This is a genomic window from Sanguibacter gelidistatuariae (assembly GCF_900096585.1).
GTDB classification, from domain to species: domain Bacteria; phylum Actinomycetota; class Actinomycetes; order Actinomycetales; family Cellulomonadaceae; genus Sanguibacter; species Sanguibacter gelidistatuariae.
Genome location: NZ_FMYH01000001.1, coordinates 398315 through 455985 on the forward strand (window position 1 = coordinate 398315; position 57671 = coordinate 455985).

General features: G+C 68.4%; 54 protein-coding genes and 3 tRNA genes (2 of these 57 running past the window's edge). 21 read left to right on the top strand and 36 right to left on the bottom strand.

Going from position 1 to position 57671, the window contains the following annotated elements; all coding sequences use genetic code 11:
* From BLQ50_RS01770 to BLQ50_RS01800, 7 genes are all read right to left on the bottom strand, one after another.
* Positions 1-174 carry the 5' end (the start) of a low molecular weight protein-tyrosine-phosphatase gene (locus tag BLQ50_RS01770; protein WP_093180747.1) on the bottom strand. Its footprint begins 372 nt before the window's first position, so the window shows 174 of its 546 coding nt (coding positions 1-174); it begins with the start codon at positions 172-174; its stop codon lies beyond the left edge, outside the window.
* A 300-nt stretch (positions 175-474) separates the two neighbouring features.
* The gene (locus BLQ50_RS01775) at positions 475-1242 is read right to left on the bottom strand and encodes an ABC transporter ATP-binding protein (protein ID WP_093180749.1); all 768 of its coding nucleotides are present in this window, start codon (positions 1240-1242) and stop codon (positions 475-477) included.
* The gene (locus BLQ50_RS01780) at positions 1239-2147 is read right to left on the bottom strand and encodes an ABC transporter permease (RefSeq protein ID WP_217629069.1); all 909 of its coding nucleotides are present in this window, start codon (positions 2145-2147) and stop codon (positions 1239-1241) included. The genes BLQ50_RS01775 and BLQ50_RS01780 overlap by 4 nt, the downstream gene beginning before the upstream one ends.
* Entirely contained in the window at positions 2144-3187 is a 1044-nt protein-coding gene (locus tag BLQ50_RS01785) for an ABC transporter substrate-binding protein (protein WP_093180750.1), read from the bottom strand. The genes BLQ50_RS01780 and BLQ50_RS01785 overlap by 4 nt, the downstream gene beginning before the upstream one ends.
* Positions 3184-3564, bottom strand: a complete 381-nt coding sequence (locus BLQ50_RS01790) for a 4Fe-4S dicluster domain-containing protein (RefSeq protein ID WP_093180752.1) — start codon at positions 3562-3564, stop codon at positions 3184-3186. Before BLQ50_RS01790 ends, BLQ50_RS01785 begins: the two co-directional genes overlap by 4 nt.
* On the bottom strand, positions 3561-5318 hold the full coding sequence (locus BLQ50_RS01795; protein ID WP_093180754.1) for an FAD-binding protein: 1758 nt from the start codon (positions 5316-5318) through the stop codon (positions 3561-3563). The genes BLQ50_RS01790 and BLQ50_RS01795 overlap by 4 nt, the downstream gene beginning before the upstream one ends.
* Positions 5319-5698: 380 nt before the next feature.
* The gene (locus BLQ50_RS01800; RefSeq protein WP_245700890.1) at positions 5699-6280 is read right to left on the bottom strand and encodes a LacI family DNA-binding transcriptional regulator; all 582 of its coding nucleotides are present in this window, start codon (positions 6278-6280) and stop codon (positions 5699-5701) included.
* Here BLQ50_RS01800 and BLQ50_RS18915 point away from each other — a divergent pair.
* On the top strand, positions 6188-6796 hold the full coding sequence (locus tag BLQ50_RS18915; RefSeq protein WP_245700829.1) for a glycoside hydrolase family 6 protein: 609 nt from the start codon (positions 6188-6190) through the stop codon (positions 6794-6796). The genes BLQ50_RS01800 and BLQ50_RS18915 overlap by 93 nt on opposite strands.
* Before the next feature lie 97 nt (positions 6797-6893).
* Here BLQ50_RS18915 and BLQ50_RS01810 read toward each other — a convergent pair whose 3' ends face one another.
* Positions 6894-7808, bottom strand: a complete 915-nt coding sequence (locus BLQ50_RS01810) for a LysR family transcriptional regulator (RefSeq protein WP_093180759.1) — start codon at positions 7806-7808, stop codon at positions 6894-6896.
* Between the two features lie 138 nt (positions 7809-7946).
* Between BLQ50_RS01810 and BLQ50_RS01815 the strand changes: the two genes are divergently transcribed.
* Together BLQ50_RS01815 and BLQ50_RS01820 are read left to right on the top strand one after the other, a co-directional pair.
* Positions 7947-8357, top strand: a complete 411-nt coding sequence (locus BLQ50_RS01815) for a CBU_0592 family membrane protein (RefSeq protein WP_093180760.1) — start codon at positions 7947-7949, stop codon at positions 8355-8357.
* Positions 8358-9422, top strand: coding sequence for an LLM class flavin-dependent oxidoreductase (locus BLQ50_RS01820; protein ID WP_093180762.1), 1065 nt, complete (start codon positions 8358-8360; stop codon positions 9420-9422).
* A 66-nt stretch (positions 9423-9488) separates the two neighbouring features.
* On the opposite strand, the gene BLQ50_RS01825 is transcribed toward BLQ50_RS01820, so the two are convergent.
* Together BLQ50_RS01825 and BLQ50_RS01830 are read right to left on the bottom strand one after the other, a co-directional pair.
* The gene (locus BLQ50_RS01825) at positions 9489-10757 is read right to left on the bottom strand and encodes an MFS transporter (protein ID WP_093180763.1); all 1269 of its coding nucleotides are present in this window, start codon (positions 10755-10757) and stop codon (positions 9489-9491) included.
* A gap of 294 nt (positions 10758-11051) precedes the next feature.
* Positions 11052-11134: transfer RNA gene (locus BLQ50_RS01830), tRNA-Leu, on the bottom strand.
* Between the two features lie 183 nt (positions 11135-11317).
* Between BLQ50_RS01830 and BLQ50_RS01835 the strand changes: the two genes are divergently transcribed.
* The 7 genes from BLQ50_RS01835 to pknB are packed head-to-tail and all read left to right on the top strand — an operon-like array spanning position 11318 to position 20727.
* Positions 11318-12034 carry an FHA domain-containing protein gene (locus BLQ50_RS01835; protein WP_093180765.1) on the top strand — a complete coding sequence of 239 codons (717 nt, stop codon included), beginning with the start codon at positions 11318-11320 and terminating at the stop codon, positions 12032-12034.
* A gap of 10 nt (positions 12035-12044) precedes the next feature.
* Complete coding sequence (locus BLQ50_RS01840) at positions 12045-12554, top strand: FHA domain-containing protein FhaB/FipA (protein WP_093180766.1); 510 nt, start codon at positions 12045-12047, stop codon at positions 12552-12554.
* A 2-nt stretch (positions 12555-12556) separates the two neighbouring features.
* Entirely contained in the window at positions 12557-13972 is a 1416-nt protein-coding gene (locus BLQ50_RS01845; RefSeq protein WP_093180768.1) for a PP2C family protein-serine/threonine phosphatase, read from the top strand.
* Entirely contained in the window at positions 13972-15477 is a 1506-nt protein-coding gene (locus tag BLQ50_RS01850) for an FtsW/RodA/SpoVE family cell cycle protein (protein ID WP_093180769.1), read from the top strand. Before BLQ50_RS01845 ends, BLQ50_RS01850 begins: the two co-directional genes overlap by 1 nt.
* Positions 15474-16943, top strand: a complete 1470-nt coding sequence (locus tag BLQ50_RS01855) for a peptidoglycan D,D-transpeptidase FtsI family protein (protein WP_093180771.1) — start codon at positions 15474-15476, stop codon at positions 16941-16943. The genes BLQ50_RS01850 and BLQ50_RS01855 overlap by 4 nt, the downstream gene beginning before the upstream one ends.
* A complete protein-coding gene (locus BLQ50_RS19165) occupies positions 16940-18664 on the top strand; it encodes a serine/threonine-protein kinase (RefSeq protein ID WP_093180773.1) in 1725 nt (574 codons plus the stop codon). The genes BLQ50_RS01855 and BLQ50_RS19165 overlap by 4 nt, the downstream gene beginning before the upstream one ends.
* The gene (gene pknB / locus BLQ50_RS01865) at positions 18664-20727 is read left to right on the top strand and encodes a Stk1 family PASTA domain-containing Ser/Thr kinase (protein WP_093180774.1); all 2064 of its coding nucleotides are present in this window, start codon (positions 18664-18666) and stop codon (positions 20725-20727) included. The genes BLQ50_RS19165 and pknB overlap by 1 nt, the downstream gene beginning before the upstream one ends.
* 116 nt (positions 20728-20843) lie before the next feature.
* Here pknB and BLQ50_RS01870 read toward each other — a convergent pair whose 3' ends face one another.
* From BLQ50_RS01870 to BLQ50_RS01880, 4 genes are read right to left on the bottom strand one after another with little or no spacing between them, the layout of a single operon-like run.
* Positions 20844-21479 carry an aminodeoxychorismate/anthranilate synthase component II gene (locus tag BLQ50_RS01870; RefSeq protein ID WP_093181619.1) on the bottom strand — a complete coding sequence of 212 codons (636 nt, stop codon included), beginning with the start codon at positions 21477-21479 and terminating at the stop codon, positions 20844-20846.
* 5 nt (positions 21480-21484) lie between these two features.
* Entirely contained in the window at positions 21485-21640 is a 156-nt protein-coding gene (locus tag BLQ50_RS18505; RefSeq protein WP_175558982.1) for a hypothetical protein, read from the bottom strand.
* On the bottom strand, positions 21640-22395 hold the full coding sequence (locus BLQ50_RS01875) for a class E sortase (protein ID WP_093180776.1): 756 nt from the start codon (positions 22393-22395) through the stop codon (positions 21640-21642). The genes BLQ50_RS18505 and BLQ50_RS01875 overlap by 1 nt, the downstream gene beginning before the upstream one ends.
* Positions 22392-23144: a DUF881 domain-containing protein gene (locus BLQ50_RS01880; RefSeq protein WP_093180777.1), complete on the bottom strand. Its 753-nt coding sequence runs from the start codon at positions 23142-23144 to the stop codon at positions 22392-22394. Before BLQ50_RS01880 ends, BLQ50_RS01875 begins: the two co-directional genes overlap by 4 nt.
* A 92-nt stretch (positions 23145-23236) precedes the next feature.
* On the opposite strand from BLQ50_RS01880, the gene BLQ50_RS01885 reads away from it, so the two are divergent.
* On the top strand, positions 23237-23506 hold the full coding sequence (locus BLQ50_RS01885; protein WP_093180779.1) for a cell division protein CrgA: 270 nt from the start codon (positions 23237-23239) through the stop codon (positions 23504-23506).
* Between the two features lie 158 nt (positions 23507-23664).
* Here BLQ50_RS01885 and BLQ50_RS01890 read toward each other — a convergent pair whose 3' ends face one another.
* Complete coding sequence (locus BLQ50_RS01890) at positions 23665-24369, bottom strand: rhomboid family intramembrane serine protease (RefSeq protein WP_342672040.1); 705 nt, start codon at positions 24367-24369, stop codon at positions 23665-23667.
* 196 nt (positions 24370-24565) lie between these two features.
* Entirely contained in the window at positions 24566-25105 is a 540-nt protein-coding gene (locus tag BLQ50_RS01895) for a peptidylprolyl isomerase (protein WP_093180782.1), read from the bottom strand.
* Between the two features lie 167 nt (positions 25106-25272).
* Between BLQ50_RS01895 and BLQ50_RS01900 the strand changes: the two genes are divergently transcribed.
* Positions 25273-26310 (top strand): hypothetical protein, encoded by a 1038-nt coding sequence (locus tag BLQ50_RS01900; RefSeq protein ID WP_093180783.1) that lies wholly within the window; start codon positions 25273-25275, stop codon positions 26308-26310.
* 142 nt (positions 26311-26452) lie between these two features.
* Here the strand turns inward: BLQ50_RS01900 and BLQ50_RS01905 are convergent, their stop codons facing one another.
* The 5 genes from BLQ50_RS01905 to BLQ50_RS01920 form a co-directional block, all read right to left on the bottom strand.
* Entirely contained in the window at positions 26453-26815 is a 363-nt protein-coding gene (locus tag BLQ50_RS01905; RefSeq protein ID WP_093180785.1) for a DoxX family protein, read from the bottom strand.
* Positions 26816-27230: 415 nt separating this feature from the next.
* Positions 27231-27303: transfer RNA gene (locus tag BLQ50_RS01910), tRNA-Ala, on the bottom strand.
* Between the two features lie 37 nt (positions 27304-27340).
* The gene (locus BLQ50_RS18770; protein ID WP_217629070.1) at positions 27341-27460 is read right to left on the bottom strand and encodes a DLW-39 family protein; all 120 of its coding nucleotides are present in this window, start codon (positions 27458-27460) and stop codon (positions 27341-27343) included.
* Positions 27461-27488: 28 nt separating this feature from the next.
* Positions 27489-27562, bottom strand: a tRNA-Ile gene (locus BLQ50_RS01915).
* A gap of 128 nt (positions 27563-27690) precedes the next feature.
* Positions 27691-28239, bottom strand: coding sequence for a DUF3566 domain-containing protein (locus BLQ50_RS01920; RefSeq protein WP_245700830.1), 549 nt, complete (start codon positions 28237-28239; stop codon positions 27691-27693).
* A 20-nt stretch (positions 28240-28259) separates the two neighbouring features.
* Between BLQ50_RS01920 and BLQ50_RS19320 the strand changes: the two genes are divergently transcribed.
* Entirely contained in the window at positions 28260-28358 is a 99-nt protein-coding gene (locus tag BLQ50_RS19320) for a pentapeptide repeat-containing protein (protein WP_425424071.1), read from the top strand.
* Between the two features lie 150 nt (positions 28359-28508).
* Here BLQ50_RS19320 and gyrA read toward each other — a convergent pair whose 3' ends face one another.
* The 7 genes from gyrA to dnaA all read right to left on the bottom strand — a co-directional run bounded on the left by gyrA (position 28509) and on the right by dnaA (position 39745).
* Complete coding sequence (gene gyrA, locus BLQ50_RS01925) at positions 28509-31142, bottom strand: DNA gyrase subunit A (protein WP_093181621.1); 2634 nt, start codon at positions 31140-31142, stop codon at positions 28509-28511.
* A gap of 135 nt (positions 31143-31277) precedes the next feature.
* Positions 31278-33335, bottom strand: coding sequence for a DNA topoisomerase (ATP-hydrolyzing) subunit B (gene gyrB, locus BLQ50_RS01930; protein ID WP_093180788.1), 2058 nt, complete (start codon positions 33333-33335; stop codon positions 31278-31280).
* A 246-nt stretch (positions 33336-33581) separates the two neighbouring features.
* Entirely contained in the window at positions 33582-34202 is a 621-nt protein-coding gene (locus BLQ50_RS01935; protein ID WP_245700831.1) for a DciA family protein, read from the bottom strand.
* Complete coding sequence (gene recF / locus BLQ50_RS01940; protein ID WP_093180789.1) at positions 34192-35442, bottom strand: DNA replication/repair protein RecF; 1251 nt, start codon at positions 35440-35442, stop codon at positions 34192-34194. Before recF ends, BLQ50_RS01935 begins: the two co-directional genes overlap by 11 nt.
* An 89-nt stretch (positions 35443-35531) precedes the next feature.
* A complete protein-coding gene (gene gnd / locus BLQ50_RS01945; protein ID WP_093180791.1) occupies positions 35532-36431 on the bottom strand; it encodes a phosphogluconate dehydrogenase (NAD(+)-dependent, decarboxylating) in 900 nt (299 codons plus the stop codon).
* 63 nt (positions 36432-36494) lie between these two features.
* Positions 36495-37625, bottom strand: coding sequence for a DNA polymerase III subunit beta (dnaN, locus tag BLQ50_RS01950; RefSeq protein WP_093180793.1), 1131 nt, complete (start codon positions 37623-37625; stop codon positions 36495-36497).
* A gap of 653 nt (positions 37626-38278) precedes the next feature.
* Positions 38279-39745 (bottom strand): chromosomal replication initiator protein DnaA, encoded by a 1467-nt coding sequence (gene dnaA / locus BLQ50_RS01955; RefSeq protein ID WP_093180794.1) that lies wholly within the window; start codon positions 39743-39745, stop codon positions 38279-38281.
* 453 nt (positions 39746-40198) lie between these two features.
* Here dnaA and rpmH point away from each other — a divergent pair, with 453 nt between their 5' ends.
* The 8 genes from rpmH (at position 40199) to BLQ50_RS01995 (ending at position 47520) form a co-directional block, all read left to right on the top strand.
* Positions 40199-40336 (top strand): 50S ribosomal protein L34, encoded by a 138-nt coding sequence (gene rpmH, locus BLQ50_RS01960; protein ID WP_066460802.1) that lies wholly within the window; start codon positions 40199-40201, stop codon positions 40334-40336.
* A gap of 5 nt (positions 40337-40341) precedes the next feature.
* Entirely contained in the window at positions 40342-40701 is a 360-nt protein-coding gene (gene rnpA, locus BLQ50_RS01965; protein WP_093180796.1) for a ribonuclease P protein component, read from the top strand.
* Positions 40698-40994, top strand: a complete 297-nt coding sequence (yidD, locus tag BLQ50_RS01970; RefSeq protein WP_217629072.1) for a membrane protein insertion efficiency factor YidD — start codon at positions 40698-40700, stop codon at positions 40992-40994. Before rnpA ends, yidD begins: the two co-directional genes overlap by 4 nt.
* 67 nt (positions 40995-41061) lie before the next feature.
* A complete protein-coding gene (gene yidC, locus BLQ50_RS01975) occupies positions 41062-42159 on the top strand; it encodes a membrane protein insertase YidC (protein ID WP_093180797.1) in 1098 nt (365 codons plus the stop codon).
* A gap of 40 nt (positions 42160-42199) precedes the next feature.
* Positions 42200-42748, top strand: a complete 549-nt coding sequence (locus BLQ50_RS01980) for a Jag family protein (protein ID WP_093180799.1) — start codon at positions 42200-42202, stop codon at positions 42746-42748.
* Positions 42749-42868: 120 nt separating this feature from the next.
* On the top strand, positions 42869-43498 hold the full coding sequence (gene rsmG, locus BLQ50_RS01985) for a 16S rRNA (guanine(527)-N(7))-methyltransferase RsmG (RefSeq protein ID WP_093180801.1): 630 nt from the start codon (positions 42869-42871) through the stop codon (positions 43496-43498).
* 1613 nt (positions 43499-45111) lie between these two features.
* Positions 45112-46029, top strand: a complete 918-nt coding sequence (locus BLQ50_RS01990) for a ParA family protein (protein ID WP_093180802.1) — start codon at positions 45112-45114, stop codon at positions 46027-46029.
* Positions 46030-46233: 204 nt separating this feature from the next.
* Positions 46234-47520 (top strand): ParB/RepB/Spo0J family partition protein, encoded by a 1287-nt coding sequence (locus BLQ50_RS01995; protein ID WP_093180804.1) that lies wholly within the window; start codon positions 46234-46236, stop codon positions 47518-47520.
* A gap of 122 nt (positions 47521-47642) precedes the next feature.
* Here the strand turns inward: BLQ50_RS01995 and BLQ50_RS02000 are convergent, their stop codons facing one another.
* The 8 genes from BLQ50_RS02000 to BLQ50_RS02035 form a co-directional block, all read right to left on the bottom strand.
* Entirely contained in the window at positions 47643-48596 is a 954-nt protein-coding gene (locus tag BLQ50_RS02000) for a D-alanine--D-alanine ligase family protein (RefSeq protein WP_093180806.1), read from the bottom strand.
* Positions 48593-49927 carry an aminotransferase-like domain-containing protein gene (locus tag BLQ50_RS02005; RefSeq protein WP_093180807.1) on the bottom strand — a complete coding sequence of 445 codons (1335 nt, stop codon included), beginning with the start codon at positions 49925-49927 and terminating at the stop codon, positions 48593-48595. The genes BLQ50_RS02000 and BLQ50_RS02005 overlap by 4 nt, the downstream gene beginning before the upstream one ends.
* A gap of 98 nt (positions 49928-50025) precedes the next feature.
* Positions 50026-50379, bottom strand: coding sequence for a thioredoxin (trxA, locus tag BLQ50_RS02010; RefSeq protein ID WP_093180809.1), 354 nt, complete (start codon positions 50377-50379; stop codon positions 50026-50028).
* Complete coding sequence (trxB, locus tag BLQ50_RS02015) at positions 50376-51377, bottom strand: thioredoxin-disulfide reductase (protein WP_093180811.1); 1002 nt, start codon at positions 51375-51377, stop codon at positions 50376-50378. Before trxB ends, trxA begins: the two co-directional genes overlap by 4 nt.
* A gap of 179 nt (positions 51378-51556) precedes the next feature.
* Positions 51557-53470, bottom strand: coding sequence for a protein kinase family protein (locus tag BLQ50_RS02020; protein WP_139185685.1), 1914 nt, complete (start codon positions 53468-53470; stop codon positions 51557-51559).
* A gap of 70 nt (positions 53471-53540) precedes the next feature.
* A complete protein-coding gene (murJ, locus tag BLQ50_RS02025; protein WP_093180814.1) occupies positions 53541-55229 on the bottom strand; it encodes a murein biosynthesis integral membrane protein MurJ in 1689 nt (562 codons plus the stop codon).
* Positions 55207-57426, bottom strand: coding sequence for a DUF6049 family protein (locus BLQ50_RS02030; protein WP_093180815.1), 2220 nt, complete (start codon positions 57424-57426; stop codon positions 55207-55209). Before BLQ50_RS02030 ends, murJ begins: the two co-directional genes overlap by 23 nt.
* Positions 57423-57671: the 3' end of an NUDIX hydrolase gene (locus tag BLQ50_RS02035; RefSeq protein WP_093181625.1), read on the bottom strand. Its footprint extends 360 nt past the window's final position; the window shows 249 of its 609 coding nt (coding positions 361-609); the start codon falls outside the window, past its right edge — the gene reads right to left on this strand; it ends in the stop codon at positions 57423-57425. The genes BLQ50_RS02030 and BLQ50_RS02035 overlap by 4 nt, the downstream gene beginning before the upstream one ends.

The window sequence follows — 57671 nt, forward strand, 5'->3', positions numbered from 1 at the left end:
CTCCCGGGCCCGGCGGTCGATCGGCCGGCCCTGCTCCTCGGAGCTGATCCCGGTCGAGTCGACGACGACGCGGTCGCCGAAGCCCGCGGCCTCGAGCCGTTCCCGCAGGACGACCTCAGCCATGGGCGAGCGGCAGATGTTGCCCGTGCAGACCGTCATGATGCGCAGCGTCATGCCCCCATGATGCCCGAGACGCCCCTTCGACAGTGCATCGACGAACAGTGAGACCCCGAGCGGAAAACTGCGCCGGAAAATACCTTGAGCCCTAGACCTGTCAGGCGTAACGTCGCTGGAACCAGACGAAAGGAGGTGGTCCACAACATGATTTTTCCTAGGACACATGAGGTGGCGTCCCGCTAGTCGCCGTCAGGCGAGGGACGCTGCCGAAGCCCGTGGGAGCCGCGAGTTCGTCCGCCGCGGCAGGTGGGGAGACTCACCAGCCCACGGGCTTTTTCATGCTCACCCGCCCATCACCTACGCCGCCGACCCGATCGCCTCCTCCACCCCGAGCTCGAGGAGCAGCTGACGGCGCAGGTCGCCGAAGCCGGGAACCCCGCGTCGGCGGGGCTTGGCGAAGGGCACGACGTGCTCGACCCCGACCTTGCCCTCCTGCAGCACGACGATGCGGTCCGCGAGCAGGATCGCCTCGTCGACGTCGTGGGTCACCAGCAGGACCGCCGGGCGGTGCTGGGCCCGCAGGTCCGCCACGAGGGCCTGCATCTTGATCCGGGTGAGCGCGTCCAGGGCCGCGAAGGGCTCGTCGAGGAGCAGCAGCTCCGGCTCGCGGACCAGCGCCCTGGCCAGGGCGACGCGCTGCGCCTCACCGCCGGAGAGCGTCGTCGGCCAGGCGCGTTCGCGCCCACCCAGGCCCACCTCGCTCAGTGCGGCGGCCGCGGCCGCGCGGACCGCGCGGGTGCGCGGCTGACCGAGGGTGACGTTGGCCCCCACCCGTTTGGCCGAGATGAGCCGCGGCTCCTGGTAGACGACGGTCCGTCGCCGCGGGGTCAGGACGGTCCCGGAGTCGGTCGGCTCGAGGCCGGCGAGGATCCTCAGGAACGTCGTCTTGCCGCTGCCGCTCGCACCGAGCAGGGCCACGAACTCCCCCGGGGCGATGTCCAGGGTGAAGCCGTCGAGGATCGTCCGGTCGCCGAAGGTCTTGGTCACGGACTCGACGTGGACGGCGAGGCGACCGGTGGGACGAGCCTCGGTCGAGGCCTGCTGGACCTGTGCAGAGGGGGTCATGATCGCTTCCTGGAGTACTTGTAGGGCAGGAGCGCGCGCTCGAGGAGACGCACGAGGAGGTCGACGCCGAGGCCCCAGATCGCGTAGATCATGATGCAGAGGACGAGGACGTCGGTCTGGAAGTACTGCTGCGCGGAGGTCATGAGGAACCCGAGGCCGCGCGGCGCGTTGGACTGCTCGGCGACGATGAGCGCGAGCAGCGAGACCGACAGGGACACCCGCAGGCCCACGAGGATCGACGGGATGGCCTCGGGCAGGATGACGTGCCGGATGAGCCCGAGCCCGCGCAACCCGAACGTTCCGGCCGCCTCGAGGATCTTCTTGTCGACGTTGCGCACCCCGGAGTGGGCGTTGAGGTAGAGCGGGAACAGCGCGGCCGCGGCGATGATGATGATCTTGGGCAGCTCGTCGATGCCGAACCAGAGGATCAACAGCGGCGCGATGGCCAGGAACGGGATGGTGCGCAGCATCTGCAGGGTCGGGTCGAGCAGCTGGTCGCCGAGGCGGAACAGCCCGGCGAGGATCCCGAGGCTGAGGCCGAGGGTGCCGCCGATCGCGAAACCGACGGCCACCCGGGTCAGCGACACGGAGGCGTTGTCCCACAGGACGCCGTTCTCGGACAGGGTCCGGAAGGCGGTCCACACCGACTGCGGGGACGGGAAGACCAAGGGGTCGATCGCGCCGCTAGCCGAGCCGTACCACCAGGCCGCGAACAGCACGAGGGGTACGGAGGCACGCAGCACGGTGGCGACCCAGGTCGCCTGGTTGGGCACCCGCCGCACGGCGGGCGGGACGAGCCCCTCCGTGCCCGACGCCGGACCGGCCACCGCGCCACGAAGGCCGGCCTGGTCGGTGGTCTGGTTGGTGGTCTGGTTGGTAGCCGGCAGAGCAGTCTGCGCGGTCACTGGACGACCCAGCTGTTGATGTCGAAGGCCTCCGGGACGGTGCCCTGCTCCACGAGGAAGTCGAGCGTGGAGCCGATCGTCGCGAGTCCGTCCGGGTCGATCGCCTGGGTGCCATAGGCCCACAGCTCCGCGTCGTTGATGATGTCGACCGGTGACCCGGTCGCGTCCGAGAGCCACTGGGCGTAGGCGTCGGTGTCCTCGAGGATCTTGGCGCTGCCGGCCTCGGTCACCGCCCACACCGCCGCGGCCAGCTCGCTGTTGGCATCGAGGGTCGCGCGGGACGTGAGAACGACGGACGTCGCGAGCAGGTCGGGGTCGTCCACGCTCGCCTTGGACAGGACGGGGAAGTCGTTGATCGCGCGCCAGATTCCCGCGGTCGTGGCGGGCACCGGGACCGCGTCGATGTCTCCGCGCTGCAGGGCGGGCAGCGCGTCGGCGAAGAGGAGGTTGATGTACTCGACGGAGTCCGCGACCCCGTGGCGGGCGAGCACCGCGCGGCCGTACTTGTCGAAGTTCGAGCCGAACTGGAGGCCGATCTTCTTGCCGGCGAGCTCCTCGATGGTCTTGACCCCGCCGGTCTTGGTGAGGAACCAGATGTCCGAGCTCGGCTTGGCCACGACGAGGGCGGGCACGTCGATCCCGGAGCCCTTGGCCTGGGTCGCCGGGGTGTCCCCGATGAAGCCGAGCTGGATGTCACCGGTCTGCAGCGCCTTGACGACGGGCGGGCCGTTGTTGAAGCCGACGAACTTGTCGTAGGTGAAGCCGTGGTCGGCGAGGATCGGCTCGGCGATCCCGGTCGCTACGGCGTAGCCGAAGGCACCGGTGAGCACGGGCTCCTTGCCTGCCGAGCCGCTCCACGGGCCTCCCGCTACAAGCGGTGTCAGCGCCGCCGCGCCGCCGGCCGGCGTGGCGGCCTCGCTCGCGTCCGAGGAGGAGGAGCAGGCGGCGAGGGAGGCGACCAGCCCTGCGACGGCAAACGCGACGCCGAGTCGGCGCAGCGGGGAGGTGCGGTGGGAGGTGGGGTGGGAGGTGCGGCTCATGATGTGCTCCTGTGAAGGGTCTCCACCGTGCGGTGGTAGTCGATGGTCGAGGACGGCAGTGGTGCGGTAGGCGGAGCGGGAGAGATGACCGGCGTCGTGCGCCAGCCGACCCGCTCCCGATAGAGGCCAAGCTGCCCGGCGGCGAGGAGAGCGTCCTCGTCCCGCAGCGGGGAGTCGGGCCGCAGCGGTATCCGTGACGGGGCCACGAAGATCGCGTCGGCCGGGCAGTAGGCCTCGCACTGGAAGCAGGTCTGGCAGTCGGAGTGCCGAGCGATGACCGGCACCCCGCCCTCGACCGCGTCGAACACGTTGGTGGGGCAGATGCGGACGCAGATGTCGCACTCGGTGCAGCGGTCGGCGTTGAGTATCTCGATCACGAAGAAGCTCCCGTCAGCTCGGGGACCGGCAGGGGGCCAGTCACCGGGAGCTCCGGGTCGACCTCGACCCAGACCTCGTCGAGGCCGCCGGTGAGCAGGCGGTGCGTCTGGTGGGGGTCCTGCTCGGGGAAGTCGGTGCGGGTGTGCATCCCGCGGCTCTCGGTCCGCGCGAGCGCCGCCCGGGTGGCCCACCTGCCCATCGCGAGCATCGCGGCGGCTTCCCGGGTGCGGATCTCGGCGGCGCCCTGACCGGCAAGGGTCTCGTGGGCGCCCGACCATGCCCGGTCGAGCACCGCGAGGGTGCCGGTCAGGCTGGCTTCGTTACGGAAGGCGGACTTGGTGATCGGGAGGAGCTCGGCCTGGGTGCTCTCGACCACCGCGCGCCAGTCGCGCTCATCACTGCCGCGACCGGCGTCGGAGTGCAGGCCGATCGCGGCGGTGCGAGCGAGGGCGCCCGGTGCCAGGCCGTGCCTGTGCCGGGTCGCTCGTCCATCGTCAGCAGCGAGGCCGTCGCCGTCGACGCCCGCACCTCGGGCGAAGCGCGCGGCGGAGGTGCCCGACCACGTGCCCGAGGCGATCGCCCAGGCGAGGTTGGGGCCGCCGGCACCCGTCGCGGCGCCGACGATGCGGTCGCGGGCGGCGACGTCCCCGGCTGCGTACAGGCCGGGGACGCCGACGGTTCCGCTGCGGTCGAGCACGTGCAGCCCACCGGTCCCGCGCACGGTTCCCTCGTTGACCCAGTCGATCGGGAAGCGCTCGGTGAACGGGTTCACTCCGAGCTTGTCGGTGACCATGAAGAAGTTGGGCATGGCGGCGCGCAGCTGCGGCCACAGGTCCTCGGTGAACTGCGTGAACTGGGCGGTGATGGTTCCCCGGGTCGATGCGGCGAGCAGCTCTGACCGGCTCACGTGCAGGTCGGCGTACTCGATCGGGGCACCCGTGTGATCCCAGTAGGAGGCGTGGACGAAGAACCCGTTCTTGTCCATGCTCGTGCCGAAAGGGACCATCCCGTAGAAGTTCGAGAACTCCATGCTCGACAGGTGCGCTCCGACCTCGGCACCCATGAGGTGCCCGTCACCGGTGTTGACGTCCCCGCCGAGGGAGTGGCTCTTCCACGTGGTGCCGCCCGTGGCGAGCACGACGGCGCCGGCGCCGATCGCCCACGCCCGCCCGACCTGGCGCTGGTAGCCCCGGGCGCCGGAGACGACCCCGGCGGAGTCGACGAGCAGCTCGAGGGCGGGGCTGTGGTCGAGGATGACCACCCCGGACCTCTTGACCTTCCCGCGCAAGAACCGCAGGTAGTCGGGAGCGGGGCCGTTGAAGGCTCGGTCGGCCGGGCCGGTGCCGAACAACCGGTTGGCGCCGCGGAGTCCGCGTCGCTCCCAGCCCCAGCCAGGCAGCTCGGCGGTGCGGTGCCAGGCAACGTCGAGCGCGGCGTCGGTCCACGTGCGGTCGGTGATGAACGCGCCGGCCCGCTCGCGGCGTCCGATCTCCTCGTTGCGGCGCTCCGTGTCGGGGGCGACGAGCCAGTGACCGACGCCCGAGGTCGCCGCGACACCGCTCGACCCGCAGTGCCCCTTGTCGACGAGCACGACGGAGGCTCCGGACTCGGCCGCGGCGATCGCCGACCAGGTCGCGGCGGGTCCGCCACCGATGACGAGGACGTCGGTGAGCAGCTCGAGGGGGGTGGTGAGGTCGGCGGAGTCTGTGAGGATGACGGGCTTTGGGGCACGAGGGGGCCGCACGGTGGTCATGGGTGTCCTTCGGTTCTGCACGTGGGGGCGCGGCAGGATGACGGGAGGGCGGTGCGCACGGGCGGTGCGGCTAATACGGTGGCATCGAGCCAGCTCGCGGGATCGGCTCAGGCGCGGCAGTCGTCAGAGATGCCCGCGCGGGAGACGAGAAGGCTGGTCGCCGGGGAGACCCGGGCGTGGGGCGGGATCAGGCCCGACAGCACCGTGCGCGCAGGCAGCTCCGCATATCGCTCACCAAGGCGGCGAGGGGCGTTGCTGGCGTCTGCGGGCTCATAGGTCAAAGGTCCCACAGCGTCCGAGGCGTGGCCATCCCCGTCTCGCTCATCGGGAGAATGTTTCGCCAGGTGTCACCACGTGAACGGGAGAGGGCTCACGTGGCGTCAGGTCGAGAGGAGGGCCGCGGGCGCAGAGCCACGCACCACCAGACGTGTGGGCAGGATGATCGGACTCGGATTCTCACCTTCCATCAGACGGATCAGCATCGTCGCCATCTCATGACCGAGAGCACGGATCGGTTGGCTCATCGTCGTCAGTGATGGTTCCGTCTGCTGAGCGATGGCGAGGTCGTCGAAACCGACAAGTGCCACGTCGTCGGGGATGCGACGTCCGTGGGCCTTCAGTGCGCGGAGGGCGCCGGCCGCCATGTTGTCCGAGCCGACGAAGACAGCGTCCAGATCGGGGTGTACCGCGAGGAGTCTGGTCATCGCGCGAGCGCCACCTTCAGGGCTGAAGTCCGCCTGTTCGACCCAGTCCGAACGCAGTCCGGCCATCGCCTTCGCATCCCCGAAACCGTGGTGCCGTGCGACGGACGCTTCCAGGTCCATAGGTCCGGTGATCGTCGCGACACGTCTGCGTCCAGAGCTCAGTAGGTGCTCGGTAGCACGGCGCGCTCCTCCTCGGTTGTCCGCGTCGACGCCGGCGGCATCGCAAGTCGACCCGCGATCGTCATCCTGGAGCCGGATGCCCTCGGCGACTACAACTGCATGAGCGCATCGCAGATAGCCGACCGGCAGAACATGTTGACCAATGCCATCACCCAGCTCAACGCGCAGGCACCGAACACCTGGACATACCTTGACGCGGGCAATCCCGGCTGGGTCTCTGCCTCGACCATGGCGCAACGGCTCCACGCAGCTGGCCTCAAAGGCGCTCATGGCTTCTCCGTGAACGTCTCGAACTACTACAGCACAGCCGACAACACGACCTACGGGAACGCCGTCAACGCAGAGCTCAAGACGCGCTACGGCTACACGAAGCCGTTCGTGATCGACACGAGCAGGAACGGCAAGGGCACGACCGACTGGTGCAACCCTGGCGGCCAGAAGATCGGCACCACGAGCCGGACCAGCACAGGCGCGGAGATGCTGCTCTGGATCAAGACGCCCGGCGAGTCCGACGGCAACTGCGGCGTCGGAGGCGGTTCCACGGCAGGTGAGTTCCTGCCAGAAGTGGCCTACAAGATGATCTACGGCTACTAGCCTCAGGCCTTCCCGACGGACGCACTCGTGCTGTTCTGGTCCGCCGCCGCGCCTGGCAACCCCTTCCACGACCGGAGGGGTTGCCAGGCGCCCGCGGTCACCCGATGTACCCCAGGTCTAGCAGGGTGACCTGCTCGAGCAGGGCGTCGATGACCGCCCGAACCGCCGGCGTCGGCTCGTGACGGTTGCCCCGGTGGCGCGCGGCGATGTGGCGCATGCCCAGCCCGGCGATCGGGACGACGTCGACCCCGCGCAGGTCGGCACCCTCCAGGGCAAGCGCCGGGAGCAGTGCCACACCCTGCCCGGCCGCCACGAGCGCGATGGCCACCTCGTAGGAGTAGTAGCTGTGCAGGGTCTCCCGGGTGGGCCGGGCGACATCGACCACCCGGGCGAGGGCGCGAGCGGCGGCTGTGGACTTCACCGCGCCGATCCAGGTGACGTCCTTGAGGTCTTGCAGGCTGGTGGGGGCGGCCATGGACGCGGGGACGGCCACCCTCCACGGCTCGTCGAGCAGCGGCACCTCGCGGAAGCCCCGCGGGACGGGCCGCTCTGCGGACGAGTCGTGCTCGACGATCGCCACGTCGAACTCACCGCTGCGCAGCCCTCGGGTCGACTCCTCGGTCTCGACCTCGTGGACCGTGATCTCGATGCCCGGGGCCGTGACAGCCAGCTCGGCGAGCATCGGCGCGACGACGCTGCGGGTGATGGTCTGGAAGGCGCCGATCGCCACCCGGCCGCTGACGTCCGGGCCGATCGTCGCGATCTGCTTGCGCGCCTCGACGAGCTCGGACTCGATGCGCTCGGCCGCCTCAGCGAGCATCAGCCCGACGGCGGTCAGCGTCACCCCGCGCGGGCCCCGGTTGAGGACCTCGACGCCTTCCTCCGCCTCGAGCTTGGCGATCTGCTGAGAGATCGCCGACGGCGTCAGGTGCAGCAGGTCGGCGGCCGCAACCACTCCGCCAGCCCTGTGGACGGCAAGGAGAACGCCAAGCCTTTTCGCGTCAAGAACCATGTAGCAATGCTACATGGGGATTGGAGAATGATTCGATTGTGCTAAACGGCTTTTCCGGTCACCATTGAGGTGTCGCAGGGATCCGACGTCGGTGGCTCGGCTCGGTTCCTCACCCCACCCATCCTCCAGGAGACAGCTATGTCCACCGCCGTCCAGCTCGCAGTCACCCTCGCCGGATGGACCGGTGCCCTGTCCACCGTGTTCGCCTACGGGATGGTTACGGCGAAGCGGATCAGCCCGGACTCCCTCGTCTTCCAGGGGCTGAACATCGTCGGTGCCTTCCTGCTCTCGATCAGCGCGTCGACCTACGGCGCCTGGCCCTCGGCCGTGGTCAACGTCATCTGGGTGGCCATCGGCGTCTTCGCGCTGCGCGCCATCTGGCTGCACCGGACCCGCATGAGCGTGCCGCTGATCGACGGCGTCTCGGCCCACGAGGCCGCGCCCAAGCCGGTAGCCTGCGACGCCACCCCCGACCACGCCCAGAGTCACGACGCGGCGAGTCACACCACCCAGAGGAATAGCGCGCAGCGCACCCCCGTTGCAGCCTGAGTGAGCACCGAACCGAACGCGCCCGTCACCGCCCTGTCCGTCCTTGACCTCATCCCCGTCCGCAGCGACCAGACGTCGTCGCAGGCGCTGCGCGCGAGCACCCGCCTCGCCCAGGCAGCCGACGAGCTGGGCTTCCGGCGCTACTGGGTGGCCGAGCACCACAACATGCCGGCGGTGGCCTCGACCAACCCGGCCGTGCTCATCGCCCTGCTGGCCTCCGCGACCCGGCAGATCACGGTCGGCTCCGGCGGCGTCATGCTGCCCAACCACGCTCCCCTCGTGATCGCCGAGCAGTTCGCGCTGCTCGAGGCGGCGTTCCCGGGCCGTGTGGACCTCGGGCTGGGCCGCGCTCCCGGCTCCGACCCGGTCACCAGCCACATGCTGCGCTCGGGCTCCGCGCGCGGGGGCGACGGCGTCGACTCCTTCCCCGACGACGTGCGCGACGTCGTCGACCTCATGTCCCCCGGCGGGCTGACCCTCGACCTGCGCGGGCGGACGTACCCGCTCTCCGCGACGCCGCGCGCCACGAGCGTGCCCGACGTCTGGCTGCTCGGCTCCTCGATGTACTCGGCCCAGCTCGCCGCGGCCCTCGGCCTCCCCTATGTCTTCGCCCACCACTTCGCAGGCCAGGGCACGGCCGAGGCGATGGCGACCTACCGCAGCACCTACCGGCCGTCGGAGGCCTACCCCGCCCCGAAGACCTTCGCGATCATCAACACCGTCGTCGCCGAGAGCGCCGAGGAGGCCGAGCGGCGCGCCCTGCCCTATACGCGGTCGATGATCCGCCTGCGCACCGGCGGGGAGATGGGCCCGGTCGAGCTCATCGAAGACGCTGAGGCCGCGGGCCTCGCCCCCGAGCACGCAGGGCTGGCCCAGCAGATCCGCTCCACCTGGGCGGTCGGCACGCCCGACGTCGCTGCTCGCCAGGTCCGCGCCCTCGCCGAGCTCGTGGGCACCGACGAGGTCATGCTCTCCCCCGTGGGCTCCGCCCACGTCGGCGAGAACCCCGAGACAGCCACGACCCGCGAGGACACGCTCCGGCTGCTCGCCGCCGAGCTGCTCTGACACCGACCGTACACGCAGACGGACCGCTCCCCCACATGGGGAGCGGTCCGTCTCTTGTTGGCCTCGCTAGTCCTGCGGGCGTGCCCGACGATCGGGCCGTCCAGCGAGCAACGGCGCGAGCGCCACGCCGAGGACCCCGGCGGCTACCCCCACCCCGAAGGCCAGCCGCAGCCCCGCGCCGTCGGCGATCATGCCGACGACCGGCGGCCCGGCGAAGCACCCGAAGCGCATGAACCAGCTGACGAAGGCGACCCCGGTGCCAGGCGCCAGCCCCGAGATCTCGTCCGCGGTCGTCGTCGCGAGCGGGATCATCACCGCAGCGCCGAACCCGGCCAGTGCGAAGCCGACGTACGCCATCGTCAGCGTGGGCCAGGCCATCGTCGCGCCGATCCCGATCACGACGAGGACCGACCCGAGCGCCGCCACAGCCCGCGGGCCGAACTGGTCCACCGCGCGGTCGGCGACGAACCGGCCGATCAGCAGCGCGGTCATCATCGCCAGGAACGCACTCCCGGCGAGGGCCACCGGCGCGCCGAGGTCGTCGACCACGTAGACCGCACCCCAGGAGTTGCCGAGGTCCTCGACCATCGCACCGATGGTCGCGATCGCGCCCAGCCCGACGAGCCGCCCCAGCACCCGAGGCCGCCGCCAGAGCGCCACATCCCCGCCCGACGCCGCGCCCGCACCCAGATCACCCTCTCCGCCGTCCGACGCCTCCAGCTCGACCTCGCTGCGGTCCGAACCGGGAAGCATGAGGGGCGCCACGAGCAGCGCGGCCACCACGACGACCACCGCGACGAGCGGCAGGTGGACGGTCAGCGGCAGCCCGGCAGCGGCCGCGAGAGACCCGGTGATCCCGCCCGCGACCGCCCCCACGCACCACACGCCGTGCAGGGCGTTGATGATCGAGCGGCCGTAGATCCGCTGTACCCGCAGGCCGTGGGCGTTGTCCCCGACATCGACGAGGGCGTCGAACACCCCTGTGACGAACATGAGCGCGACGAGCGCCCCCCACGATCCGGCGAAGCCGACCCCACTGAACACGACCGCCATCGTCATGGCCCCGGTCAGCGCGACCCGGCGTGATCCCCAGCGCGCGATCGCCCGCCCGGCGAAGAGCCCGCCGACGAGGGCGCCCAGCGGCGCTCCGGCGATCGCGGTGCCGAGCCCGGCCTTGGTGAGGTCGAGGGCGGACATGAGCTCGGGGTAGCGCGGGAGGAGGTTGGCGTAGATGAAGCCGTTGAGCGCAAACAAGACAGAGACGGCGAGGCGGGCCCGCCGGGCTTGGCGGGTCGGGCGGGTCGGGGCGACATCAAGGAGAGGACCGGAGAGCATCGGCCCAGCCTAGGCCGAATTCCAACGATGTAAACGTTCGATCCGGCGCGCCGAACTCGTGAATGACCCGGGTTCCCAGGCGAAAACTTGGCCTAGCTCACGAGCTCGGCGAACGGCTCACGAGCTCGGCGGACGTCCCACCTCGGGGGCAGGACGTCGCAAAGGTCCCCAAGCCGCCAACCCCTCACCAACCCCACACAGCACGCGGCGGCATACCCCCGGACGCACGAAAGGCCCCGATCGAGTTTCCTCGATCGGGGCCTTTCAACACAACGACCCAACTTGCGGGTCTTGTGCGTGAGGGGGGACTTGAACCCCCACGCCCTTACGGGCACTGGCACCTGAAGCCAGCGCGTCTGCCATTCCGCCACTCACGCGCGACGTTGAACTTTACCACGCCTACGCTGCGCTTCTGTCCTCTGCTCCACCGATACCGTGATGTCTATACGATGGGGCAAGAGCTACTGCGAGTCGCGACCATCAACTCGGAAGCGACTGTAGTAATCATAGATGCGGTACGCGGTTGAACAAACCACGCTGGTCAGACGGGAGGAGGTGCCATGGGAGTCCTTGATCGCTTCGAGAAGAGTGTCGAGCGCGCGGTGAACAACACCTTCGCCCGGGTGTTCCGCAGCGAGCTCAAGCCCGTCGAGATGGCCAGCGCCCTGCGGCGCGAGGTCGACGACCGAGCCGCCGCCGTCGACCGCGACCGGACCGTGGTGCCCAACGAGTTCACCATCTCCCTCTCCGTGGACGACTTCGCCCAGGTCGAGGGATGGGGCGCGGAGGCCCTCGCCGACGAGCTCGCCACCAACGTCACCCAGTACGCCGGCACCCAGCACTACGCATTCGTCGGCCCGGTCACGGTGACCTTCGAAGAGGTCGAGGGGCTCGAGGTCGGCCGCTTCGACATCCGGTCCTCGACCGCGCGCGGCGCGGTCGCCCCGGCCACCTCGGCCGCACCCAGCTCACGCCACCCGCTCGTCGACATCGACGGCCAGCGCTACCTGCTCACCGGACCCGTCACGGTGATCGGGCGCGGGGCCGAGGCGGACATCGTCGTCGACGATCCCGGCGTATCGCGCCGCCACCTCGAGATCCGGGTCACCCCTGACGGTGTCGTGGCCACTGACATGGGATCGACCAACGGCCTCTTCGTCGAGGGTCATCAGGTCCCGGCCGCGACCCTGCTCGACGGCAACTCCCTCACCATCGGACGAACCAGGATCATGTTCTGGACCGGCGTCGCAGACGACTCTGCAAACGGGGATTGGTGACCTCCCCCGCATGAGCGAACTGACGATGACCCTGCTGCGGCTGGGCTACCTGGTGCTGCTGTGGGTCTTCGTCTATTCCGTCGTGCGCGTGCTGCGCCGCGACCTCTACGGGACCCGTATCACCTCCCGCAAGGGCGGGGGGCGGGAGAAGCCGGCCCCGGCCAACGGTCCCGCGGCCCCTCGCACTGGCGCACCCGGCGCGCGCACCGCCCCCGCTCCCTCCCGGACCCGCCCGACCCGGCTGGTCGTCTCCGAAGGACCGCTGCGCGGGACGACCCTCCCGCTGTCGACGTCGGCGATCCTCATCGGCCGCGCTCCTAGCTGTACCCTCGTGCTCGACGACGACTATTCCTCCTCCCGTCATGCCAGGATCTTCCCGTCCGGCGACCAGTGGATCCTTGAGGATCTGGGGTCGACCAACGGCACGTTCATCGGAGCGCAACGAGTGACCACGCCTACCCCGCTCGTCCCCGGAGTCCAGGTACGTATCGGGCAGAGCGTCGTCGAGCTGCAGAGGTAGTCATGACCATCGCACTGCGGTATGCCGCACGCTCCGACGTCGGGCTCGTCAGGTCCAACAACCAGGATTCCGCCTATGCCGGTCCCCACCTGCTGCTCGTCGCGGACGGGATGGGCGGCCACGCCGGCGGCGACATCGCCTCCTCGCTCACGGTCGCGTCCCTCGCTCCCCTCGACGGTGAGGCCTTCGGCTCGGGGGAGATCCTCGAGCGGCTCGAGCGAGCGATCGAGACCGCCCGACTCGAGCTGGTGCGCCGGGCCCGCGAGGACTCCGAGCTCAGCGGCATGGGCACGACCGTCACCGCGTTGCTCCGCTCCGGGAACAAGCTGGCGATGGCCCACATGGGCGACTCCCGGGCCTACGTGCTCCGCGCCGGCGTGCTGACCCAGGTCACCAAGGACCACACCTTCGTCCAGCACCTCGTCGACACGGGCAAGATCACCGCCGAGGAGGCCGAGCACCACCCCCAGCGGTCCGTGGTCATGCGGGTCCTGGGCGACTTCGACCTCGATCTCAACCCCGACCTGTCCGTACGCGAGGCTCGCCCCGGTGATCGGTGGCTGCTCTGCTCGGACGGCCTGAGCGGCTTTGTCAGCCTGGCCACCCTCGAACGCACCCTCTCCGAGGTCGCCGACGTCGACGCGTGCGCCGAGCGGCTCGTCCAGCTCGCCCTGCGTGCCGGCGGCTCCGACAACATCACGTGCATCGTCGCCGACGTCCTCGACCTCGATGACCTGCCCGACGGCGCAGGCCCGCACTCCGGCATCCAGGTCGTCGGCTCGGTGGCCGCGAGCCGGGACGACCCCACGGTGGCCGCCGACGGACCGGCCGCCCGCGCCGCCGCGCTGCTCGCCGAGGCTCGCGCGACGGTCGGCGCCCTCGCGGCTCCCGGCGCGCGCACCGTGACGGTCGCCGTCGACGAGCCACCCCTCATCACCGCTCCCTCCACTGATGACGCGGCCGACGCGGCCGACGCCGAGGGCGACGTTCCCCTCGCGGCCCGCGACCGGCGTCGGGCAGCCAAGGAGGCCAAGCGGTCCGCCAAGGCCGGCAACAACAGCTCGATCACCGCCCCGGGCCTGGAGGAAGACTCCTCCGGGCACCGGTGGGTGTGGACGCTCGTGACGATCCTGGTCCTGGCGGCCCTGCTCGCCACAGGCGGGTTCTTCGCCTACCGCTGGACCCAGACGCAGTACTACGTCGGCGTCGAGAACGGTCAGGTCGCCATCTTCCGCGGGATCGCGCAGAGCGTCGGTCCCGTCGAGCTGTCCTCCGTCGTGGAGACCTCCGACCTGAGCACCGACGAGCTCGACACCTTCGTGACGGGCCAGCTCGACCGGACGATCCGCGCCACCTCTCTCGACGACGCACGGGCCAGGGTCGCCAACCTCGTCGCAGACGCAGGTGGCACCTCCTGATGGCAACGGTCGAGCCCGGCCGGGTTCGCAGCGGTCGGGCCAGCGAGCTTGGCCTTCTCGTCCTGGCCCTCACCCTCGGCGTGGGCGCGTACGCCCTGGTCGGCTTGGGCATGGAGGGGAGCCTCCCGGGGAACTTCTACGTGCTGACCTTCGGCATGGCCGCGCTCGGCTTCGGGCTGCACTTCGTCGTGCGGTGGCGCGCCCCCTACGCCGACCCGGTGCTCGTGCCGATCGCCGTCGGGCTCAACGGGCTCGGCCTGGCGATGATCTACCGGCTCGACCTCGCGAGCCAGCAGCTCAAGGGCGACGACCCGGGGCTGGCGACCCGTCAGCTCGGGTGGACCGCGCTGGGCATCATCGCCGCGGGGATCGTAGTCTGGGTCCTGCGCGACCACCGCACCCTGCGCCGGTACACCTACACCGCGATGATCGTCGGCCTCGTTCTTGTCCTGCTGCCGCTCGTCCCGGGCCTGGGAAAGCAGATCAACGGCGCCCGGATCTGGGTCGGGCTGGGCCCGTTCTCCCTCCAGCCGGCCGAGTTCGCAAAGATCGCCTTCGCGGTGTTCTTCGCCGGGTACCTGGTCACCAACCGGGACACGCTCACCCTCGCTGGGCGTAAAGTCCTTGGCCTGCAGCTGCCCCGGGTGCGTGATCTCGGGCCGATCATCGTCGTCTGGATCGCCTCGATCGCCGTGCTCGTCCTCGAGCGTGACCTCGGCACGTCGCTGCTGTTCTTCGGCCTGTTCGTGGCGATGCTCTACATCGCGACCGAGCGGATCAGCTGGGTGGTCATCGGTCTGACGCTCTTCGCCGCGGGGGCAGTCGCAGCCGCCACGTCCTTCGCGCATGTCCAGGGCCGCTTCAACGCTTGGCTCAACGCCTTCGACCCGGAGGTCTTCAACGCGCGGTTCGGCGGGTCCGGCCAGCTCGTGCGGGGCATGTTCGGCATGGCCAACGGCGGGCTGATGGGGACCGGCTGGGGCGAGGGACGCCCCGACCTGGTGCCCTACGCCTTCTCCGACTTCATCTTCGCCTCCCTCGGTGAAGAGCTCGGCCTGACCGGGATCATCGCGCTCCTCGTCATGTACCTCGTGCTTGTCGAGCGCGGCATGCGGATCGCGATCGGCACCCGGGACGGCTTCGGCAAGCTCCTCGCCGGTGGCCTGGCCTTCGTTGTGGCGTGGCAGTGCTTCGTCGTCGTGGGCGGCGTCACCCGGGTCATCCCGCTCACCGGCCTGACCCTGCCGTTCCTCGCCTACGGCGGCTCCTCGCTGCTGGCCAACTGGATCATCGTGGCGCTGCTCCTGCGGATCAGCGACAACGCCCGCCGTCCCACGCCGCTGCCGCTGCGCGGCGCGCCCGCCCAGAGCCCGCCTGCCAGCTCAGCCGATGCTGTCATGCCCGACGACGCGGACTCGCTCCCCGAGGAGCACCTCACCCCCGGCGTCAGCCCCGGCGTCAGCCCCGGCGATGCCACCGAGATCATCAGGGCGGTAGACCAGTGAACGTCCCACTTCGCCGGGTCGCGATGGTCATGCTCGCGATGTTCCTCGTCCTCATGGTCTCCAGCACCTGGATCCAGTTCGTCACCGCTCCCCAGCTCAACGCAGACCCGCGCAACGTGCGCACCCTGTACCGAGAGTTCGGGACGAACCGCGGACCGATCCTCGTGGCCGGGGAACCGGTCGCCGAGTCCGTCCCGGTCGAGGACGCCTACGGCTATCAGCGGGTCTACCCCCAGGGTGAGCTCTACGCCGCCGTGACCGGGTACTACTCCGTCATCTACGGCCGGACCGGGATCGAGCGCTATGCCAACGAGTACCTCAACGGCAGCTCGAACTCGCTGTGGTGGAACCGCCTGCAGAACCTCATCTCGGGCGTGGACCCGCAGGGGTCGGCCGTCGAGCTGACGATCGACCCGGCCGCGCAGCAGGCCGCCTGGGACGCCCTGGGTGACCAGCGCGGCGCGGTCGTCGCGCTCAACCCCAAGACGGGGGAGATCCTCGCGATGGTGTCCAAGCCCAGCTTCGACCCCAACACCCTGGCCTCCCACGCCATCAGCGAGGTCAAAGCCACCTACCAGGCGCTCAACGCCGCCGAGGGCGCCCCACTGATCAACAAGACCATCGCGGGGAACCTCTACCCGCCCGGGTCGACCTTCAAGCTCGTGACCGCGGCGACCGCCCTCGAAGCCGGGACCGTGACCCCCGAGACCGAGATCCCGGCGCCCGACCAGCTCCAGCTGCCGTTGTCGTCCTCCACGCTCAACAACTTCGGTGGGGCGTCCTGCTCGCCGACTCAGGCCATGACGCTCGCCGACGCGCTGCGGATCTCCTGCAACACCGCCTTCGCCCAGCTGGGCATCGACGTCGGCGCGCCCGCCCTCGGGGCGCAGGCGGACGCCTTCGGCTTCGGAGAGAAGCTGTCGATCCCGATGCCGGTCACCCCGAGCTCCTTCCCCATCGAGATCGACGGCAAGCCGCTGGACGGCGCGCAGACCGCCCTCTCGGCCATCGGGCAGCTCGACGTCCGGGTCACCCCGCTGCAGGTCGCGCTCGTCTCCGCCGCGATCGCCAACGACGGCAAGCTGATGACCCCGTACCTCATCAAGCAGGTGCGCACCCCGGACCTGTCCGTCGCGTTCTCAGCCGACCCATCCGTCCTGTCCACGCCGATCGACACGCAGACCGCGCACGACCTGCGAGACATGATGATCGGCGTCGTGCAGTCCGGGACCGGGACGTCCGCGCAGATCTCCGGCGTCCAGGTGGCCGGCAAGTCCGGGACCGCGGAGACCGTCAAGGGCGCCGCCCCGCACGCCTGGTTCACCGCCTTCGCCCCCGCGAACGATCCTCAGGTGGTCGTCGCGGTCATCCTCGAGAACGGCGGCGACGCCGGCAGCGAGGCCACCGGTGGCCGGGTCGCCGCACCCATCGCCCGCGCAGTCATGGAAGCGGTGATCAACAAGTGAAGCCCGCAGCAGGGATGGCTCTCGGCGGTCGCTACCGCCTCGTCCGACTGATCGCCGTCGGCGGTATGGGTGAGGTCTGGGTCGCGCACGACGAGTCCCTCGCCCGAGACGTCGCCGTGAAGGTCCTCAAGGAGGAGTTCGCCGGCAACGCCGACTTCCTCGACCGCCTGCGCACCGAGGCCCGCAACAGCGCCGCACTGTCGCACTCCAACATCGCCCAGCTCTACGACTACGGAGAGCAGCAGGGATCGGGCTACCTCGTCATGGAGCTCGTCCAGGGCGAGCCCATGTCCGACCTCCTCGAGCGCGAACCGGTTCTGCCGGTCCTACGGCTGCTGTCGATCCTGTCGCAGACCGCCCGTGCGCTGCATGCCGCGCACGTCGCCGGCGTGGTGCACCGGGACGTCAAGCCCGGCAACATCCTGCTCGAGCGCAGCGGCGACGTGAAGATCACCGACTTCGGGGTGTCCCTGGCCGCCAACCAGGTGCCGATGACCGCCGCCGGCATGGTCATGGGCACCGCGCAGTACCTGTCCCCCGAGCAGGCGATCGGCAAGGCCGCCACCGGCGCCTCCGACATCTACGCCCTCGGGATCGTGGCCTACGAGTCGATCCTGGGGAACCGCCCGTTCACCGGGGCGACGCCGGTGGACATCGCCGTCGCACATGTCAACGAGTCCGTCCCACCGCTCCCGGCCACGATCCATGCCGGATTCGCCGACCTCATCATGCGGATGCTCGAGAAGGATCCGCTCGACCGTCCGCGCAGCGGCGCGATCCTGGCCCGCAACTTCGACCTGCTGGCCCAGGAGATCGCCGCCGACCCCTGGGGCAGCGGCCTGCGCCGGCGCAGCGACGACCCGCGGGCCGGACGGCACGGCAGCCGAGCGCCCCTGACCGGCAACGACGTCGACGCACTGACCGGCCCCGCCCCCCGACGGGCCCGACCTGCCCCCTCTGACGCAGCGAGCAATGTCCCCGACGGCGCTGCTCGGCGCGACGGCGTCCGGCAGGCCGACGAACCCTCGACAACGACCCGCGCAAGCGCCCGGATCGCCGCCGAGCGGGGGTCCACCGCTGGGCAGATCTCGACCCCCGGGCAGGGGTCGCTCGCCGAGGGCGAGGGACAGACCCGGGCCGGGCACCGCGCCGTCGGGCAGGCTGGTTGGCCTGTCGACATGCCCGGGATGACCGGGCCCGGCCTGCGTGACGAGGCGAGCATCGCCACCCCTGCATCGCCCCTGCGCGCCATCCCGCCGCGCGGGAGTGCGGGCCAGGCCCGTACCCGGTCGTCCGTGCACGGAGCCGGCCGCCCTGCCCCCGCTCGATCCGGTACGCAGCGGCCGCGCCAGGGGTCCCCGGCCCGGTCCCCCGACGGCGCCAGGCCGACAGAGAGGCCGGCCGTGAGGTCCACCTCGAGATCGCCGGCACAGGCCCGGCCTGTGCCCAAGCGGACCTCTACGACCACCGGTCTGCGGATCGGCAAGCTCGGCTGGCCGACCCTCGCGCTCATCCTCCTGGTGCTCATCGTCATCATCGCCACGATCGTCAAGGCGATCGGCGACGACAGTCCACCAGACTCCGCTCGGGCAGCCACTGCCCAAACCGGATCGCTTTCAGTACAATTCACCAGCGTGGCTGACTTGGATGCGATGATCGTCCAAGTGCCGGAGTCGAATCCCTCGATCCCGGCACCACCAACAACACTTAAGGACACGTAGTGGTTGACGAGACACCCCGCATTCTTGCGGGCCGTTACGAGGTCGGTGAGCTCATCGGCCGCGGTGGCATGGCCGAGGTTCATATTGGCCATGACAACCGTCTCGGTCGCACCGTGGCCATCAAGATCTTGCGCTCTGACCTGGCCCGGGACCCCTCCTTCCAGGCGCGTTTCCGCCGCGAGGCCCAGTCGGCCGCCGCGCTGAACCACCCTGCGATCGTCGCGGTCTACGACACCGGCGAGGACACGTTCACCGAGCCGAGCGGGGCGACCTCCCACGTCCCCTTCATCGTCATGGAGTACGTCGAGGGTCACACCGTGCGTGACATCCTCCGGGACGGCAACGCCGTGCCGATCGAGGAAGCCGTCGAGATCACCTCCGGGGTGCTGTCCGCGCTCGAGTACTCCCACCACGCCGGGATCGTGCACCGCGACATCAAGCCCGCGAACGTCATGCTGACGCCGACCGGCGCGATCAAGGTCATGGACTTCGGGATCGCCCGTGCCCTGGCCGACTCGGCTGCGACCATGACCCAGACGCAGGCCGTCATCGGGACCGCGCAGTACCTCTCCCCCGAGCAGGCTCGCGGCGAGAGCGTCGACGCCCGCAGCGACCTCTACTCGACCGGCTGCCTGCTCTTCGAGCTGCTCACCGGCCGGCCGCCGTTCACGGGCGACTCACCCGTCTCGGTCGCCTACCAGCACGTGCGCGAGGCCCCGGTCAGCCCGAGCAGCATCGCCTCCGACATCCCCGAGACCCTTGACCGGGTCACGCTCAAGGCCCTCGCCAAGGAGCGCACAGCCCGCTATGGCAGCGCAGCGGAGTTCCGCGCCGACCTCGAGGCCGCGATCCGTGGCGGCGTGCTCGCCGCGGCATCGTTGAGCACCGTGACGGCCGCAGCCGCCGCCCCCCTCGACCAGGAGAACCCCACCGAGGTGTTCAGCGCCGCGACAGGTGGCCCGGCCACCCAGGTGGCCCCCGCCTGGGCGCCGCTGGGTGCCGCAGCCGCGCAGTCCCCGCTGGCCACGATCGACGGCGACGACGAGGACGACAAGCCGCGTCACCGCGCACTGCTGTGGACGCTCATCACCATCGCGGTCGTGGCGGTGGCCGCGATCGCGACCATGCTGCTGCTCGGCAACGGGGACAAGAAGGACGACATCAGGTCGCTGACCGTCCCGACGCTGACCGGCATGACCGTCGACCAGGCCAAGGCTGAGCTCGTCAAGGATGGCTTCGACGAGAAGCTCATCAAGGTGAGCAACGAGAAGAGCACCGAGGTCGAGTCCGGGCTTTTCATCCGCAGCGAACCCGACGAGGGCTCCTCGATCAACTCCGACAAGACCATCGAGCTGTGGTTCTCGATCGGAGCCGACGCCGTCGCCATTCCGGACGTCGCCCGCCTGTCCCAGGAGCAGGCGATCCGCACGCTGACCGGCCTCGGCTTCGTGATGGACCCCACGGGCGTCACGTCCGAGTTCAGCACCGACGTCCCCGCCGATGCCGTCACCCGGACCGAGCCGAAGGCCGGAGAGGTCAAGCCCCCGGGCACCGTGATCAAGCTGTTCACCTCGAACGGTTTTGTCGACCTCCCCGACCTCACCGGTCTGACCTCGGAAGACGCACAGAAGGCGCTTGGCGACCTCAACCTCTCGGTCAATGTGCTCGAGGAGCCGTCCGAGGCCGCTCCGGGCACCATCGTCAGCCAGGACCCCGGCGCAGGCCGGGTCGCCCAACGATCTCGGGTGACCATCCACGTCGCCGTGCCGATCGTCGCCCAGACCGTGCCGATCCCCACCAACCTCGTGAACATGACCGAAGCTGATGCCCAGTCCGCCCTGGCGGCGTCCGGGCTTGTCGGGGTCATCCGAACGGGCGAACGGGCGAACACATCGCCCAAGGGTGTCGTCGAAGACACGAGCCCGCAGGGTTCCGTCCAGGTCGACATCGGCTCCACGGTCCTGCTCTTCGTCTCCGACGGTTCCAACGACCCGGCGAACAAGCCGACGACGGACCCGACCACCCCGGAAACCTCGAAGTCGGACAAGGGGAACAACCCCTGATCCACAGGGTGTGACCGACCGATCCAGATGAGAGGGGCCCCACCGGAATCCGGTGGGGCCCCTCGTCGTCGTGCGCGGCGTTTGCGGCGCTGGGAAACCGGGACTGCTGCTGGCTCCTAGCGCCGCACCAACGGCGCGAGGCCCTCGGCCCGAGCGACGGCGTCGTCGGACCCGCAGATCTCCAGCCAGTTGGCGAAGAGGCGGTGCCCGCCCTCGGTGAGAACCGACTCCGGGTGGAACTGGACTCCGTGCAGCGGGAGCGTGCGGTGCTGCAGGCCCATGATGATGCGTCCCTGGTCGGTCGCGACCTCCGCGGTGACGACGAGCTGATCGGGCACCGTGCCGGTGACGACGGCGAGGGAGTGGTACCGGGTCGCCGTGAACGGGTTCGCCAGGCCGGCGAACACGCCCTGGCCGTCGTGCTCGACGAGGCTCGTCTTGCCGTGCATGAGTTCGGGGGCGTGCGTGACGGTGGCTCCGAAGGCCTCTCCGAGGGCCTGATGGCCCAGGCACACCCCGAGCATCGGCAGGCCGGTCGCCGAGCAGTCTCGGATCACCTGCAGGCTCGCCCCCGCCTCGGCCGGCGTCCCCGGGCCGGGGGAGACCAGCACGCCATCGAAGCCGGCACGGTCGGCGAGGTCCGGGACGGCGTCGTTGCGCACGACGACGGTCTGGGCACCCAGCTGATTGAGGTAGCCCACAATCGTGTAGACGAAGGAGTCGTAGTTGTCTACGACGAGGATTCTCGTCACGTCATTCACCCCACGGTCTGGTCGTTGAACGGCATGTAGTCCGCGATCCTCGGGAAAACCCACTCGAAGCACGCGGCGACGACCGCAGCAGCGAGCAGGACGAGGAGGATCACCCGGAGCCATGCCGGGCCGGGAAGCGCACGCCACAGCAATGCGTACATTATTGTCCACCTTCCACCGGGGTGAGCAGCTCGGCAGGGGTTCCTGCGGAGACGGGCATCCAGTACTTGAACACCCCGTGGGTGATGAACCGCTGCCGCGCGGAGAACATCGGATGACAGCTGGTCAGGGTGATGTACCGCTCGGTGAGCTCGGGGATCTCCTCACCGGGCAGGAGTCCGGGTATCGGGGAGATCACCTCGACCTGGCTGGGCATGACGATGAGCGACTCGGTGGCTTCGTAGACGTACCAGGCGTCCTCGGTACGCACGACGATCGCGTCCCCCGGTTGCAGGTCGGCGATCTGGTTGAACGGCTTGGAGTAGGTCGTGCGGTGCGCCGCCAGGGAGAAGTTCCCCAGGTCGCCCGGCATGGCCGTCTCGGGATAGTGCCCGATGTTCCCGGTGTCCAAGATCGTGCGCTTGTCGACGCCGGAGGCGATGGGGACCTCATAGTCGGCCCCGAAGCGAGGCACGTAGAGACGGGCGAAGACGTCGCCCACGGGGACGGGACCGAGCACCGGCGGGTCCCCAGTGGGCAGGTCTGCGGCTGGCGCGACCGTCAGCGGCGGGGCGTCCCAGCCCTGGGCAACCAGGGTCGCCTCGCGTGCGCGGGCTGCGGTCACGTCCGTCCACCACAGCTGCCAGACGACGAAGAGGGCGAGCAGCACCCCCACCGTGATCATCAGCTCCCCGACGACCCCGGTGATCCGAAGGGCAAGGCTCTGGTGGGGTTTCGAGCGGCGGGACCGGGTCATGAATAGATATCCGTTCCGTCGGGGACGCGTGCGTGCTCGAGGGTGAGCACTCCGTCGTAGGCCGGCAGCGTGACGTCGTCAAGCTTGTGGACCTCGTACCCGAGGCCGACGGCATCCACGTACTCCTGGAACACCGTGACGGTGGGGGAGTCGTCGAGCGCCTTCTGGAGCGCCGCCGGGTCGCCGATGACCTCGACGACGTAGGGAGGGGAATAGACCCTGCCGTGCAGCGACAGGACATTCCCGACGCACCGGAAGGCGGTCAGCGTCGTGACCCGCTGGCCCTGCAGGGTCATCGCCTCGGCCCCACCCGCCCACAGCGCGTTGATCACGCCTTCCAGGTCCTGCTGGTGCACCACGAGGTCGTCAGCGACGATGTCCTCGGGCTGGGGCCGGTTCGCGGGAGCGTCCTGGAGGGAGACACGAAGTCCCGCTCCTGACACGCTCGTGAGCCCGGTCGCGACCCCCGAGCGCTCGGCCAGCTGGGGATCGAGCTCCCGGACACTCGTGGCCTGCGACAGGGTGAGGACGTCGACCGCGCTGCGCAGCCCCTCGACCTCGGTCTGAAGATCGTCACCGTGCCCGCTCGCCTGGCGGACCAGCTCGCCGAAGTTCTCCGGTTGACGGTTCTCCTCGCCCCCGGAAAGTCGGGCGTTCGCGGTGAACAGGAGCCCGGCGAGGATCAGGACAAAGGTCACCGAGAGCGTGGCGCGCAGTGGCCGTCGCGTGCCGCGTGACTGTTGTGCCATGTATCCAACCGTGTGATGGGTGTTGGGCGAAGTGGTCCAGCCACTACGCTAGTCGAGAATACGCCGTCATCCCATCGACAGGAGCTGGCTCCGTGCCTGAATCGAAGTCTCGCAAGAAGCCTGAGAAGGCCACTGCTGCTAAGGCCTCAACGCCGAAGATCACCAAGCCGACCACGGGCAACCCGCCGTGGCTCGTGCCGACCATGATCACCTTGTTCATCGTGGGCATCCTGTGGGTCGTGACCTTCTACCTCACGTCGAGCGGACTGCGCCTGCCGGTCCCGGCGATCGGGCAGTGGAACATCGCCGTCGGCTTCGCGATCCTGCTCGCCGGATTCGGTCTGTCCACACGCTGGAAGTAACCACCACGGCTGAGATGGGCCTCGGTGCGCAACGGTTCTCCTAGGAATCCGGCGTACCGAGGCCCTTGTCGTTCGCGTATCCACAAGCCTTGTGCACAACTTTGTCCACAGGTGTGGATAACTACAGTGGTGTAACTAGGTGGGAGCGTCTGGGACGACTAGACGAGGGCGTACCGCAGCACAGCCAGCCCCACCACGACCGCAGCGACCACCACGGTCGCAGCCACCCCGACCACCTTCCGGTGAGCCGCCGGCGCGAAGACATACGCGGCCCCCAGGACTGTCCCGGTGACCAGCCCACCCAGGTGCCCCTGCCAGGAGATGTTCGGGACGACAAAGCCGATCACGAAGTTCAAGCCGATGATGACAAGCATCCCGCGTGCTCCCTGACCCATCCGGCGAAGCACGAGCAGCACCGCGCCGAACATACCGAAGACCGCGGCCGAGGCACCGACCGTGGGGGTGAGCCAGGACTGCGCGGCCGGGTCTGCGAAGAGCGCGACCGCCACGTTGCCACCGATCGCGGACACCAGGAACAGCGCCGTGTAGCGCCACCGCCCGAGCATCCGCTCCAGGTAGGGACCCACGATCCACAGGGCGTACATGTTCATCAGGATGTGCAGAATCGAGCCGTGCAGGAACGCACCCGTGATGAACCGCCACGGCTCGCTCTCGCCGAGGAACGGCGCGAAGGCCAGCTTGGCCGTCCAGCCGCTCCAGCCGAGCACCTGCTGGAGCAGGTAGCTGACCGCGCACAGGACGATGATCGTCAGTGTGACGACCGGTCGCCCTGCGCGCACCGGGGCACCCAGGGCCGTACGGCCCACCGGGGCGGCCCGCTGAACCTCTCGGACACAGTCCACGCACTGCACCCCCACGGCCGCCGCGACCGCACACTCGGGGCACGTCGGACGTCCGCACCGTTGGCACCGCACATAGCTGACCCGGCCGGGGTGGCGCGGGCAGGTCGGCGGGCCGCTCTGCGGCGACTCGGGCGAGGCGTTGGGGGACGTCATCAGCAGGTGCTGCTCTCGGGAACCGTACGGTCGATCAGCTGGATCAGTCCTCGATGGTCACAGAGGTGATCGTGATGTCCTGCACGGGGCGGTCGCCCGGGCGGGTCGGGGTGGCGGCGATCGCGTCGATGATCGCGCGGCTGGAGTCGTCGGCCACCTCGCCGAAGATCGTGTGCTTGCCGTTGAGCCACGGGGTTGCCTCGACGGAGATGAAGAACTGCGAGCCGTTCGTTCCCTCGGCCTCGCCCGTGATGGCGTTGCGGCGCGTGCCGGCGTTCGCCATGGCGAGCAGGTACGGCTTGGAGAACTGCAGCTCGGGGTGGATCTCGTCGTTGAACTTGTAGCCGGGGTCGCCAGTGCCGGTTCCGAGCGGGCAGCCGCCCTGGATCATGAAGCCGGGGATGACGCGGTGGAAGATCAGTCCGTCGTAGAACGGGTCGTTGCGCTCAGCGCCCGTCTTGGGGTCGGTCCAGGACTTCGCCCCGGTTGCAAGGCCGGTGAAGTTCTCCACCGTCTTGGGTGCGTGGTTCGGGAACAGCTCGATGCGGATGTCACCAGCAGTGGTGTGGAGGGTTGCGAACATGCACCCAGTGTTCCATGCCCAGCTTGGGGGCGGGGATGTTCTCGCGCAGAGTCGCATCATGACTTCGCAGGACGGGCGGGGAGTTTCGGTGCGATCGGGGCACGCAAGTGGCAGAGTAGTGGGAGGTGCACCCCCTCTACCCTCCGGGAGTTCGAATGTTGGACGGAATGAAGCAGTCCGCTCGCGCCGCGAGCGAGAAGATCGACGCGATCGATACCGAGAAGCTCAAGGACCAGGCCTCGGAGGTGGCTGCCGCGATCTCAGAGGGTGCACAGCAGGCCGGAGAGACGGCGACGATCCTGGCCGGTCAGGCGCGTGACGCAGCCGTGCAGGCCAAGGAGTGGGGCACCCCCAAGGTGGAGGCCTTCGTCGAGTGGGTCACCCCGCGCATCGAGCAGGCCTGGAACGAGACCCTCAAGGCCGCCGCCCCCCGTGTGGAGAAGGCAGCGGAGAAGGCAGCACCCGCGATCGACTCCGCGCACGAGAAGCTGGTCGAGGAGATCCTCCCCCGGTTCGTCACGGCGATCAACGAGGCGGCCCAGAACGCCGCCAACGCCGCGGTCAAGGGCGCCACCGCAGCCTCGGAGAAGGCATCCTCGGGCGCGGCCCACCTGGCCGACTCGATCGTTGCCGCCTCGGAGAAGGCCCCCCTCAAGCTGGCCGAGGCCGCCAAGGCAGGGGAGAAGCACTCCAAGAAGTCCGGCAAGGGCTGGTGGATCGCCGCGGGCGCAGCCGCCGCCGGTGGCGCCTACGTGCTCTGGCGCCGGTCCCAGCCCACGACCGACCCCTGGGCCGAGCCGTGGGAAAAGGTTGATGGGGCTGCCTTCGACGTCGAGGACGCCGTGGGAGACGCCGCCGAGGCGGTGGGTGAGGCAGCCGGGGTCGCCGTCGCCAAGAGCCGCGAGGTCTCGGGCAAGGTCGCCGAGTCGGTCGAGGAGCTCTCCGAGAAGGTCACCGACAAGATCTCCGAGGCCAAGGCCACCGCCAAGAAGGCGACCACCCGCACCCGCAACGCGGTCAAGGACACCACCGAGGACGTCACAAGCACCGCCGCGGACGCGGTAGCGGATGCCACCGCAGACGCCACCGACGCCACGAGTGAGGCCGCTGCGCAGGTCAAGGAGACCGCAACACACGTCCAGGAGACCGCTGCGAAGGCCAAGGAAGCCAAGGAAGCCGCCGAGGGCAGCACCGACGCCAAGTAGCTCGGCTGCTGGCAGCAGTAGCACAGCAGCGCAGACGAGGGCCGTTCCCGTTCGGGGGCGGCCCTCGTGGCGTCTGGGGTTGGGGTGTCAGGGCGTCGTGGCACCCCGCCGGTCGCCGCCTGGACCGGCTACCTCGCGCCCGTCAGAATGCGGTGGCGAGCCACGCAGCCACCGCGGACCCGATGATCAGGAACGCGTTCAGACCCATGTTCTTGGCCTCCCCGCGTGACAGGTGAAGTCCGGCTGCCAGGACCTGCATGACGACAAATCCCACGGCGGCCCAGATCGCAAGGAACGGCGCGATTCCAGTCAACGGTGGCAGGACCAGTCCGACCGTGCCGAGGATCTCCACGCCACCGATGAGCCGGACCACCGGCATCGGGACTGTATCGACCCACCCCATCATGGGCGCGAGCTGCTCCTGGCTCTGAACGACCTTCTTCCCGCCGGCGTAGAGATAAAACAGCCCCAGCACCCCGACAACGATCCAGTACGCGACGGCCACGGCAGAACCTCCACTAGCGACGAGTTACGAGTAGAGCCATCATCCACGTCCCACGTCCCACGTCCCACGTCCCACGTCCCACGTCCCACGTCCCACGTCCCACGTCCCACGTCCCAGACGATCAAACCCGCCATCTGCCGGCCGAGCCGTCCATCGACCTCAGCCACAACCTAGAAATCCCAGTCAAAACAGGCATCCCGGCCACCCGCCGCCCGTAGGTGCGCGAATTCCGCCCCATTGCGGCCAAGAGTGGGGCGGAAATCGGACACCTACCGTTGGACCGGGCGGGGGCGGACCGGGCGAGGCTGGGCCGGGCGAGGACCGGACCAGGCGAGGCCGGGCCGTCCCCCGCCAGGAACGAAAAAACGGCCCCTCTCTTGCGAGAGGGGCCGTCTGACGTGGAGCCAATCTGATGTGGAGCCAAGGGGACTCGAACCCCTAACCCCCTGCTTGCAAAGCAGGTGCGCTACCAATTGCGCCATGGCCCCGCACACGCCGCAGCGTGCTTCATGCCGGAACCTCGAGTTACTCGAAGGTGTCCGTGACCTCAGACCACAGGTCTCGTTCGGCGTTGTCCTCGGACAGCTTGCGCCATACCGCGTAACCGGCGCCAGCAACCACCAGTACAAACAACAGCTTCTTCATACGTTCCCCCTTGAGTGGGATCCGGCAGTGGGCCTTGGAGGACTTGAACCTCCGACCTCTTCGTTATCAGCGAAGCGCTCTAACCGCCTGAGCTAAAGGCCCATGCTCATGCCTTTGGTCCGAGGACTTCAGGCTTGTGCAGCGCTTGACCTTACCCCACAGAACGACCCATGCTCAAACCGAGAACACGGTGCACATCCCGCAAGCCAACATCTGACGCTTGAGTGATCTTACTCGTCGGTGAGCGTGAGATGAACCCCGCCCACCAGCGCAGCGACCACGTTGTAGAGAAATGCTGCGATTGTCGACAGCGCTGTGAGAAGCACCACATCGACGATCGCGATCATCGTCGACAACGACACGACTCGCTTGAGCTCGACGTACTGGAGGATGTTGACCTTGGTCTCCTCCCCGAGGATGTCCACGATCATGTCGTTGACCTCCGTGAATACATGCAGACCGTCCAGGACGAGCCAGAAGACGACCGACGCCACGACGATCATGATGCCGATCGCGATCGACAGCAGGAACGACAGCTTCATGACAGACCACGGGTCCAGCCGCGACACCGCCAGCCGCACCCGCCGCGGGCCGGTCGGGACCTTCTTCTGCGTCGGGGGAGCCGCAGGAGCCTTCTCCGGCACGACGGCGTGGGGCGCCTTGGCCTCACGGGCGCCCGGAACAGCAGCGTCCACAGGCGGGCGCACAGACTCCGTCGCCGCGGGCTTGGAGGCGCCCGACGCCGTCACGCTGGCCGGCTTCACGCTGGCCGGCTTCACGCTCGCAGGCTTCACGCTCGATGGCTTCACTGTCGCAGGCTTCACTGTCGCAGGCTTCACTGTCGCAGGCTTCACTGTCGCAGGCTTCACGCTCGCCGGCCTCCCTGTCGCGGGCTTGATCGCCTCTGCCCCGGTCGTGTCTGCCCCGGTCGCCGGGGTGTGGACCTCGGCCGCTTCCGGACCAGGCACCGGCGGCATGCTCGTGGCCTTCGTCGTTGACGACTTCCCTGGACCGGTAGCGGTCACAGGCTGTCCGGCGGTGTCACGGCTCATTCGTTCTCCTCGGATTCTGCGCCTGCCTCGATGGCGATCCCTGAGTCGTCGGTCTGCTCAGGGGTCTCACCCTGCGCCGAGCCGTCGGTCGTGACGGTCTCGAGCTCAGCGGTGTCGGCCTCGGCGGCCTCCTCGATGTCGGTGTCGTCACCGAGGTTGCGTTCCACGTTACGCGCCACCGCGATGATGCGATCGTTCTTGTCCGGCTTCGCGAAGGTCACTCCTTGGGTGTTGCGACCCGTGAGGTGGACCTCCTTGACCGCGGACCGCACGATCTTGCCACGCTCCATGATCACGAGCACCTCGTCGTCCTCGTCGGTGATCAGCGCACCGACCAGGTCGCCACGGGCCTCGACCAGGTTGGCGACCTTGATCCCGAGACCGCCACGTCCCTGGACGCGGTACTCGTCGATATTCGTCCGCTTGGCGAACCCGCCCTCGGTGACCACAAAGAGGTTCGCGCCCTCGTGGACCACGTCCATGGCGAGCAGCTCGTCGCCGTCACGGAACTTCATACCCGTCACGCCCGACGTCGCGCGGCCCAGCGGGCGCATCGCCTCGTCGCTCGCGGTGAACCGGATCGACTGCCCCTTGCGGGAGACGAGGATGAGGTCGTCGGTCGAGTCGACCAACCGGGCCGCCACGAGCTCGTCGGCGGTCCCTTCCTCATCCTGACGCAGGTTGATCGCGATGACGCCACCGCTACGGTTGGAGTCGTACTCACTCAGGCGGGTCTTCTTGACCAGGCCGCGGCGAGTGGCGAGGACGAGGTACTCGGCCGCGTCATAGTCGCGCATGTCGAGGACCTGGGCGATCTTCTCACCCGGCAGGAAGGCCAGCAGGTTCGCCACGTGCTGACCCTTGGCATCGCGCCCACCCTCGGGCAGCTCGTAGGCCTTGGACCGGTACACCCGACCCAGGTTGGTGAAGAAGAGCAGCCAGTGGTGGGTCGTGGTGACGAAGAAGTGGTCGACGATGTCGTCCTCGCGCAGCTGAGCCCCGCGCACGCCCTTGCCGCCGCGCTTCTGCGCCCGGTAGTTGTCGCTGCGTGTGCGCTTGACGTAACCGCCGCGGGTGATCGTCACGACGACCTCTTCCTCGGCGATGAGGTCCTCCATGGAGACCTCCCCGGCGAAGGGCAGGATCGTCGTGCGGCGCTCGTCGCCGTACTTGGCGACGATCTCACCGAGCTCGTTCGAGACGATGTCTCGCTGGAGCTGCGTGTCAGCCAAGATCTCCTCGTACCCGGCGATCTCCCGCGAGAGCTTGTCGTGCTGGTCGATGATCTCCTGGCGCTGCAGCGCAGCCAGACGGCGTAGCTGCATGTTGAGGATCGCGTTGGCCTGGAGCTCGTCGATCGCGAGCAGGTCCATGAGCCCGGCGCGGGCGCCGTCGGCGTCGGGGGAGCGACGGATGAGGGCGATGACCTCGTCGAGGGCGTCGAGGGCCTTGAGGTAGCCACGGTAGATGTGGATGCTCGCCTCAGCCTCGCGCAGCAGGTAGGCCGTGCGACGCACGACGACCTCGAGCTGGTGCACGGTCCAGTGCCGGACGAACGCGTCGATGCTCAGCGTGCGCGGCACGCCGTCGACCAGGGCGAGCATGTTCGCCCCGAAGTTCTCCTGCAGCTGGGTGTGCTTGTAGAGGTTGTTGAGCACGACTTTGGCGACGGCGTCGCGCTTGAGCACGACGACGAGGCGCTGGCCGGTGCGGCCGGAGGTCTCGTCCCGGATGTCGGCGATCCCCTGGACGCGCCCGTCCTTGACCAGCTCGGCGATCTTCAACGCGAGGGTGTCCGGGTTGACCTGGTAGGGCAGCTCGGTGACGACGAGGCAGATCCGGTTCTGGATCTCCTCGACGTTGACGATCGCACGCATCGTGATCGAGCCGCGGCCCGTGCGATAGGCGTCCTCGATCCCACGGTGACCCAGGATGGTTGCTCCGGTCGGGAAGTCCGGTCCCTTGATCCGGAGCAGGAGAGCCTCGAGCAGCTCCTCGCGGGAGGCATCGGGATTGTCGAGGTACCACTGCACGCCCTCGGCGACCTCACGGAGGTTCTGCGGCGGGATGTTCGTCGCCATGCCGACGGCGATCCCCGACGACCCGTTGACAAGCAGGTTCGGGAAGCGCGCGGGCAGGACCGAGGGCTCCTGCGTGCGGCCGTCGTAGTTGTCCTGGAAGTTGACAGTGTCCTTGTCGATGTCCCGGACCATCTCCATGGCGATCGGAGCCATCCGGCACTCGGTGTACCGCGGTGCGGCCGCGGGGTCGTTGCCGGGGGAACCGAAGTTCCCCTGGCCGGCCACGAGCGGGTAGCGCAGCGACCAGTCCTGGACCAGGCGCACCATGGCGTCGTAGATCGCCGTGTCACCGTGTGGGTGGAACTTCCCCATCACGTCGCCGACGACGCGGCTGCACTTGGAGAAGGCGCGGTCGGGGCGGTAGCCGCCGTCGTACATCGCGTAGATCACGCGACGGTGGACCGGCTTGAGACCGTCGCGGACGTCGGGCAGCGCGCGCCCGACGATGACGGACATCGCGTAGTCGAGGTAGGAGCGCTGCATCTCGAGCTGCAGGTCGACCCGCTCGATCCGGCCGTGCTCGATCACCTCGCCGGCACCGTTGTGCACGGGCGCCTGGGTCGGCACGATCGCATCGCTTGCTTCAGGGTTCTGGTCGTCAGTCACGGTAAGCCTCGTTCTCTTCCGGCGCGTCCGCCGTCATGGTCCTGGGATCTTCGGTGGCGGGGCCCGCCCGCCTGTTCCCTAGATGTCCAGGAACCGCACGTCCTTGGCGTTGCGCTGGATGAAGTTGCGTCGGGACTCCACGTCTTCTCCCATGAGGACGGAGAAGATCTCGTCTGCGGCCGCTGCGTCGTCCAGGGTGACCTGCAGCAGCGTGCGGTGCTCGGGGTCCATGGTGGTGTCCCAGAGCTCGGAGTAGTCCATCTCGCCCAGACCCTTGTAGCGCTGGATCCCGTTGTCCTTGGGCAGCCGCTTGCCGGATGCCAGCCCGGCCGCGATGAACTCGTCCCGCTCGCGATCGGAGTAGACGTAGTCGTGCTCGGAGTTGGACCACTTGATGCGGTACAGCGGCGGCTGGGCGAGGTACACCATGCCGTGCTCGATGAGCGGTCGCATGTACCGGAACAGCAGTGTCAGCAGCAGGGTGCAGATGTGCTGGCCGTCGACGTCGGCGTCGGCCATCAGAACGATCTTGTGATAGCGGAGCTTGGCGATGTCGAAGTCTTCGCCGATCCCAGTGCCGAACGCCGTGATCAGCGCCTGGACCTCCTGATTGCCCAGGGCCTTGTCCAGACGGGCGCGTTCGACGTTGAGGATCTTGCCTCGGATCGGCAGGATCGCCTGGGTGCGGGGGTTGCGCCCGCGGACCGCGGACCCACCGGCCGAGTCGCCCTCGACGATGTAGACCTCGCACTCCTCGGGCCGGTTCGACTGGCAGTCGCGCAGCTTGCCCGGCATCCCCCCCGATTCCAGCAGGCCTTTGCGCCGGGTCGCCTCGCGTGCCTTGCGGGCGGCCATCCGGGCCTGGGATGCCTGGATGGACTTACGGATGATGTCCTTGGCCTCGTTCGGGTGCGACCCGAGCCAGTCGCCGAGCTGTTCGTTGACGACGGACTGGACGAAGGTCTTCGCCTCGGTGTTGCCCAGCTTGGTCTTCGTCTGTCCCTCGAACTGCGGCTCGCCGAGCTTGATCGAGATGACGGCGGTCAGCCCCTCGCGGATGTCGTCTCCGGTGAGGTTGTCCTCCTTCTCCTTGATCAGGCCCTTGGCGCGGGCGTACCGGTTGACCAGGGAGGTCATCGCGGCACGGAAGCCCTCTTCGTGCGTGCCGCCCTCGGTCGTGGAGATGGTGTTCGCGTAGGTGTGCACGGATTCGGAGTACGCGTTGGTCCACTGCATGGCCACCTCGAGCGAGATTCGCTTCTCGGTGTCCTCGGACTCAAAGGCGATGATCTCGGGGTGGACGACCTCGACGCGCTTGGCGGAGTTGAGGTGGTGGACGTAGTCGAGCAGGCCGTTGGCGTAGTCGTAGACCACGATGCGCGGCTTGCCGGCGGAGTTCTCGTCCTCCGCGCCGGACTCGCCGGTCACCTCGTCCTCGGTGTCCGACTGCTCGGGGCGTTCGTCCGTGAGCGTGATCCGCAGGCCCTTGTTGAGGAAGGCCATCTGCTGGAGCCGGGCGCGCAGCGTCTCGAAGTCGTAGTGTGTGGTCTCGAAGATCGTCGCGTCGGCCCAGAACGTCTGGGTGGTCCCGGTCTCGGTGGTCGGTTCGCCCTGGCGTAGGGTGCCGACCGGCTTGCCGCCGTCGGCGAAGGACTGGTACCAGGTGAAGCCCTCGCGCTTGACCACGGTCTCTACCCGGGAGGACAGGGCGTTGACGACGGAGATACCCACGCCGTGCAGCCCACCGGAGACCGCGTAGCCGCTGCCGCCGAACTTTCCGCCAGCGTGCAGGATCGTCATGACGACCTCGACCGTGGGGCGTCCCTCGGTCGGGTGGATGGCGACCGGGATCCCACGACCGTTGTCGACGACGCGCACGCCGCCGTCGGCCAGGAGTGTGATCTCGATGTGGTCACAGTGCCCGGCGAGGGCTTCATCCACAGAGTTGTCCACAACTTCGTAGACAAGGTGGTGGAGTCCGCGTTCGCCGGTGGACCCGATGTACATCCCCGGTCGCTTGCGAACAGCTTCCAGGCCTTCGAGGACGGTGATGTCGCTGGCGTCGTAACTTCCGTCGCTCGCCCCGAGGGATGATGCCTTAGGCTCGGAATCGGCGGCGTTGTTGAGTTCTGCCACGGCTGGTGGTGCTCCTAGTCCTCCTGCAGCGCGGTTCGACCAGCGCACGGGGGCAAAACAGGGTTCCCCGTGGAGGCTGGCTGGGCGCTGCTCATTTTCCGACTGCGGTCAGCGATCGGAATGACTAGGTAAGTCTACCGGAAACTACCGGAAACACTGGGATTTACACGAGATTTCCACAGGGCAGCCCCCAACGACGCGTGGGGTGGCGCACCAAGGATTTCCGGCGACCAACGCGCGCCTCGATCACCCGAAGGTGTCCCGCGCACCGCGGCCCTTGACGGACCGGAATCCGCGTCCGAATCCCGGCCCTACCGGACCCAGAACAGTGATGTCCTGGACCACGTCGGGACCGACCTCCTGCTCCATGAGCTCAAGGAGCCGCGGGATCAGCAGACGGACCTGCGTGGCCCATGCGGTCGAGGAAGCGCGAACCACGAGGGCGTTGTTCTCGAAGGTCTCGGGCTCGCAGTGGTCGGCGATGTCGTCACCGACCACCTCCCGCCAGCGCCCGATCACCCCGCCCACAGAGACCTCCTGGACCCACCCGCGCTGCTGAAGCAGCGCGGCGAGGGTCTCCGCGAAGAGCTTCGGGTCGCGGCCGTCCTTGCCGGGCCCGCTGCGTGGCTGCTCCGCGAGGATCCGACGACGCTGCTTGCCGGGGTAGAGCCCCTTGGCCTTGGCGGCCGCGCGGGCCCGGTTGAGGGCCTCCCGCGCGACGTCGCCGGGCGGCTTGAGGTCGATGATCTCACTGACCGGCGTGCCGTCCTCGATCCTGCGCCGGTTGTCGATCGCGGCCTGGGCCGGGTCGGTGATCGCCGCGGTCACGTCCGGTTCCTCCGCGGGTCCCTTGGTCTCACGCGGCACGGGTGACCTCCCCACCCGCGACGTCGAGACGGATACCGACGAGCAGGTCGGGGATGTCTTGGGCGACGGCCGCGGTGATGATGACCTGCCCGGCGCCGGCGACCAGCTCGGCGAGGCGGCCGCGGCGCCGGGTGTCGAGCTCGGCGAAGACGTCGTCGAGGATGAGCACCGGCTCGGTGTCCGGGCCGGACTCGGCGAACCAGAACGATTCGGGCCCGTCAGCAGTCTCGGGTCCGTCGGTCAGCAACCGGTAGGAGGCGAGGCGCAGCGCGAGGGCGAAGGACCAGGACTCGCCGTGGCTCGCATATCCCTTGGCCGGCAGCCCCCCGAGCGTGAGCACGAGGTCGTCTCGGTGGGGGCCGACGAGACAGACCCCGCGCTCGATCTCCTTGCTCCGCAACGCCGTCATCGCCTCAAGGAGCTGGAGCTCGATCTGCGCTGCGGACGGGAATGGCCTGCCGCCCGCGTGCCCGGCCTCCTGTCCGACACCGGCCGCCCCGGCCTGCGCTGCGGCGTCGGTCCCGGCCAGCGCGGCCGCGAGCGAGGACTTGTAGTCGATCTCGGCATGTCCCTGTCCGGCGCTGACCTGCTCGTAGGCGGTGGCCACGTGCGGGCGCAGGGCTGCGACGAGCTCGGTGCGCAGCGCGATGATCTGGGCACCGACCTCGGCCAGCTTGGCGTCCCAGACGTCGAGGGTGCGCAGGTCGGCCGACGCGGCGGACCTGCGGGCGGCTCCAGCGGTCTTGAGCAAGGCACCCCGCTGACGCAGGATGCGGTCGTAGTCGGAGAAGACCCCCGCCATCCGGGGGACGAGCAGGACCGACAGCTCGTCGAGGTAGCGACGTCGAGCGTCGGGGTCGCCCTTGACCAGCACGAGGTCCTCGGGGGCGAAGAGCACGGTGCGGGCGATCCCGAGGATGTCGCGCGCACGGGGGACTGGCGACCGGTTGAGCCGCGCGCGGTTCGCCTTGCCCTGGGTGATCTCCACCTCGATCACGCTGGCGCGGTCGCCCCGGACGATCCTGGACCGCACGACGGCCCGTGAGGCGCCGGAGCGGATGAGGGCGACGTCGGCCGCGACCCGGTGGCTGCCGAGGGTGGCGACGTACCCGATCGCCTCGACGAGGTTGGTCTTTCCCTGGCCGTTCGGTCCGACCAGGGTGTTGATCCCCGGCTCGAGCTCGACGTCGACCTGGGTGTAGGAGCGGAAGTCGAGGAGTGAGAGGTGGGAGACATACATCAGAGCATCAGTCTCTCAGGAGAATCGTGGGGGAGCTGCCCGACCAAGGGTGTTTCACGTGGAACGGTGCAGATCGGCGGCAGGGGCCTTCACGAGGGTCCGGATCCGGCGTCGCGCACGGCATGGCCACCGAACTGGTGACGCAGTGCGGCCACCGCCTTCATCGCGGGAGACGCGCCCTGGCGGGAGGAGAAGCGGGCGAAGAGTGCGGCCGAGATGACCGGCAGCGGGACTGCCGCGTCGATAGCCTCGTCGACGGTCCACCGGCCCTCGCCGGAGTCCTCGACCCAGTCGCTGATCTCGGACAGCTCGGGATCTTCCTCGAGCGCCTTGACGAGCAGGTCCAGCAACCAGGACCGGATGACGGTCCCGCGGGTCCATGCCTTGAGGGTCCCCGGGACGTCGGTCACGATGTCCTTGGCCTCGAGCAGCTCAAAGCCTTCGGCATAGGCCTGCATGAGGCCGTACTCGATGCCGTTGTGGACCATCTTCGCGTAGTGACCCGCGCCCACGGCGCCGGCGTGGACAAAGCCCTCCTCGCGAGGACCGTCCGGGCGCAGCGCATCGAAGATCGGCATCGCCCGCGCAACGAGCTCAGGGTCGCCGCCGACCATGAGGCCATAGCCGTTCTCGAGGCCCCAGACACCACCCGAGACGCCAGCGTCCAGGTAGCCGATGCCGGTCTCGGCCAGCGCGGCCGCCCGGGGAGCGTCCTGGACGTAGTGCGAGTTCCCGCCGTCGATCACGGTATCCCCGGCAACCAACAGCGACCCGAGCTCGGTGACGACTGCGTTCGTGACGTCGCCCGCGGGCACCATGACCCAGACGAAACGCTCACCTGCGGGCAGTCCGGCGACGAGTTCCTCGAGTGAGGGCACGTCGGTGAGCTCAGGGTCCCGGTCGAAGCCGATGACCTCGATGTCATGCGCCCGAAGCCTGGTGCGCATGTTCGCGCCCATCTTGCCGAGTCCAACGAGACCTACGCGCATGGGACATGCCTCCTGGGTGCGGAAAGACCGGGCTCATCGAGATGCCGACGAGTGCGGGTGGGGCTAGCTGGCGAAGCGGATCGGGACGAGCAGGTACCGGTAGCTGCGGTCGTCCTCGCCGTCGAGCGATCCCTGACCGGTGAACTCGACCGGCTTGTTCGGGTGAGTGAAGCTCATCCGAACGAAGTCTGTGCCCAGCGCGCCGAGCCCGTCGAGCAGGAACGCGGGATTGAAGGCGACCGAGATGTCTTCACCGACGAGGACAGCTTCGAGGGCCTCGGAGGCCTGGGCGTCGTCACCCTGGCCGGCATCGAGCACGACCTGACCGTCGGAGAACGTCATCCGGATCGGGGTGTTGCGCTCGGCCACGAGGGAGACGCGCTTGGCGGCGTCGATGAGCGGCTGGGTCGGGACGACCGCGTGGATCGGGGTCTCGTCGGGGAAGAGCCGACGAACGTGCGGGTAGTCGCCGTCGATCAGCAAGGAGGTCGTGTGCCGGCCGCCTGCCTCGAAGCCGATGATGTCGACGCCTGTCCCGGAGGACAGTGCGACGTTGACGTCGCCGGAGCCGCCGAGGGACTTGGCGACGTCGGAGAGGGTGCGTGCCCGCACGAGCGCGACGGTCGAGATGTCCGGCGAGTTCGGCTTCCATGTCATCTCGCGCAGTGCGAGCCGGTAGCGGTCGGTGGCGAGCATCGTGATGCGCTCACCCTCGATCTCCACGCGCACGCCCGTCAGCAGCGGAAGGGTGTCGTCGCGGCTTGCGGCCACGGTTACCTGGGCGACGGCGTGGGTGAGCTCGTCGCCGTGAACCGTGCCGGTCACGTCGGGCATCGTCGGCAGCGCAGGATAGTCCTCGACCGGCATGGTCAGCAGCGTGAAGCGGCTGGCGCCGCACACGACGGTGACCTTCGAGCCCTCGACGCTGAAATCGACAGGCTTGGCCGGCAACGACCGCGAGATCTCGGCGAGCAGCCGCCCAGAGACAAGAATAAGTCCGGGTTCGCTGACTTCTGCGGGGATCTCTGAACGGGCTGAGACCTCGTAGTCGAAGCTCGAGAGCCCGACGGTGCCGTCGGCCGACGCCTCGATCCGGACGCCGGCGAGAACAGGAGCAGGGGGCCGGGTCGGGAGGGTGCGAGCCGTCCACGTCACAGCTTCGGCAAGAACGTCGCGCTCAACCCGGAACTTCATCCCACACCCTTCGTGATGCGTGCATGGCACACATCGGTTGTCCGTCCGGGGATACCCCGACGTCCGTCGATCGTTCTGGTCAGACCCTGTGTCGCGAGTACATGACGGCGCCTTGGTCATCACCTGACTGTGCACGTCGTCTCTCCTCGCGTGGTTGAACACTACGCGAGTCCTGTGACGGATGGCGACCTTCTGCGGCCAGCCGCGTGCCGTGTCTTTCCGGGCTGCTGTGTAGCCGGCGAAGTTGTCGTTCGAGGGAAGGTGTTGGAGGGACGTTCTCGGAGGTTTCGCCCATCTCGCCAGAGGTGATGAAGGTGTGTGGATTTCTTAGAGAGAGAGGAGTCGTAGTCGTAGTAGCCGTTGTGGATTCTGTGGATATCGATCATCTGCGCAGGTCAGAAGCAATTTTTGGGTGTGCGGGCCGCTGTCCACAACCTGTGGATGACCTAGGCGGTCGGTGGATAACAACTTTTGCGCCGTGACTTGTCCACCGTGAACACCGTTCACGTCCACACGATTGCTAGAGCTTGTCCACCGCTGTCCACAGCTCTATGCACAGCTGTGAATATTCGTCCCACGGCTGCCTTCTCGACACCTAGATGTCACTGTCCGACGGCGCCTTCGCTGCCGGACAGTGACCTACGGCGGCGGGATCAGCCGCGGTGCTGCTGCTTGATCCGGCTGGTCAGCTCCGTCACCTGGTTGAAGGTCGAGCGCCGCTCGGCCATCTGCTCGGTGATCTTGCGGTTCGCGTGCATGACGGTCGTGTGGTCGCGTCCGCCGAACTGCTGGCCGATCTTGGGCAGCGAGAGATCGGTCAGCTCGCGGCACAGATACATGGCGATCTGGCGCGCGGTCACGAGGACCCGGGAGCGTGAGCTCCCGCACAGGTCGTCGATGGTCAGGCCGAAGTACGCAGCGGTCTGGGCGATGACGCTCCCGGCGGTGATCTGCGAGGCATCGTCATCGGTGATGAGGTCCTTGAGCACTATCTCGGCAAGAGCCAGGTCCACCTGCTGGCGGTTGAGGTTGGCGAAGGCCGTGACCCGGATCAGGGCTCCCTCGAGCTCGCGGATGTTGGAGGAGATCTTGGAGGCGATGTACTCGAGGACGTCGTCGGGTGCTGCCAGGCGCTCCCCGCTGGCCTTCTTGCGGAGGATCGCGATGCGGGTCTCGAGGTCGGGTGGCTGGACGTCGGTGATCAGGCCCCACTCGAAGCGGGACCGCAGGCGGTCCTCAAAACCGTTGAGCTGCTTGGGTGGCAGGTCGGAGGTGATCACGACCTGCTTGTTCGCGTTGTGAAGGGTGTTGAAGGTGTGGAAGAACTCCTCCATCGTCTGTTCCTTGCCCTGCAGGAACTGGATGTCATCGATCAGGAGGAAGTCGACGTCGCGGTGACGGCGCTGGAACGCGCCGGCCTTCTCGTCACGGATCGAGTTGATGAAATCGTTGGTGAACTCTTCCGAGTTGACGTACTTCACGCGGACGCCCGGGTAGAGGTTGTAGGCGTAGTGGCCGATCGCGTGCAGCAGGTGGGTCTTGCCGAGGCCGGAGTCGCCGTAGATGAACAGCGGGTTGTAAGCCTTGGCCGGCGCCTCGGCGACGGCGACGGCCGCGGCGTGGGCGAAGCGGTTGGACGACCCGATGACAAAGGTCTCGAAGAGGTACCGCGGGTTGAGCCGGGCGGGTTCGGCGTTGCTCGCCGACGACCCGCTCGAACGGTTCCCGCTGATCGATGCCCGACGCCGGGCTATCTCCGGGATGTCGATGGGCTCCGCGTAGGACGAGTACTCGGCGGGCTCGGGGGCGGGCTTCGCGACGACGGGGGACGCTGCGGCCTCCTCGTCGAAGCCGAGCTCGGGGTCGACCGTGATTGCGAAGCGTGCGTCTCGTCCCAGGGCGTTGGACAGCGCCTGGACGACCTCGGTGCGGACGCGCGTCTCGAGGTAGTCGCGCGTGTGATCGTTCGCGACGGCGATGATGACCGTGCCGTCGAACAAGCCCAGCGGCTTCGCCAGCTTGACGAAGGCAAGCTGGCGGGGAGTGATGTCGGGACTGGCTTCAAGCTCGGCGATCGCTTGCTTCCAGATCGTCCCGATGTTGTCGTCTGAGGTGGCCACGTGGTCTTCCTGATCGGTGGAAACGCTGCCCAGAGGATGGGATGAATCCAGTGGTGACTTCGATATCGCATGCTTGGGCGGCAGTGGAGAACCGAAGTGACAGTCTCCCACGGGAGGCCGTCATCCACATAGTTTTCCACAGCCTGTGGGCGAGAGGTCGTGGCCCGTGAAATCCCGAAGTTCGAACGGCTTCGGGGCCCTGACGAGGGGTGATCCGGGCAATCAGCGAGGAGAATGTGCAGGGTTCGTCCACAGCCGTCAGGGCACGTTCCACAGCTGTGTACAACCGTGTGTGGGGCGCCACGTAGCGCCGGCTTGACCTGCGGGCCCTCGGCAACGTACCTTTTTACAGCCAGTCCTGTCGCTTCCGCATGCCTTCAGTGCCCCGATCATGGAGTGGCGAATGGCGCGTCCATCGAGGACGCGCTTCACCCAACGTTTTTGGAGTACCTCGTGACCAAGCGGACCTTCCAGCCGAACAACCGGCGTCGTGCGAAGACCCACGGCTTCCGTCTGCGGATGCGCACCCGTGCCGGTCGCGCCATCCTCGCGGCACGCCGCCAAAAGGGCCGCACCGAGCTCTCTGCCTGAATTCAGTGCTGCCTGCGGCGCATCGTATGCGCCGTTCCGGCGACTTCAGCCGGGCGGTGCGCGGCGGTGTGCGCACAGGAAAATCGACCATGGTCGTTCATCTCGCTGCGTCGAGCAGCGGGACGGATGCGCCATCGGTCGGTTTTGTTGTATCTAAGGCCGTTGGGAACGCGGTCGTTCGCAACCGCGTCAAGCGCAGGATGCGAGCCATCGTCGCTCACCACATGTCCGAGCTCCCCGAGGGCTTGCTGATGGTGGTCAGGGCGCTTCCTGATTCGGCCTCGGCCGACTTTGCGCGGTTGGAGGCCGACCTCGGATCCTGCCTGCGTCGCGGGCTGGCCAGGCGTGAGCAGGAGTCGTCGTGACTCGTCATGACGACGACCACGTCTCGCCCGTCACCGATGGTCCGCGGCGAGGGATCGTGGCTCGCTCTCTCCTCGGTGGGGTGCGCTGGTACCAGCGCTACATCTCCCCGTTGTCCGGCCCCAGGTGCAGGTACTACCCGACATGCTCGAGCTACGCGGTGACAGCGATCGAGAAGCACGGGGCGATCCGCGGCACCCGGTTGGCTGTGTGGCGGTTGCTCCGGTGCAACCCATGGACCGACGGCGGTATCGACGACGTGCCAGAGCCTGTGTCCAGGGACACGTCGCGTTGACTACTCTTACCTTCGGGCCTCGTCCGACGGACCATGCAAGACGCTTGTGCGCTAGGGAGCAGCAGTAATGGACTTCATGAAAATCCTCTACCCGATCGAGTGGGTCGTGGCATGGATCATGTACCTCTGCCACAAGTTCTTCGTGCTCCTTGGTATGAGCGACGGCGCGGGAGCCGCATGGATCCTGTCGATCGTCGGCCTCGTGATCATCATCCGTACCGTGATGATCCCGCTGTTCTTCAAGCAGATCCGGGCCTCCCGCGGGATGCAGATGATCCAGCCAGAGCTCCAGGCGATCCAGAAGAAGTACAAGAACAAGAAGGACCCCGCCTCGCGGGAGGCCATGAGTCGGGAGACCATGGCGCTGTACAAGAAGCACGGGACCAACCCCTTCTCCTCGTGCATGCCCGTGCTGCTCCAGTCGCCGATCTTCTTCGCGCTGTTCCGGGTGCTCAACAGTCTTAAGGGGATCGCTGACGGCACCAAGGATTCGATCGGCCCGATCAATCAGAGCGTCGCTCACGCGGCCGAGACTTCCTCGCTCTTCGGTGCCCCGCTGTCCTCCACCTTCCTGCACCAGCCGACGGACCTCAACACCAAGATCGTCGCCGGTATCCTGATCGTCCTGATGGCGGCCACGCAGTTCACCACGCAGCGCCAGCTGACGATGAAGAACATGCCGAAGGCGGCCCTCGAGGGCCCGATGATGCAGACGCAGAAGATCATGCTCTACATGCTTCCCGTCATCATGGGAATCTCGGGCGTGAACTTCCCGATCGGTGTGCTCATCTACTGGACCACGACCAACTTGTGGTCGATGGGTCAGCAGTTCTACACGATCCGCAAGATGCCAGCACCTGGCTCCCAGGCTGAGAAGACGCTCAACGAGCGCAAGGCGCGCAAGGCCGCGAAGAAGGGCATCATCATCGTGGAGGACAAGCCCACGGTGATCGAGCAGCCACGCGGACAGCGTCAGCAGCCCAAGCGCAAGGACCGTCAGCGTCAGCGTCCTGCAGGGACTCCTGCGGGCGGTGCAGCGGCGCCCGCGACCCCTTCTGATGACGCAGTAGAGGCCCCTGAGGCTGCTACGGAGGCTTCTGAGGCCCCGGGCCTGCTCGACCTCAACAAGACGCCGGCACAGAAGAAGAAGCGCAACAAGCGCTAGCGACCACCCCCACGCGGGGGACTGTGCTTCACATCGCGAAATGGAGAGACTTGTGACTGCTGATTCACCGGCCGTGGAGCCAGAGGTTCGGACCAAGACATCGCTTCTCGAAGAAGAGGGTGAGGTGGCCGCCGACTATCTCGAAGAGCTTCTCGACATCGCCGACCTGGACGGGGACATCGACATCGACGTCGACCACGGCCGGGCCGCAGTCGAGGTCGTAGCGGACGAGGCCGGCTCGTTGCGCCACCTGGTCGGTGCGCACGGTGAGGTGCTCGACGCCCTGCAGGAGCTCACGCGCCTCGCGGTGCAGACCCGCACGGGGGAGCGGAGCCGATTGATGCTAGACATCGCCGGATACAGGGCGGGTCGACGGGTTGAGCTGACGGCTCTGGCCGAGGAGACGATCGAGAAGGTGCGTACCACGGGCGAAAAGCTTGCCCTGGCGCCGATGAACGCCTTCGAGCGCAAAGTGGTGCACGACGCGGTGACCGCCTCGGGCCTGGTCAGCGAGTCCCACGGTGTGGAGCCCTCCCGCTACATCGAGGTCAGCCCGGCCGCGGAGGTCGACTCCTCGTCTGAGGACTGACTGCTCGTCGTATATGTGACGCTATATTCCGATATGGTCCGTATCTTTGGGTCCGCCGGGAATCATCGAGACGAGGTGCGCTGCCCAGGTGGGCGGTGCACCTCATATGGAGGGATCGTCGTGGACGAGGCACTAGATCAGGACGCACTGCGCGCGTACTTCGGCGACGCCTACCCGCAGGTATCCCAGTTCGCGGCCGAGCTGGCCTCGCAGGGTGAGGTTCGGGGGATGATCGGTCCCCGGGAGATCGACAAGATCTGGGAACGGCACATCCTCAACTCGGCGGCGATCGTGCAGTTCCTGCCGGCCCAGGGGACCTTCGTCGATATCGGTTCGGGGGCCGGGTTGCCGGGCCTGGTGATTGCCGCGATGCGCCCCGCTGCCTCTCTGGTTCTGATCGAACCGATGGAGCGCCGCTGTATCTGGCTCGTGGAGATGGTTGAGACTCTCGGACTGACGAACGTCGAGGTCAAGCGGGGACGGGCGGAGGAGTTCCATGACGCCTTCGAGGCTGACGTGGTGACCTCCCGTGCCGTCGCGGCCCTGGAGAAGCTTGCTCGCTGGTCCCTGCCGCTCTTGGCCCCCGGGGGTGAGCTGGTGATTCTCAAGGGACGCAGCGTCGCCGCGGAGATCGAGCCTGCCCGGAAGGTGCTGAAGAAGTTCAAGATGAGCGAGCCGGAGATCCTCGAGGCTGCGACCCTCCCCGGTCTTGAGTCGACGACGGTACTGCGATCCCGACGCAAGGGCTGAACCTTCGATCGGCGTGATGTTTCACGTGAAACGCGCGCCCTTTCCGCGCGGGTAGTAACCTGCCGTCTGCCAGGTGCAGACCGCCTCGCCGGACGAGCACTGAGGGCCGGTCGTCCGCCACGCGATGAGCGTCCGCCCCTCTGTCACTGGGGGAGTGTGGTGCGCGGGTGAAGAGCGCTCGGTTACGTGGCCATCGAGATCAGTCGTGAGGGCGCGCGGCTGCGCTGAGAATCGTGCTGATGACATCGGGATAGGGCTCCTGGATCTCTTCGGTTGTGGGCCAGTTGAAGCGACTGTTTTCGGGCCGAGGTTCTGGCGGACGAGGCCGGACTTCCTGAGGATCCCGACAGGCTGAGGTCTTCGACTTAGGGCTGAACAGGGGCTTCACGGAGGTTTTTTCTCGGAACAGGATCATGTGCTGTCTTCGTGAGCTGGTCGGCTCATGAACACCAGGAGCTCTCACGCACCGCACTCCACCTCGCTGGCTGTCGTTGGTGGCCTAGCGCCAGCATTGGCGTCGGGCGGGAAGTTGACCGTCGCAAAGACCGCCTTCGCTCTCAGGGGCCGTTCTGGCTGACCGCTGCCAGATGTGTCGTCGCGACGGTAGTCTTCATGATTCTGCTCGCCTTCAAGGAATGCCCAAGGTGCTCCTACCCGGTCCTTGGTCAGACGCGTCGTGGCTGCTGGTGACGGTCGGCTCCGGTGGCTTCGACATGCTCATGTGGGCGGGACACGCCTACTCGGCATTCCAGACCATCTGACCGGTCATGGCGACCGTGCCGATAGCCACTCTCTTCGTCATATGGGGACGCACCAAGCGGCGCCCCGCCGGACTCGTCCTTGTCCTTGTGCTGTCAGCAGTTGTGCTCGTCGGAGTCGTGACTGTCCGGGGGAGGGCACCCCGTTGATTGTCCTGCACAGCGGGCTCGGCCGAGGCGCGCCACTCCCGTTGCTAGATGTCATCGCCTGGGCGATCTACCCGACCGGTCACGGTGTGTTCCCTGAGCTGAGCTTGCTGCGGTTCACCACACTGACGTGCCTGCGGGGTACTGCGTCGATCATCGTCCGGACCACAGTGCTCAGCGGGAAACCGGCTGCCGATGGCATTTGGGAGGCGCCAAGCAAAGCGCTCCAGGGACAAGAACCGTCTGCCAGCGGAACCAGATGAATGCGCAACGGGGGATCGGGGACAGGGGACGGGGTGTGGGGAGGAGGAACTTGGGGACCGGTCTTGATCGTCACAGGGAGATGCGGGGTAGTAGGGCGTCGAGGGAGCCCAGGGCGGTTGGACGCGGGTGGCCGATGTCGTCACGACCGGCGGTGGCAGGCTCTCGTGATCGTGACGATGTTCCACGTGAAACGGCGAACGTTCTCGTGTTCATGGGTTTCGTGGGCTCCGGAGCCCCTCCGACACAGTAAAGTTCATGGTGGCTGGAGTGCTCCTGAACCCGACTCGATCGGGCGCGTCGGGCCCGGCCCATCCGACCTGAGAGAGAGTGGAGGACGATCGCGTGTCTGTGGCACCCGACACCCATCCTCAAAGTCCCGCGACGGAACCATCTCGCGCGGGCTCCGCACGTGATTCACGTGAAACATCGACGAGGGACCACCACGTGCGTGAGATTCTAGACAGCCTTCCGGACGAGGACGAGACGACCCCGCTCGCGGCTCAGCTCGTCCTTGACACCCGCCGTCGGGTCTCGCTCGACGGACAGAAGTTCCGCCGGCCTCCGCACACGCGCATCATCACGGTCGCGAACCAGAAGGGCGGGGTTGGCAAGACGACTACTACTGTCAACCTGGCCGCGGCGCTCGCCCAGGCGGGACTGAACGTCCTCGTCATCGACAACGACCCCCAGGGGAATGCGTCGACGGCCCTCGGCATCGACCATCGCTCCGGCGTGCCGTCGGTCTACGAGGTCCTGGTCGAGGGGATGCTGCTGGCGGACACGATCCAGCCGTGCCCAGAGTTCCCAAACCTTCTCTGCGTTCCCGCGACGATCGACCTGTCCGGCGCCGAGATCGAGCTTGTGTCCCTTGTTTCACGTGAAACACGGCTGCGTCGGGCCTTGGACGTCTACCTCGAGGGCCGCGCGACCCAGGGACTTCCTCGGATCGACTACGTGCTGGTTGACTGCCCGCCGAGCCTCGGGTTGCTTACCCTCAATGCCTTCGTGACGGGGCGCGAAGTGCTTATTCCTATCCAGTGCGAGTACTACGCGCTCGAAGGCCTGAGCCAGCTGCTCAAGACGATCCAGCTTATCCAGGCGCACCTCAACCCGGATCTGCACGTCTCGACGATCCTGCTCACGATGTACGACGCGCGGACCAACCTGGCCCAGCAGGTCGCGTCGGAGGTGCGCGAGCACTTCGGCAAGGAGACGCTCAAGACCTCGGTGCCGCGGTCCGTGCGCGTGTCTGAGGCGCCCAGTCACGGCCTCACCGTGATCTCCTACGAGCCGAACTCGACAGGTGCGTTGGCGTACCGTGAGGCGGCTAGGGAGCTCACGGAACGCGCCACTGTGCTCTAGCGTGTGCAGGTGGCACGCGATGCCACGCTGGTTTTGGACACAATGATTTTGGTTGTGACGATGCCACAGTGACTTTCGTTGTGGCGATGCCACAGTGGTTTTAGCTGTGACGATGCCACAATGGCTTTGGCTGTGACATGGTTGACCTGGATTCCAGGTCGGCACCGAACCTAGTCATGACGATGGGTACCGAGAGGACAAGCTGTGACCGAAAAGCGCCGTGGGCTCGGCAGGGGACTAGGGGCACTGATCCCCACGTCTCCTGAAGGGGGACGTCCGGTCGATGTCTTCTTCCCTGACCGCTCAGCGACATCCGTGGTGACCCGGCAGGCCACCGCGGAGCCGACCCGTAGGCCGAGGCCGGCGTCGGGGGATGTTGCGAACGCTGGCGGCCCGACCCCCGACAAGAACCGCGCCGGTCGGTCCAGTGCGGACGGTCCCGCGGAGGGAGAGGTGCCCGCGACGGACGCGCTGTCTACTTCCACCTTGGACGCGTCGCCGGGCATGTCCGCACGGGTCAAGGCCGAGTCGAAGGGCGCAAATTCCTCCCGCACGAGCGTCCCGTCCCTCACGCAGCGCGAGCGTGGAACGATCCGCATCGACTCCGTTTCACGTGAAACATACGTCGCCGCCACGGGCGCCGAGCCGACCCTCGACCTCCTGCCGGTCCCCGGGGCGTCCTTCGCAGAGCTTCCCGTCGAGAGCATCCACCCGAACTCTCGACAGCCGCGCACGATCTTCGACGAGAACGACCTGGCCGAGCTCGTCGGGTCGATCCTTGAGGTCGGCGTCCTCCAGCCCATCGTGGTCCGTCCCTCGCAGGAGACCGACGGCTACGAACTCATCATGGGCGAGCGGCGCTGGCGCGCCACCCAGCAGGCCGGCCTGACCACGATCCCCGCGATCATCCGCGAGACCGAAGACGGGGACCTCCTGCGGGATGCCCTCCTGGAGAACCTGCACCGGTCCGCGCTCAACCCGCTTGAAGAGGCCGCGGCCTACCGACAGCTGCTTGATGATTTCGGCTGCACGCACGAGGAGCTCGCGTCACGGATCTCGCGGTCCCGTCCGCAGATCTCGAACACCTTGCGGCTGCTCAAACTTCCCCCGTTGGTCCAGCGTCGCGTTGCGGCGGGCGTCATCTCTGCCGGTCACGCCCGTGCGCTGCTCGGCCTCGCCGACCGCAGCGAGATCGAGCGCCTCGCCCAGCGGATCGTCGCTGAGGGGCTCTCCGTCCGGGCGACCGAGGAGATCGTGGCCCTCGGCGGACTGGACGAGGAGAAGAAGGTCACCCAGCGTCCGCGGGCGGGCGCCAGGATCCAGGCGATCGACGAGCTCGCCTCGCGACTCTCCGACCGCTTCGAGACCCGCGTCAAGGTCGACCTGGGCAAGACCAAGGGAAAGGTCACCGTCGAGTTCGCCTCGGTCGAGGACCTCAACCGGATCCTCAATGTCATGGCCCCGGAAGAACCGGGTCTGTTCAAGAAGTAGGCGCACCAGCCCTGCCACCTGATCGGGACATGGGCGCGGCGGGCCTGGGTCAGCAAGAGGACAGAAGGGCACCCACAGATGCTGTGGGTGCCCTTCTGCGCGGATGATGCGCGCAGGTGCTGCTACGAGTCTTGACGGACGCGTGCGGTCTCCACGATCGACCGGTACAGCTCGGGGAGCTCCCGGCCGCCGGCCAGGGCGGCCTGCGGGAAGAGGGAGGTCTCGGTCATCCCCGGTGCCACGTTCACCTCGAGGAACTGGATGGAGCCGTCGGCCTCCAGGATGAGGTCGGTCCGGGAGATGTGCCGTAGTCCGAGGGCCTTGTGAGCCTCGATCGCGGTGCGTGCGACCGTCTCGGCCTGCTCCGCGGTCACCCGCGCCGGGGCGAAGTACTCGGTGCGCCCCGGGTTGTACCGGGCGTCGTAGTCGTAGGGTCCGTCGGTGACGATCTCGACCGGCGGGAGCGCCTGGCAGCCGTCCGCGGTCTCGATCACCGAGACCGCTACTTCGGTCCCGGTGACGGCGCGCTCGAGCAGCGCGACGTCGCCGTAGGCGAAGCAGGTGACCATCGCGCGGGGAAGCTCGGCGATCGACCTGACGAGGGTCACGCCCAGGGCGGATCCCCCGCGGGAGGGCTTGACCACAAGAGGCAGCCCGATCTTCGCGACGACCGCGTTCATCACGGCCTGCGCACCGAGCTCACGGAAGAGGCTCTGCGGCAGCGTGACGTAGTCGGGGGTGGAGATTCCCGCACGGGCAACGACGGACTTGGCCACGGGCTTGCTCCACGCGATGCGCGAGGACCGTGGGCCGGTGCCCACATAGGCGAGGTCGAGCAGCTCCAGGACATCGCGGATCGACCCGTCCTCGCCGCTCGCCCCATGCAGGATCGGCCAGACGACGTCGGGACGGATGTCGGAGAGCATCGGGATGAGGTCGGCGTCGACGTCGTGCACCGTCACCTCGACCTGGGCGAGGCGCAGGGCCTCAGCCACGCGCCGGCCGGACCGCAGCGAGACGTCGCGCTCGTGGGATAGGCCGCCGGACAGGACAACGACGCGCGGGCTGTGTGTCATAGGGAATCTGGTCCAGGGTTGTCGATGTCGGTCACGTCGTCGGGGGAGGGTGAGGTGCCGAAGATCTCGACGAGCTCGCGCTCGGCGTTGACGACGGCGGCCAGGCGCCGCACGCCCTCACGGATCCGCTCGGGCGTGGGGAAGCAGTAGGACAGGCGCATGTGGTCGGCGCCCGAGCCGTCCGCGAAGAACGCGGTCCCGGGGACGTAGGCCACCCGACCGGTCACAGCCCGCGGCAGCATGGACTTCGAGTCCAGCCCGTCGGGCAGCTTGACCCAGGTGTAGAAGCCGCCGTCCGGGACAGTCCAGGAGGCGTCGGGAAGGTGTTCGGCCAGCGCGCCGACCATCGCGTCTCGCCGCTCGCGGTAGAGCTCACGAAAGGACTTGATCTGGCCCTTCCAGTCGCTCGTGGACAGATAGGCAGAGATGGCCATCTGCGAGGCGTTGGAGGGGCACAGGATGGCGGACTCCGAGGCCAGCACGAGCTTCTCGCGGACGGCGTGCGGTGCCACGACCCAGCCGACCCGGAAACCAGGGGCGAAAGTCTTGGAGAAGGAACCCAGGTAGAGGACACCCTCCTCATCGGTGCTGCGCATGGCCGGCAACGGATCGTGACTGAAGCCCAGCAGCCCGTAGGGATTGTCTTCGATCACCAGCACCCCGTGCCGGCGAGCGATCTCGAGAATCCGTGGGCGGCGCTCGAGGCTCAGCGTGACGCCGGCCGGGTTGTGGAAGTTGGGGATCGTGTACAGGAATTTCACACGTCGCCCCTGGGCAGCCAGCCGTGTGAGGGTCTCCTCGAGGGCCTCGGGGATGAGCCCGTCCCCGTCGATCGGCACGTGGACGATGTCCGCCTGGTAGGAACGGAAAACCCCGAGCGCGCCGACGTAGCTCGGTGCCTCCGCGACGATCACGTCGCCGGGATCGATGAAGATCCGGGTGACCAGATCGAGCGCCTGCTGGGAGCCGGTCGTGACGACGACGTCGTCGGGATGGGCATCGATCCCCTCGAGCCGCATGACATCGAGGATCTGCTCGCGCAGCTCCTCGAGGCCCTGGCCGGAGCCGTACTGGAGCGCGGTTGTGCCCTGTGTCGCGATGACCCGCTGCATGGTGTCCGCGATGACGCCGAGCGGAAGTCCCTCGAGGTAGGGCATGCCGCCGGCGAGGGAGACCACCTCGGGGCGGTTCACGACCGCGAAGAGCGCACGGACCTCTGAGGCGCGCATGTTGTGCGCTCGCTGCGCGTACGCACCGAACCAGGGGTCGAGCCGAGTTCCGGGCGTGGGCGGTGTCAGTGAAGTCACAGCACCTAGTCTCCCACGGGGCATCGGGGGAAAGTGTGAAGGACGGCCGAGCAGACGAGACAGGGCCTGGTACCGCTGCAGTCAGCGGCACCAGGCCCCATCAGGGACGTCAAGAGGAGCAGTCAGGCGGGGCTGCCGGCGAGGATCGCGTCGATCTCCTCGACGAGGGCACGCTTGGGGCGGGCACCGACGATCGAGCGGACGAGCTCGCCGCCCTTGTAGACGTTGAGCAGCGGGATGGAGACGACGTTGTAGGCCGCGGTGGTCTGCGGGTTCTCCTCGGTGTCGAGCTTGGCGATCTTCAGACGTCCGGCGTACTCACCGGCGAGCTCGTCGAGGATCGGGGCGACCATCCGGCACGGTCCGCACCACTCGGCCCAGAAGTCGACCAGGACGGGGATCTCGGACGCGAGGACCTCGGCCGTGAATGTCGCGTCGGTGACGTGAACAGGGGTGGTTGAAGCGGTGGTGCTCACAGTGCCTCCAGGGATTCGATGGCTTCGACGAGCACGCTCGGCGAAGCATCCGCGCCGACGAGCCCGGCGAGGTAGTGCTGGGCGTCCAAGGCGGCCGCGCAGCCGGACCCGGCGGCGGTGATCGCCTGCCGGTAGGTGTGGTCGACGGCATCTCCGCAGGCGAAGACCCCGGCGATGCTGGTGCGGGTGGATCGTCCCTCGACCGCGATGTAGCCCTCGGCGTCCAGGTCGATCTGGCCCTTGACGAGCTCGGTGCGGGGGTCGTGGCCGATCGCCACAAACAGGCCGGTTGCGTCGATCTCGCGCTCGGCACCGGTGACCGTGTCTCGCAGGCGCAGGTTCTCGACCTTGTTCTCGCCGTTGATGCCCACGACCTCGCTGTTCCAGGCGAACTCGATCTTCGGGTCGTTCGCGGCCCGCTCGGCCATGATCTTGGAGGCGCGCAGGGAGTCGCGGCGGTGCACCATCGTCACCTTGGAGGCGAAGCGGGTCAGGAAGGTGGCCTCCTCGACCGCGGAGTCCCCGCCGCCCACGACCACGATGTGCTGGTCGCGGAAGAAGAAGCCGTCGCACGTCGCGCACCAGGACACACCGCGCCCGGACAAACGCTTCTCGTCGTCCAGGCCCAGCTCGCGGTACGCGGAGCCGGTCGCCAGGATGACCGCACGCGCGGTGAACGTGTCGCCGTTGCCGGTGCGGATCGTCTTGACCGGTCCGTCCAGCTCGACCTCGGTCGCGTCGTCCCACTCGATGACCGCCCCGAAACGCTCGGCCTGCTTCTGCATGTTCTCCATGAGCTCTGGGCCCATGATCCCGTCGGTGAAACCGGGGAAGTTCTCGACCTCGGTCGTGTTCATCAACGCGCCACCGGCTGTGATCGACCCCGCCAAGACCAGCGGAGCGAGCCCGGCGCGCGCGGCGTACACAGCCGCGGTATATCCGGCCGGCCCTGATCCGATGATGATGACGTCGTGCGTGGGGGCGTTCAGGTCGCTCACTGGTCGTTTTCCTTCGGTCGGATCGGGAAGAGGTCGATGGGGCTGCCGGCTCCCGCTGCGGGAAGAACACTGCGTTGTGAAGAACACTGCATCGGACCGGCTTGTTCCCGCCGTCCTGCGGTTCCTCCGCCGCACCCGTCGAGCTGGGCACGTGCGTTCCGCAGACGGCGGGAGCGGGACTAGGACACGTTGATCTCGAAGATGTTCGCCCGGTTCTCACCGGACGATACCTGAGGCAGCTCCGTGAACCAGATGACGATCGTCGAGGTCTCCACGGGAGCGGCGAAGGAGAACGCGGCCTCCGGTTGCAGTGGCCCGGAGGCGAGCAGCGTCCCACCGGTCGGGTCGCTCGCGTCGGTCGCGCGGATCTCGACGTTCCCTCCTGTGTTGTTCGTGGAGAGGAAGATCGACGACACCGGAGCCGCCTGCTCGAGCGTGACGAGGAAGCCCACTCCGTGCGTGTAGCCGCCGAACTGGGGTGTCTTGTAGGTCCGGGAGTACCAGGCAGTCTGAGCGTCGCCGTCGACCGCCTTGGCGGCCAGCTCGGGGTGGTCGTCCGGGGCGTTGCCGGGCAGGGAGATCTGCGCGCCGCTCGCGATGACGGGGACGACAGCGGCAGGTGCCTCCGCGGTCGGCGTTGCGCCGTCGGTCGGGTCGGTCGTGCCGTCGGTGCTGTCGGCCGTGGGACGCCCGTCGGGCTGGACGATCGCCGGGGTGTAGCCGGAGAAGAGCGTGTTCTTGGCCACGACCCCACCCACGACGAGCAGAGCGAGCATGAGGGTGAGGACGACCGGGGTCGGATTGAAGCGGAACCGCCGGGCGCGTTCCGTGGTCGAGATGGGCGCGCCCGGTGCGGCCGCGGGCCGAGGCGTGGAGGGCGCCGGAGGGACGGGGGGGCCACCAGCCGAGGAGAACGCTCCGAATGGCGGCTGAGGAGGACGCCCGGCCGCCTGGGGGGTGACCGAGGGCGGGAGGGCCGCGCCGCCCGATGCCACACTGCCTGACGCCGCGCCGACCGCTGCGGTCCCGGAGGCCACGGCCACGACGGTGTCATCGGCTGCGGCGCTCAGACCGGCGCCCAGGGCCGCTGCCCCGGCTGCGGCCGGGATCGATCCGGTCGCGGCGACCCGGGGGATGCGACCGGTGGACTGACGGCGCACGGGTCCGGCAGGCGGAGGTGTCCCCGGCATCGTCGCGCCGGCCGAGGGTGCGGCGGCCGAACCGAAGACGCGGACCGACTGACGGTTCACACCTGTGCTGGAGGCAGGTTCGTCCACGGGCGCGGGGTCGGCAGGTTCGTCGTCGTCCGCGGGGAGATCTTCCTCGTCCCAGGGTTCGAGCTCCTTGACCAGCTCGCCCGGGGTGTGCGGGCCGTCGTCGTGCGGGCCGAGGGTGACGACGCAGAGGGTGTCGAGGTCCTTGGGGACGCTGGGCACCACCTCGCGCGGGGGCGCGAGCACGTCGTCGGGACCCTGGTGCGCGGGGGAGAGCGACCGGGGGTCGAGGGCAGCGGCGGCGCTGCCGGCGAGCGGCAGCACGCCGGTCAGGGCGTAGTGCAGGAGCGCGACGAGGCCGACGGCGTCGTCGCGGGAAGCCACGTCCCCGGTCGCCGGAGTGCGGCTGTGGGGGAGAGTGCCGTCGATGCCCAGCCCGGTGACCCGGACCGTGCCCCTGTGGATGCGGATGGCTGCGGGGCGCAGCGCACCGTGGTGCACACCGCGGCGGCGGGCAGCCTCGAGCGCCTTCGCGGCGTCGCCGATCACGGCGCGGGCGGCCCTGGCGCTGAGCGGACCGCGGTCGACGAGATCGGCCAGGGACACCCCGGAGTACGGCTCGGTCACGACGAAGTCCCGGCCGGTGTCGTGCAGGACGTCGAGGACCCGGGTCAGGTGCGTGTCAGAGATGAGAGCGGCGCGTCGGGCGGCGTCGAGGGTCAGCCCGGCGTCGGGCCCCTCGATCAGGCTCACCCGGACCGGGCGGTCGAGGATCTGGTCGGTGGCAGCCCACGGCTGGACACCCAGCAGGTCGGTTGCGAGCGGCTCCTCGAGCCGATAGCGAGCGACGACGAGCATGCCCGGTTCTAGGCTGTCCACGAAAGGTCCCCATTCCAGGTTCGCCAGGTTCCATCAAAGTGAGTCGGCATCGGGCAACATCGTACGCGGCTCATCTGGAGAAGCGGGGGAGCTTGCGCAGCATCGGGCGAATCAGGCCCTGGAGCTCGTCGACGCGCATGAGTCGCAGGGCGAGCACGTAGACGGCCACCATCGTGGTGCCGACCAAGGTCGTCACACCGAGCGCCGCCCACCAGGAGTCGGAGGGCTCGAAACCCCACACGCTGAGGATTCCCCACCCGATCAGGCCGGCGGCGACAGCTGCCGCGACGAGCTGGACGTGCAGCCGGACGATGCGGGCCAGGTCTAGACCCTCCAGGCGATCGATCATCCCGCCGATCCGCAGCGCCACCCCGACGAAGTTCGACAGGGACATGGCCGCCGCGACCCCGACGACCCACCAGCGGCCGGGCAGCAGCGCCATCCCGGCGAGCGCGCCGCCCACGAGGACGATCGTCACCGGGATCTGGATGAGGAACACCGTCCGCCCGTCCTCGAAGGCGAAATACACCCACTTCATGAGCGCCATCGCCCCGAGCGGCACGAGCCCCAGCCCCAGGGCGGCCAGGACCTGGCCGACGACGACGACGTCGGCCGAGTGCAGCGTGGGGACCAGCACCTTCATCACCGGCTGTGACATGACCAGGAAGAACGCCGTCGCGAACACGGTGAACACCGCGATGACCCGGAGCCCCCTGGAGACGTTCGCCCGGACGGTCTTGAGGTCGCCGATGGCCGCAGCTGCGCTCATCCCGGTGAACAGCGCCGTGGCGATCGAGACAGTCACGAGGGAGTGGGGGAGCAGGTAGACCATGAGCGCCTGGGTATAGGCGCCGTTCCCGGCTACCACGAGGCTGTCGGTCCCGGCGTCGCACTGTGCCCGGGTGTAGGCGTCGAGGCAGGCGGCCATCGGGGCGGAGGTCGCGATCCGCGAGCTCACCAGGACCGCGACCTGGTCGAGCAGGACTGCGGCGAAGGTCCACAGTCCCACCCGGCCCGCCGAGCGCAGGCCGACCCCGCGGATGCCGAACCGCAGGTGCCAACGGAACCCGGAGCGCCACAGCGGCACCACGAGGATGAGGGCCTGGCAGATGACGCCGAAGGTGGTCACCGCGCCGAGCAGGGCGACCTGGCCCGTCGTCCAGGACTCCACGAGCGCGCCGCCGCGGGGGGCGCCCCCGAAGATGACGAGGAAGGCGCCGAGCCCGGCGATGGAGATGATGTTGTTGAGCGCCGGCGCCCACATGAACGGGCCGAACTGCCCGCGGGCGTTGAGCACCTGGCCGAGGACCGTATAGAGCCCATAGAAGAAGAGCTGGGGTATGCACCAGAAGGCGAAGGAGACCGCGAGGGCGACCTGGGCGGTGGTCCAGTCGTTGCTCGTGTAGAGCCCGACCATGGCACTCGCCCCGAGGGTGAACACGGCCGTGATCACCAGCAGCGCGGTCCCGGTGAGGCTGAGCAGCTTGTCGAGATACTCCTGGGCGTTCGGTGACCGGTAGGCCCGCATGACCTGCGGGACGATCACCGCATTGAGCATCCCGCCCGCGATGATCGCGAAGAGGATGTTCGGCACCTTGTTCGCGATGTCGAAGGCGTCGGCGATCGGTCCGGTCGCCCCGACCACTGCGACGAGCAGGAGGTTGCGCACGAGCCCGAGGCCGCGGGAGACCGCCGTGCCCGAGGCCATGATGAGCGAGCTGCGGCCCACCGACGTGCTAGCGCTCGTGGGGGTGCTCACGTGGTTCTCCGTCTTCGCTGGATGGCTCGGGGTCGGCCAGGGCTGGTTCGATCGACTCGACTGAGGCGACGGGGTCGATCCGGTCGGCCGGCTCAACCGTATCGCCGTTCTCGAGCTGCTCGACGACGGCCGCCGAGGCCCGCCGGTCCGAGCGGCCACGGTGGATGGTGCGCCAGATCCCGACGCCCAGCAGCACCACGAGGAGCCCGGCGAAGATCGCCGTCCCGAGGTTCTCCCAGTCTGCCCTGACCCGGACGCCGATCGAGGCGGGACTGGCTATCAGAGTCCCGTCTGGGCTGAGGATCTGGATGTACACGGTGACGTTGCCACGCCCGACGGCGCGCACCTTGACCTTGGCAGACGCGTCTGAGCCGGCTGGGACGACGACCGTGACCGGAGCCTCGGCGACGAGCCGCGGGTCGTCCGGCTTGAGCTGGACGGTCACCGTGGCCGGCTGATCGAGGGCGTTGTGGACCGTGATCGGCAGGCTGGAACCGGTGCTGATCAGCGTGAAGTCGCTTTGGCTGACGACTGAGATCGAGCTCGTCACGTCGTCTGCCTCGGCCGTGAGGCGGTCGATCGCCGCCGTCCGCCCGGCCGGGTCGTTGCGCCAGGCGACCGACGTCGCAGCGAGAGCTGCGGCGTCGACCGGCGTGGTCAGTGCCGCGGGGTCGGGAACGACCTGGGCGAAGTGCTCGACCGCCGCTCGGGTCGCCTCCAGGCTGGCCAGCTCGTCCCGGGTGAGCGCTCCTTGGACGGTCGAGCTGGTCTCGGGAGAGCTCCGCGCCACGTCCGGGACGGGAGCGTCGATCAGGGTGGACACGGGCATGAGGCGGGCCCACGGGACGCCGTCGATGCCGCCCAGCTGGGCCTGCGCGATCTCCGGGGTCGGCGTCCAGGACCGCGGGGCGGTCAGCAGGATCGAGCGCACCTCGGCCGGGCGCTCGCGGGAGATGATCGCTAGCTCGGCGACCATGCGTTGGCGGGCCGCGGCCGGTGACGTTTGGGTCGGCGCGGCGAGCTGGGAGCTCAGCACTGCGTCGGGCACGAGCGCGGTCACCGTGCCGGACGAGGTAGCCAGCGAGGCCAGACCCGTGGGGGTGTAGGTGAGCTCAGGGTCGGGCTGCAGGGCGCCCGGGGCGGCGACCACAAGCGGCGTGCCGGCCGATGCGGCCAGGCGCAGGACCGACGTCGTCGGCACCGCCTGGGCCGGCCACGCGAGGTCCGTGCGCCACGTGGAGAGCCCGGTGGGCAGCTCCTCGCGCTGGGGCGGGCTGATGCCCGCTGCGGCGAAGGCGCTCCAGTCCTGGTCGAAGGTCGGCAGCGCAAAGACGTCACGGCCGCCCGAGGCAGCCAGGGTGTGGCGGGCCCACGCGGTGGCCGCCGGGGACGTCGCGGGCTCGTCGGCGCCGTCCCTGGCGACGGCGCTGACGATCGCGGGGTCTACTGCCCACGCCACGGCCGGGAACTCCTCGGTGCTGGCCACCACCTTGCTCAGGCGACCGGTCTTGTCTGTGGCCTCCCCCAGACCTGGGGTCGACCCGACCGGGTCGAGGGGGTCGAAGGCGGGCCCGACGACAGGGACGAGGACGCTCACGTCGACGGGCGTGATCTCCTCGTCGGCCACCGGGAACCAGACAAGATAGGTACGCAGCACACCGAGGGGGGTTGTGGCGGGGTAGGAAGTGCCCTCGCCGGTCACCGAGACGGCGATGCCGCGCGGGCCCCAGCCCACCTGCCCGCCCATCAGAGTGAGCGAGTCGGCCTCGACCGAGAATGTGATGGTCGTGGTCGCACCCGCGGCCAGCGTGTCCGGCAGGGGAAGGGCCTGCACGGTCGTCCCGACCGGTGCGCTCTCGGGGAGGTCCTCCCACCCGGCGAAGGCGACGCGGGTCGAGTAGCGGTACTTGGACACGCTGAGCTTCGCGACCGGCGACGTGATGTCCGTCGTGGTGGTGTTCTCGATCTGGGCGACGACGGTGAGCGTGTCCCCGGGGCGGGTCACCTCAGGGCTGAGGCTCAGCAGCCGGACCGCGACCGGCGCGGTCGAGGTCACGGCCGGCTCGGGGACGGCGGCCGCGGCGGGCAGGGCGAGCGGCGCGCCCAGGCTGGTCAGGATCAAGGCCATGGCCAGGACCGCCAGCACACCCACGATGCTGGCTCCGGCGCGGCGGATCGGTCGAACGAGTGCGGTCATTGCTGCGAGGGCGGGTTCCGGTCGATGCCACGAGACTGGTTGAGCAGCTCGAGGGCGGCCGAGGCCAGGCGGCGTTCGTTGGGGTAGCTCAGAGTCGCGGAGAGGTCGGCGAACGCGACCCAGGCGACGTCCTCAGCCTCGCTGTCCGGGTCGCCCTCGACGGTGAGGAAGCCACCGATGGCCTCCAGGAGGAAGTGGTGCACGACTTTGTGGACGCGGCGGTCGTCGCCGGTGAACCAGTAGTC

Coding starts and splice junctions, on each gene's coding strand:
- dnaN (WP_093180793.1), bottom strand. CDS start 37,625: ATGAAGTTCCGGGTTGAGCGCGACGTTCTTGCCGAAGCTGTGACGTGG.
- BLQ50_RS01815 (WP_093180760.1), top strand. CDS start 7,947: ATGTCCACCGCCGTCCAGCTCGCAGTCACCCTCGCCGGATGGACCGGT.
- BLQ50_RS01875 (WP_093180776.1), bottom strand. CDS start 22,395: ATGACCCGGTCCCGCCGCTCGAAACCCCACCAGAGCCTTGCCCTTCGG.
- yidC (WP_093180797.1), top strand. CDS start 41,062: ATGGACTTCATGAAAATCCTCTACCCGATCGAGTGGGTCGTGGCATGG.
- BLQ50_RS01775 (WP_093180749.1), bottom strand. CDS start 1,242: ATGACCCCCTCTGCACAGGTCCAGCAGGCCTCGACCGAGGCTCGTCCC.
- BLQ50_RS01850 (WP_093180769.1), top strand. CDS start 13,972: ATGGCAACGGTCGAGCCCGGCCGGGTTCGCAGCGGTCGGGCCAGCGAG.
- BLQ50_RS01840 (WP_093180766.1), top strand. CDS start 12,045: ATGAGCGAACTGACGATGACCCTGCTGCGGCTGGGCTACCTGGTGCTG.
- BLQ50_RS01835 (WP_093180765.1), top strand. CDS start 11,318: ATGGGAGTCCTTGATCGCTTCGAGAAGAGTGTCGAGCGCGCGGTGAAC.
- BLQ50_RS18505 (WP_175558982.1), bottom strand. CDS start 21,640: ATGTACGCATTGCTGTGGCGTGCGCTTCCCGGCCCGGCATGGCTCCGG.
- recF (WP_093180789.1), bottom strand. CDS start 35,442: ATGTATGTCTCCCACCTCTCACTCCTCGACTTCCGCTCCTACACCCAG.
- BLQ50_RS01980 (WP_093180799.1), top strand. CDS start 42,200: ATGGAGAGACTTGTGACTGCTGATTCACCGGCCGTGGAGCCAGAGGTT.
- BLQ50_RS02000 (WP_093180806.1), bottom strand. CDS start 48,596: ATGACACACAGCCCGCGCGTCGTTGTCCTGTCCGGCGGCCTATCCCAC.
- gnd (WP_093180791.1), bottom strand. CDS start 36,431: ATGCGCGTAGGTCTCGTTGGACTCGGCAAGATGGGCGCGAACATGCGC.
- BLQ50_RS01825 (WP_093180763.1), bottom strand. CDS start 10,757: ATGCTCTCCGGTCCTCTCCTTGATGTCGCCCCGACCCGCCCGACCCGC.
- BLQ50_RS01895 (WP_093180782.1), bottom strand. CDS start 25,105: ATGTTCGCAACCCTCCACACCACTGCTGGTGACATCCGCATCGAGCTG.
- BLQ50_RS02005 (WP_093180807.1), bottom strand. CDS start 49,927: ATGCCCCGTGGGAGACTAGGTGCTGTGACTTCACTGACACCGCCCACG.
- BLQ50_RS01795 (WP_093180754.1), bottom strand. CDS start 5,318: ATGACCACCGTGCGGCCCCCTCGTGCCCCAAAGCCCGTCATCCTCACA.
- BLQ50_RS01900 (WP_093180783.1), top strand. CDS start 25,273: ATGAAGCAGTCCGCTCGCGCCGCGAGCGAGAAGATCGACGCGATCGAT.
- BLQ50_RS19320 (WP_425424071.1), top strand. CDS start 28,260: ATGGCTTCACTGTCGCAGGCTTCACTGTCGCAGGCTTCACTGTCGCAG.
- BLQ50_RS01880 (WP_093180777.1), bottom strand. CDS start 23,144: ATGGCACAACAGTCACGCGGCACGCGACGGCCACTGCGCGCCACGCTC.
- BLQ50_RS01845 (WP_093180768.1), top strand. CDS start 12,557: ATGACCATCGCACTGCGGTATGCCGCACGCTCCGACGTCGGGCTCGTC.
- BLQ50_RS01785 (WP_093180750.1), bottom strand. CDS start 3,187: ATGAGCCGCACCTCCCACCCCACCTCCCACCGCACCTCCCCGCTGCGC.
- BLQ50_RS18770 (WP_217629070.1), bottom strand. CDS start 27,460: ATGAAGAAGCTGTTGTTTGTACTGGTGGTTGCTGGCGCCGGTTACGCG.
- BLQ50_RS02030 (WP_093180815.1), bottom strand. CDS start 57,426: ATGACCGCACTCGTTCGACCGATCCGCCGCGCCGGAGCCAGCATCGTG.
- BLQ50_RS01810 (WP_093180759.1), bottom strand. CDS start 7,808: ATGGTTCTTGACGCGAAAAGGCTTGGCGTTCTCCTTGCCGTCCACAGG.